49 protein-coding genes (1 of these 49 running past the window's edge) are annotated in these 57,671 nt (G+C 43.4%); 14 read left to right on the plus strand and 35 right to left on the minus strand.

Translation table 11 applies throughout. The features are described 5' to 3' along the window. The 21 genes from INF20_RS03295 to INF20_RS03395 all read right to left on the minus strand — a co-directional run. Positions 1-736, minus strand: a 736-nt coding sequence (locus tag INF20_RS03295) for a transposase (protein ID WP_226384972.1), incomplete at its 3' end; no start/stop codon positions are given. Positions 737-928: 192 nt separating this feature from the next. Beyond that, entirely contained in the window at positions 929-3,373 is a 2,445-nt protein-coding gene (gene pheT / locus INF20_RS03300; protein WP_226384973.1) for a phenylalanine--tRNA ligase subunit beta, read from the minus strand. 9 nt (positions 3,374-3,382) lie between these two features. Then, positions 3,383-4,420, minus strand: coding sequence for a phenylalanine--tRNA ligase subunit alpha (gene pheS / locus INF20_RS03305; protein WP_226384974.1), 1,038 nt, complete (start codon positions 4,418-4,420; stop codon positions 3,383-3,385). A 465-nt stretch (positions 4,421-4,885) separates the two neighbouring features. Continuing rightward, complete coding sequence (locus INF20_RS03310; protein WP_226384975.1) at positions 4,886-5,671, minus strand: acetyl-CoA carboxylase carboxyltransferase subunit alpha; 786 nt, start codon at positions 5,669-5,671, stop codon at positions 4,886-4,888. Further along, complete coding sequence (gene accD / locus INF20_RS03315) at positions 5,671-6,540, minus strand: acetyl-CoA carboxylase, carboxyltransferase subunit beta (RefSeq protein ID WP_226384976.1); 870 nt, start codon at positions 6,538-6,540, stop codon at positions 5,671-5,673. The genes INF20_RS03310 and accD overlap by 1 nt, the downstream gene beginning before the upstream one ends. Beyond that, positions 6,537-7,850 carry an acetyl-CoA carboxylase biotin carboxylase subunit gene (accC, locus tag INF20_RS03320; protein ID WP_226384977.1) on the minus strand — a complete coding sequence of 438 codons (1,314 nt, stop codon included), beginning with the start codon at positions 7,848-7,850 and terminating at the stop codon, positions 6,537-6,539. Before accC ends, accD begins: the two co-directional genes overlap by 4 nt. Positions 7,851-7,855: 5 nt before the next feature. Beyond that, positions 7,856-8,275, minus strand: a complete 420-nt coding sequence (locus tag INF20_RS03325) for a 3-hydroxyacyl-ACP dehydratase FabZ family protein (RefSeq protein WP_226384978.1) — start codon at positions 8,273-8,275, stop codon at positions 7,856-7,858. A gap of 12 nt (positions 8,276-8,287) precedes the next feature. Continuing rightward, positions 8,288-8,764, minus strand: a complete 477-nt coding sequence (gene accB / locus INF20_RS03330; RefSeq protein WP_226384979.1) for an acetyl-CoA carboxylase biotin carboxyl carrier protein — start codon at positions 8,762-8,764, stop codon at positions 8,288-8,290. Positions 8,765-8,795: 31 nt separating this feature from the next. Beyond that, a complete protein-coding gene (fabF, locus tag INF20_RS03335) occupies positions 8,796-10,049 on the minus strand; it encodes a beta-ketoacyl-ACP synthase II (protein ID WP_226384980.1) in 1,254 nt (417 codons plus the stop codon). 13 nt (positions 10,050-10,062) lie between these two features. After that, positions 10,063-10,803, minus strand: coding sequence for a 3-oxoacyl-[acyl-carrier-protein] reductase (fabG, locus tag INF20_RS03340; protein ID WP_226384981.1), 741 nt, complete (start codon positions 10,801-10,803; stop codon positions 10,063-10,065). Then, complete coding sequence (fabD, locus tag INF20_RS03345; RefSeq protein ID WP_226384982.1) at positions 10,790-11,698, minus strand: ACP S-malonyltransferase; 909 nt, start codon at positions 11,696-11,698, stop codon at positions 10,790-10,792. The genes fabG and fabD overlap by 14 nt, the downstream gene beginning before the upstream one ends. After that, complete coding sequence (gene fabK / locus INF20_RS03350) at positions 11,686-12,633, minus strand: enoyl-[acyl-carrier-protein] reductase FabK (protein ID WP_226384983.1); 948 nt, start codon at positions 12,631-12,633, stop codon at positions 11,686-11,688. The genes fabD and fabK overlap by 13 nt, the downstream gene beginning before the upstream one ends. Positions 12,634-12,653: 20 nt before the next feature. Beyond that, positions 12,654-12,878: an acyl carrier protein gene (locus INF20_RS03355; protein WP_226384984.1), complete on the minus strand. Its 225-nt coding sequence runs from the start codon at positions 12,876-12,878 to the stop codon at positions 12,654-12,656. A 54-nt stretch (positions 12,879-12,932) separates the two neighbouring features. Then, complete coding sequence (locus tag INF20_RS03360; protein ID WP_226384985.1) at positions 12,933-13,862, minus strand: 3-oxoacyl-ACP synthase III family protein; 930 nt, start codon at positions 13,860-13,862, stop codon at positions 12,933-12,935. Then, positions 13,859-14,356, minus strand: coding sequence for a MarR family winged helix-turn-helix transcriptional regulator (locus INF20_RS03365; protein WP_226384986.1), 498 nt, complete (start codon positions 14,354-14,356; stop codon positions 13,859-13,861). The genes INF20_RS03360 and INF20_RS03365 overlap by 4 nt, the downstream gene beginning before the upstream one ends. A gap of 251 nt (positions 14,357-14,607) precedes the next feature. Beyond that, a complete protein-coding gene (locus INF20_RS03370; protein ID WP_226384987.1) occupies positions 14,608-15,786 on the minus strand; it encodes an acetyl-CoA C-acetyltransferase in 1,179 nt (392 codons plus the stop codon). A 303-nt stretch (positions 15,787-16,089) separates the two neighbouring features. Beyond that, positions 16,090-17,028, minus strand: coding sequence for a DUF2156 domain-containing protein (locus INF20_RS03375; RefSeq protein WP_226384988.1), 939 nt, complete (start codon positions 17,026-17,028; stop codon positions 16,090-16,092). A gap of 20 nt (positions 17,029-17,048) precedes the next feature. Beyond that, positions 17,049-17,849, minus strand: a complete 801-nt coding sequence (surE, locus tag INF20_RS03380; RefSeq protein ID WP_226384989.1) for a 5'/3'-nucleotidase SurE — start codon at positions 17,847-17,849, stop codon at positions 17,049-17,051. A gap of 14 nt (positions 17,850-17,863) precedes the next feature. Further along, positions 17,864-18,610, minus strand: coding sequence for an NAD-dependent protein deacylase (locus INF20_RS03385; RefSeq protein ID WP_226384990.1), 747 nt, complete (start codon positions 18,608-18,610; stop codon positions 17,864-17,866). Positions 18,611-18,731: 121 nt separating this feature from the next. Further along, complete coding sequence (locus INF20_RS03390; protein WP_226384991.1) at positions 18,732-20,009, minus strand: ATP-binding protein; 1,278 nt, start codon at positions 20,007-20,009, stop codon at positions 18,732-18,734. A gap of 253 nt (positions 20,010-20,262) precedes the next feature. Continuing rightward, on the minus strand, positions 20,263-20,808 hold the full coding sequence (locus tag INF20_RS03395) for an ECF transporter S component (RefSeq protein WP_226384992.1): 546 nt from the start codon (positions 20,806-20,808) through the stop codon (positions 20,263-20,265). A 172-nt stretch (positions 20,809-20,980) separates the two neighbouring features. Here INF20_RS03395 and pdxR point away from each other — a divergent pair, with 172 nt between their 5' ends. Beyond that, positions 20,981-22,411 carry a MocR-like pyridoxine biosynthesis transcription factor PdxR gene (gene pdxR / locus INF20_RS03400; RefSeq protein WP_226384993.1) on the plus strand — a complete coding sequence of 477 codons (1,431 nt, stop codon included), beginning with the start codon at positions 20,981-20,983 and terminating at the stop codon, positions 22,409-22,411. Here pdxR and INF20_RS03405 read toward each other — a convergent pair. Genes INF20_RS03405 through INF20_RS03415 form a run of 3 tightly spaced genes read right to left on the minus strand, consistent with a single transcriptional unit; the run spans position 22,394 to position 25,744 of the window. Then, complete coding sequence (locus INF20_RS03405) at positions 22,394-24,184, minus strand: P-type ATPase (RefSeq protein WP_226384994.1); 1,791 nt, start codon at positions 24,182-24,184, stop codon at positions 22,394-22,396. The two genes, pdxR and INF20_RS03405, sit on opposite strands and share 18 nt — an antisense overlap. A gap of 1 nt (position 24,185) precedes the next feature. After that, positions 24,186-25,382, minus strand: a complete 1,197-nt coding sequence (locus tag INF20_RS03410) for a metallophosphoesterase (protein WP_226384995.1) — start codon at positions 25,380-25,382, stop codon at positions 24,186-24,188. Further along, complete coding sequence (locus INF20_RS03415; RefSeq protein ID WP_226384996.1) at positions 25,379-25,744, minus strand: arsenate reductase family protein; 366 nt, start codon at positions 25,742-25,744, stop codon at positions 25,379-25,381. The genes INF20_RS03410 and INF20_RS03415 overlap by 4 nt, the downstream gene beginning before the upstream one ends. A 402-nt stretch (positions 25,745-26,146) precedes the next feature. Here INF20_RS03415 and INF20_RS03420 point away from each other — a divergent pair, with 402 nt between their 5' ends. From INF20_RS03420 to INF20_RS03460, 9 genes are read left to right on the plus strand one after another with little or no spacing between them, the layout of a single operon-like run. Next, positions 26,147-27,055 carry a bifunctional enoyl-CoA hydratase/phosphate acetyltransferase gene (locus tag INF20_RS03420; RefSeq protein WP_226384997.1) on the plus strand — a complete coding sequence of 303 codons (909 nt, stop codon included), beginning with the start codon at positions 26,147-26,149 and terminating at the stop codon, positions 27,053-27,055. A 28-nt stretch (positions 27,056-27,083) separates the two neighbouring features. Next, positions 27,084-28,865 carry an indolepyruvate ferredoxin oxidoreductase subunit alpha gene (gene iorA, locus INF20_RS03425; RefSeq protein WP_226384998.1) on the plus strand — a complete coding sequence of 594 codons (1,782 nt, stop codon included), beginning with the start codon at positions 27,084-27,086 and terminating at the stop codon, positions 28,863-28,865. A 1-nt stretch (position 28,866) separates the two neighbouring features. After that, a complete protein-coding gene (locus INF20_RS03430) occupies positions 28,867-29,436 on the plus strand; it encodes an indolepyruvate oxidoreductase subunit beta (protein WP_226384999.1) in 570 nt (189 codons plus the stop codon). A 19-nt stretch (positions 29,437-29,455) separates the two neighbouring features. Continuing rightward, positions 29,456-30,535, plus strand: coding sequence for a butyrate kinase (buk, locus tag INF20_RS03435; protein ID WP_226385000.1), 1,080 nt, complete (start codon positions 29,456-29,458; stop codon positions 30,533-30,535). A gap of 19 nt (positions 30,536-30,554) precedes the next feature. Further along, the gene (locus tag INF20_RS03440) at positions 30,555-31,247 is read left to right on the plus strand and encodes a hypothetical protein (RefSeq protein ID WP_226385001.1); all 693 of its coding nucleotides are present in this window, start codon (positions 30,555-30,557) and stop codon (positions 31,245-31,247) included. 20 nt (positions 31,248-31,267) lie between these two features. Further along, entirely contained in the window at positions 31,268-31,483 is a 216-nt protein-coding gene (locus INF20_RS03445; RefSeq protein WP_226385002.1) for a 4Fe-4S dicluster domain-containing protein, read from the plus strand. Positions 31,484-31,485: 2 nt separating this feature from the next. Then, a complete protein-coding gene (gene vorB, locus INF20_RS03450) occupies positions 31,486-32,565 on the plus strand; it encodes a 3-methyl-2-oxobutanoate dehydrogenase subunit VorB (RefSeq protein ID WP_226385003.1) in 1,080 nt (359 codons plus the stop codon). Beyond that, positions 32,565-33,314, plus strand: coding sequence for a thiamine pyrophosphate-dependent enzyme (locus tag INF20_RS03455; RefSeq protein WP_226385004.1), 750 nt, complete (start codon positions 32,565-32,567; stop codon positions 33,312-33,314). Before vorB ends, INF20_RS03455 begins: the two co-directional genes overlap by 1 nt. 3 nt (positions 33,315-33,317) lie before the next feature. After that, a complete protein-coding gene (locus INF20_RS03460) occupies positions 33,318-33,866 on the plus strand; it encodes a 2-oxoacid:acceptor oxidoreductase family protein (RefSeq protein ID WP_226385005.1) in 549 nt (182 codons plus the stop codon). A gap of 86 nt (positions 33,867-33,952) precedes the next feature. Here INF20_RS03460 and INF20_RS03465 read toward each other — a convergent pair whose 3' ends face one another. Further along, positions 33,953-35,314, minus strand: coding sequence for a sensor histidine kinase (locus tag INF20_RS03465; RefSeq protein WP_226385006.1), 1,362 nt, complete (start codon positions 35,312-35,314; stop codon positions 33,953-33,955). Continuing rightward, positions 35,311-35,985, minus strand: a complete 675-nt coding sequence (locus INF20_RS03470; RefSeq protein ID WP_226385007.1) for a response regulator transcription factor — start codon at positions 35,983-35,985, stop codon at positions 35,311-35,313. Before INF20_RS03470 ends, INF20_RS03465 begins: the two co-directional genes overlap by 4 nt. Positions 35,986-36,194: 209 nt before the next feature. On the opposite strand from INF20_RS03470, the gene INF20_RS03475 reads away from it, so the two are divergent. Next, the gene (locus INF20_RS03475; RefSeq protein WP_226385008.1) at positions 36,195-37,262 is read left to right on the plus strand and encodes a PepSY domain-containing protein; all 1,068 of its coding nucleotides are present in this window, start codon (positions 36,195-36,197) and stop codon (positions 37,260-37,262) included. 78 nt (positions 37,263-37,340) lie between these two features. Here INF20_RS03475 and INF20_RS03480 read toward each other — a convergent pair whose 3' ends face one another. The 3 genes from INF20_RS03480 to INF20_RS03490 form a co-directional block, all read right to left on the minus strand. Beyond that, complete coding sequence (locus tag INF20_RS03480) at positions 37,341-38,987, minus strand: putative manganese-dependent inorganic diphosphatase (RefSeq protein ID WP_226385009.1); 1,647 nt, start codon at positions 38,985-38,987, stop codon at positions 37,341-37,343. Positions 38,988-39,000: 13 nt separating this feature from the next. Next, positions 39,001-40,641 carry a putative manganese-dependent inorganic diphosphatase gene (locus tag INF20_RS03485; RefSeq protein WP_226385010.1) on the minus strand — a complete coding sequence of 547 codons (1,641 nt, stop codon included), beginning with the start codon at positions 40,639-40,641 and terminating at the stop codon, positions 39,001-39,003. Positions 40,642-41,037: 396 nt separating this feature from the next. Next, positions 41,038-42,213 carry an MFS transporter gene (locus tag INF20_RS03490; RefSeq protein WP_226385011.1) on the minus strand — a complete coding sequence of 392 codons (1,176 nt, stop codon included), beginning with the start codon at positions 42,211-42,213 and terminating at the stop codon, positions 41,038-41,040. 175 nt (positions 42,214-42,388) lie between these two features. Between INF20_RS03490 and INF20_RS03495 the strand changes: the two genes are divergently transcribed. Then, positions 42,389-43,285, plus strand: a complete 897-nt coding sequence (locus INF20_RS03495) for an undecaprenyl-diphosphate phosphatase (protein ID WP_226385067.1) — start codon at positions 42,389-42,391, stop codon at positions 43,283-43,285. 88 nt (positions 43,286-43,373) lie between these two features. Here the strand turns inward: INF20_RS03495 and INF20_RS03500 are convergent, their stop codons facing one another. From INF20_RS03500 to INF20_RS03520, 5 genes are all read right to left on the minus strand, one after another. Beyond that, the gene (locus INF20_RS03500) at positions 43,374-45,647 is read right to left on the minus strand and encodes an adenosylcobalamin-dependent ribonucleoside-diphosphate reductase (protein ID WP_226385012.1); all 2,274 of its coding nucleotides are present in this window, start codon (positions 45,645-45,647) and stop codon (positions 43,374-43,376) included. 246 nt (positions 45,648-45,893) lie between these two features. Then, positions 45,894-48,197 (minus strand): cation:proton antiporter, encoded by a 2,304-nt coding sequence (locus tag INF20_RS03505; protein WP_226385013.1) that lies wholly within the window; start codon positions 48,195-48,197, stop codon positions 45,894-45,896. Positions 48,198-48,241: 44 nt separating this feature from the next. Then, entirely contained in the window at positions 48,242-50,233 is a 1,992-nt protein-coding gene (locus INF20_RS03510; protein WP_226385014.1) for an oxidoreductase, read from the minus strand. A gap of 31 nt (positions 50,234-50,264) precedes the next feature. After that, the gene (locus tag INF20_RS03515; protein ID WP_226385015.1) at positions 50,265-51,191 is read right to left on the minus strand and encodes a fumarylacetoacetate hydrolase family protein; all 927 of its coding nucleotides are present in this window, start codon (positions 51,189-51,191) and stop codon (positions 50,265-50,267) included. After that, positions 51,188-51,973, minus strand: coding sequence for a 4Fe-4S binding protein (locus tag INF20_RS03520; protein WP_226385016.1), 786 nt, complete (start codon positions 51,971-51,973; stop codon positions 51,188-51,190). The genes INF20_RS03515 and INF20_RS03520 overlap by 4 nt, the downstream gene beginning before the upstream one ends. Before the next feature lie 114 nt (positions 51,974-52,087). Between INF20_RS03520 and INF20_RS03525 the strand changes: the two genes are divergently transcribed. Both INF20_RS03525 and INF20_RS03530 read left to right on the plus strand, forming a co-directional pair. Further along, a complete protein-coding gene (locus tag INF20_RS03525) occupies positions 52,088-53,122 on the plus strand; it encodes an acyltransferase family protein (RefSeq protein WP_226385017.1) in 1,035 nt (344 codons plus the stop codon). 20 nt (positions 53,123-53,142) lie between these two features. Then, a complete protein-coding gene (locus tag INF20_RS03530) occupies positions 53,143-54,549 on the plus strand; it encodes an aminopeptidase (protein ID WP_226385018.1) in 1,407 nt (468 codons plus the stop codon). A gap of 77 nt (positions 54,550-54,626) precedes the next feature. On the opposite strand, the gene INF20_RS03535 is transcribed toward INF20_RS03530, so the two are convergent. After that, positions 54,627-57,671: the 3' portion of a hypothetical protein gene (locus tag INF20_RS03535; RefSeq protein ID WP_226385069.1), read on the minus strand. It continues 375 nt past the right edge of the window; only the last 3,045 of its 3,420 coding nucleotides appear in the window; the start codon falls outside the window, past its right edge; it ends in the stop codon at positions 54,627-54,629.

Below are 57,671 nucleotides of genomic sequence, written 5' to 3' on the forward strand. Positions count from 1 at the left end.
TATGTTCCCCTTTATGAAACCATCCACTTTCTGGATCTGTAGTACTTTGCTTCTGCTCTTTTAATTGACTCATATCTATTTGGGAACTTCCTGTAGTTGAGTCGTTATCATCATCGTTTTTATCTGAGTCATTATCTTTATCGCTTTTTTCTTTTAAAGGAGCTTTACCATGTGCTATTCTATCAGCATTGATTTCTTCTTTTAATTTCTCGTCATAAAACCTTGCACTTTTCTTTGCTACTAGTATTTTCTTCGCCTTTTTTCTGTTAGCTGCTGCTTTTACATGTGTTGCATCTATGAACACTACATCTGTATTTATTAGGTCACATTTCATACATTGCAAAAGTATCCTCTGAAATATCTGTTCAAATAGATCTGTGCCTTCAAATCTTCTCTTGTAATTTTTGCCAAATGTTGAAAAATGAGGGACTTTATCATAAAAGTCCAAACCTAAAAACCATCTGTAAGCTACATTTACTTCTATTTCTTTGATTGTCTGACGCATACTTTTAATACCATACATATACTGTATGATTGGAATTTTAATTAGTGTTACAGGATCAATAGAAGGTCTTCCTGTTTCAGTAGAATATCTATCTTCTACAAGATCATATATGAAATCAAAATCTATATATTTATCTATTTTTCGTAAAAGATGGTCTTGTGGAACAAGTTCATCTATTGATACCATCTGTATTTGTTTCTTTTTATCTTCAGGGTTATTTTTTGTTATCATGGCGATATTCTCCTTAATTTCTATATTAATATTATATCATAAATACCGCCATAAGCGTTGATATTTCAACGATTTATATGTGTTTTATGCAAAAGAAAAAGCCCAATCTCAAAATTGAGATTGGACCTTTGTCTACAGTCTGCGCGACCGATTATCCATCGGTCGCATTTTGCTTTTATAACATTATTTCTTTTACTGAGTTCTCAGTTCCGCATTCATCTTCTTGCCCAGCTTCTTCATTACAATCTCTGCAGCACTTTCGATTTCTTCGGAAGTGAGAGTTTTTTCGTTGGAACCGATAAGAAGTCTGATTGTTACGGATTTCTTGCCTTCAGGAATCTGTTTTCCTCTGTACTCATCTACGAAAGCAGCTTCCTTAACAAGGGCACTGGCTTTCTTTTTTCCCATGATAACATCGTAGATATCATCCCATGTAGCATCTGCATCAAAGAGCATTGAAATATCGTACTCAGTTTCAGGATATTCAGGCAAATGCTCAAACTTGTTTGTTCTTGATGGTAACGGCTTAAGCTTTGTCGCATCCAATTCAAATAGCATTGTATTCAGATTTTTGATGCCGCATTCCATGGAAACCTTCTTTGACAAAAGTCCCATATCACCAATCTTTTCTTTTCCAAGATAGATATTAAGCCATACAACATCATCAGCCCATACAGGCTTTTCTTCCTTTTTGAATTCAAATGCTTCCATATGAGTGTAACGAGGCATGAATTCCAGTACGCCCTTTGCCTCTCTAAACAGAATTGTTACATCCTTAACGCTGCTTGCAAATGCTGCACCTATATGTTTTTTCTGCTCTGGCAGAGATTCTGTTTCGTCATATGGAGAAGTATAATTCCTGTCAAAGAATACCTGAGCTTCTTCAAAGATTGAAAAGTCGTTGAAATAACGTTCATTTTTAACAACTGCTTCGCACAGGTTAGGAAGTAGTGATGAACGAACATATCCAAGATCAGGTGCAGGCGGTGTAGAAAGTCTCAAAATTCCATCCGTGTTCTGAAGCACCGCATTTACATACACATCGTTCATCCAAGGATATGTGTATACTTCCTGCATACCGCAACGGAAAGCAAGGTATTCCTTTATATTTCTTATGAGGTTCTTATCCTTCTGGTTTATATCTTCAGTAAATGATGTTGTGAAAGAAGTTGCCGTGAAGTTGTCATAGCCGTACATTCTAGCGATTTCTTCCATTATATCGTCCTTGATAGAAATGTCGCCTGTTGAACGCCATGTAGGTGCAACAACATGCATATTATCGCCGTTGATTTCAACATCAAAGCCCATTTTTTCCAGCTTGCCTCGGATTTCATCATCTGTCATATGCTTTCCGAGCCTCTTTTCAAGCCATACCAGATCAACATCAATATGGGCTCTTTCAAGCTTATTTACATAGTTATCTACAAATCCTGTAATTTTCATTTCAGGATATAGCTCTGTAAAATACTTCATGGACATGGCCAAAGCCTGGTCACATCTTTCAGGATCAATAGCCTTTTCATATCTTGAAGAAGCTTCTGTTCTCACATCATAACGCTGAGTTGTACGACGAATACCTGTTGCTTCGAAATTTGCAATTTCCAGAATTACTCTCTGAGTATCAGGAAGTATAGAATCCTTTGCGCCGCCCATAACACCAGCCAAACCTACAGGACCTTCGGCATCTGCAATTACCAGATCGTCTCCGCAAAGAGTCAGTTCCTCATCATTGAGTAGTATCAGTTTTTCACCTTCTGCTGCAGGTCTTACTACAATATGATCTTTGATATGATCTGCATCAAATGCATGAGTAGGGTTTCCTGTTGCCAGCATCACATAGTTTGTAATATCAACAAGGGCATTAATCGGACGCATTCCTGCCTTCCAGATTCTGTTCTGCATCTTATATGGGGAAGACTTTACATTTACCCCTGACATCTCAACGCCAATGTATCTTGAGCATCTTTCTGGTGCATCGATTTCAACCTGGAAATCAGATTTTACATCGATATCAATAGGCTCAATTTCTTTAAGAGGCCAATCGTAAATTGCAGCGATTTCACGGGCAATTCCGTAATGTCCCCAAAGGTCAGGTCTATTTGTCATTGACTTGTTATCAATTTCAAGAATGATATCGTTCATGTCCAAAGCGTCTGCTAGTGGAGTACCAGCCGGCACATCAAAATCTGACAAATCCAAGATTTCTGCTTCTTCCTTTAGAGGGAAAAGATCTCCCAATCCAATTTCTGTGGAAGCACAAATCATACCATAAGACTCAACACCTCTTAACTTAGCATTCTTTATTTCAACAGGCTCTCCCTCACCATGCCAACGAACAATAGCTCCAGGTTGGGATACTGCAACACGGAGTCCCTCTTTGATATTGCTGCCTCCGCATACGATATCTTTAATTTCTCCGCCGCCTATGTCAACTTTACATACTTTCAGCTTGTCAGCATTTGGATGCTGCTCTATTTTTTCTATTACGCCTACTATCATTTTATCAAAGCGGCGTGCAAGCTCTTCTGCATCTTCCACTTCCACCGTGGACATGGTCAAGTCGTACGCCAGCTTTTTTAAATCCATATCTTCAGGAATTTCTACATAGTCCTTAATCCATGATAATGATAACTTCATTTTGCCCTCCTATTTGAACTGCTTCAGGAATCTCAAATCTGCACTGTGGAACAATCTTACATCGTCCACTCCATAACGCATCATAACGAGCCTGTCCAAACCGATATTTACGTAAAATCCTGTGTATTCGTCCGGATCCAGGCCTCCTGCTCTAAGTACATTTGGATGAGGAGTTCCTCCTGGCATTACTTCTATCCATCCAACGTGCTTGCAGACACTGCAGCCTTTGCCGCCGCACACCTGACATTCCATATCGATTTCAAATCCAGGTTCAACGAATGGGAAAAATCCTAAACGCATTCTCACTGGAACATCTCTTCCAAATACCTTGCTGAGTATAGTCTGAATCATCACTTTTCCGGAAGTGAATGTAATGTCCTTATCCACAATAAGGGCTTCATACTGGAAAAAAGCTCTTTCGTGGTGAGCGTCAGTTGTCTCATTTCTGTATACCTTGCCCGGATATACGAATCTGTACGGTGGTTTATGAGTCTGAAGATATCTTACGCTACCGCCGGTCAGATGAGGTCTTAAACAAAGCTTTTCGTTTGTGCCGCCTTTATCGTGTCCTTCTATCCAGTATGTATCCATGCTTTCTCTAGCAGGATGGTTTGGCGGGAAGTTTAATTTATCAAAAGAATACAACTCACTTGTAATTTCATCTTCTTCAAATATCTCAAATCCCATTGAACGGAAAGCATCGTTCAGGTCATAGCACATCTGTGTTATAGGATGAAGTCCTCCGCTTGTAGGAAGAATTCCAGGAACCGAACAGTCAAAATCAGAAGATACTTCTGAACTCTTAAGTAAAAGCTCTGTTTTTTTCTGGTCGATAAGCTCTGTAACTTCATTTTTAGCCTGATTAAGAAGCTTACCCATTTCAGGTCTTAAAGATGCATCAACCGTCGGAATTTCTTTCATAAGAAGGCTTAAAGCTCCTTGTTTTCCGACATATGCACTCTTTACGCTCTGCAGCTGGCTTTCGCTGGCAGCTTCAGAGATCTGCTTTTTTGCTTCTGATAAAATGCTGTTGATTTTATCTTTCATAACACACTTCTCCTTTCAATTATTTAAGGTCTTTCCTTTTACCTTCGGTAAATTGGGATAGTCTCATTTGCCGTCGTAGAGCACCACGTGCTAAAGCACTGTGCTCCTGACGTTTGACCTTCCGCGATTTATCTCCGATAAATCGGGATAGGTCATAAAAAAAACATCGCCACTTGTTAAAACAAGGGACGATGTGAATCGCGGTACCACCCTATTTCAGAGCATTTATATTATGCTCTGCACTCTATTTGTGTATTTGTCTGCTACACGAACATCCGGCTTAACGCGCCAGGCTTTTCGCCGGAGAGCTCCTATACTGAAATTTCAACAAGGTTCACGCAGAATGCTTTCAGCCGGTGACACTCTGTCTCTTGTGTCGCTACACCTTATCTACTCACGTATATTCATAGCCCGAATTTTTATTTATTATTGCACATGCTGCAAAATTTGTCAACAATTAACATTTTACTCGTATCTGCCAATCTTCCTGAACTTCTCATATCTTGCTGCAAGAAGTTCATCGTCGCTCATCTGTCTCAACTTCGAGAATTCTTCGTAGAGAAGATTTTCCAGCTGACTGTAGACATTTCTGAAGCCTCTATCGGTATCTCTTTCCTTTACCACGTATTCTGCCACATCAAGTTCGTGAAGATCCTTTGCAGTAAGTTTAAGGGCTTCAGCAGCTTCTTTCTTTTTCTTTGCATTCTTCCAAAGAATACTTGCACAGCCCTCCGGTGAGATTACGGAATAAAAGGCATTTTCAAGCATAATAACTTTATCTGCCACAGCAAGAGCAAGAGCTCCGCCGCTACCGCCTTCACCTATAAACACACTTATTACCGGCGTCTTTAAGGTCATCATCTCATAGAGGTTTTCTGCTATGGCAAGACCCTGACCTCTTTTTTCCGCTTCAATACCCGGATATGCGCCGGATGTATCCACAAAGCAAAGTACAGGTCTTTTAAACTTTTCAGCCTGCTTCATAAGTCTCAGAGCTTTTCTGTATCCTTCCGGATGAGGAGAACCTGAATTTCTCATACCTCTTTCTCTGGCACTTCTACCCTTAGCCTGTCCTATTACAGTAACAGGCATATTTCTAAGCTTACCCACGCCAGCAACGATGGCTTTATCGTCCCCAAAGCGTCTGTCACCGTGAAGTTCCTCAAAATCTATTATCAGATTGTCTATGTAATCCTGAGCCGTAGCCCTGCCCTTGGCACGGCTTGCCGCAACTCTTTCATAAGCATCCATCAAATATCAGCCTCCTCACAGTGCAGTTTAAGCATCTTGCCAAGATATCTCCTCTGCTCTCTCCTGTCAACGATGGCATCTAAAAATCCAGTATCAAGGACAAATTCCGCCCTCTGAAAGCCCTTAGGCAGTCTTTGTCTTATGGTCTGTTCTATAACTCTAGGTCCGGCAAAGCCTATAAGAGCCTTCGGCTCGGCCAGTATTATATCGCCTTCCATGGCAAAGCTTGCTGTAACTCCGCCCGTTGTCGGATTTGTCAAAACCGATATATATAGCAGTCCAGCATCGCTGTGCAGCTTAGCCGCACCGCTGGTTTTTGCCATCTGCATAAGAGAAAGTATACCCTCCTGCATTCTGGCACCACCAGAAACTGTATATCCTATTACAGGGAGTTTTTCCTCTGTGGCGTATTCAAAGAGACGGGTTATCTTTTCTCCTACGACAACTCCCATGCTGCCCATCATAAAGTCAGGGTTCATCACAAAAAGACATGTCCTTACCCCTTCAATCTCACATTCTCCGCATATTACACCCTCAGGCTCTCCCGAAACCTTCTGTGCTTTTTCCAGTTTATCTTCATAATCTGGAAAGTCTATGAGATTTTTAGAGGACATATCGGCATCCCTTTCTTTAAAGGTTCCCTTATCCGCAATGTATTCCACTCTTTCTCTGGCACTCATGGAAAAATGCCATCCGCACTCCGGACACACATATCCAGAATTTTCCACGTCCCTTCTAAAAAGAGTGCTGCCGCATGATGAACAGAGGACACAAAGTTCCTCCGGAATTTCGAGGTTTTCCTCGTTGATTACCGGAGTTCCTCCTTCCAGTTTGTTCTGCGGTTTTTTAAATAGATTAGGTTTAATCATTTCTGATATTTCTCCATAAAGCCGGTATCATATGCACCTTCGATGAATCTCTCATCGGTGAGGATATCCAGCTGCTGTTCTATATTGACGCTGAGACCTTCCACGATAAGTTCGCAGAGAGCCGCATTCATCTTTCTGATTGCCTCTTCCCTGGTGCCCGCTTTTACGATGAGCTTGCCAACCATGGAATCGTAATATGGAGGTACAGTATAGTCCTGATACAATGCCGTATCAAATCTCACATTAGGGCCTCCAGGAATGTGCAGAGTTTTTATCCTTCCTGCACTCCTTGTATTTATTCTACACTCTATGGCGCAGCCGTCAAGGCGAATATCATCCTGTGTAAAATCCATATCCACACCTGCGGCTATTCTTATCTGCCATTTTACCAGATCCTTACCGGTTATCATTTCCGTTACGGTATGTTCCACCTGGAGTCTTGTGTTCATTTCCATGAAGTAGAAATTGCCTTCTTTATCCACCAGATATTCGATGGTGCCGGCATTTTCATATCCGCAGGCCTTTGCCGCCTTTACGGAAGCCTCCATCATTTCCTTTCGCTTTTCAGCGCTCATGGTAGGTGCCGGACTTTCTTCTAAGAGTTTCTGGTTGTTAAGCTGAATGGAACACTGTCTTTCTCCCATACAGATTACATTTCCAGATTTGTCCGCCAGAATCTGCATTTCTATGTGGGCTGCCGGATTCACGTATTTTTCAAGATAGAGAGCACCGTCTCCGAAAGCCGCTTCAGCTTCTCTAGCAGCTACATCAAAGGCGCTGTTAAAGTCCTTTTCTTCCCTTACGAGTCTTATACCTTTACCGCCGCCGCCGGATCTTGCCTTTATCATAAGCGGAAATCCGATTTCTACGGCTCTTTTAGCCGCCTTTTTTCTATCGGTAAAGGCGTCGCTTCCCGGAATAACAGGTACGCCTGCAGCCTGCATGGTCTGTCTTGCCTTTTCCTTGTCTCCCATTTTACCAATCACCTCATAAGATGGTCCTATGAAAGTGATTCCGCACTGGGCGCAAAGCTCAGCAAATTTGGCATTCTCTGAAAGAAGGCCATATCCCGGATGAATGGCCGAAGCCCCTGTCATCGTCGCAGCGGACAGTATAGCTGTCATGTTTAGATAACTTTCTGATGCTGCAGCCTTTCCTATGCAAATGCTTTCGTCGGCAAGGCTGACATGAAGGGCATCTTTATCGGCTTCCGAATATACTGCAACAGTTGCTATGCCCATTTCCCTGCATGCTCTGATTATCCTAACTGCAATCTCGCCTCTGTTGGCAATCAATATCTTGGAAAACATATACTTTACCTGACAAGCGCAAAGGAAAATTCCCCGCTTACGCAGAGCTTTCCTTCCACTTTTCCCTTTCCTTCAGCAAAATAAAACGGTGGCTTTGCTCTTTTGATGGAGCATTCAAATACGATTTTGTCTCCCGGCTTTACTGGATTTTTAAACTTCACATTATTAAGCCCAGTATACATCGGTGTAGCCATACCTTCTTTTTGTATTTCTGTGAAAAGAACACAGCATGTCTGTCCCATCATTTCGCACAGAATTACTCCCGGTACGACAGGGTTTCCCGGAAAATGGCCATCTAAAAACCATTCAGTTCCTTTAACCGTATATGAACCTACAGCCTTACCCTCTTCGGTTAATTCCGCTTCTTCCACAAGAAGCATGGAATCCCTGTGGGGAATTATCTTTTTTATTTCTTCCTGATTCATATTATAAACCTCTTATTTGATATAGAAAAGTGTCTGACCGAATTCTATCAGATCTCCGTCCTTTGCACAGATTTCAGTAACAACTCCGTCCTTTTCCGCAGGAATTTCGTTCATCAGCTTCATGGCTTCGATAATGCACAGAGTCTGCCCCTTCTTAACCTGAGTTCCCACCTCAACATAAGGCTCGTCATCAGGAGAAGGCTTTCTGTAAAATACTCCCACCATAGGAGAATCAACAGGATCCCCTTCATGGCCTGTCGGCATCTGAGAAGGTGCCTGTGACGCTACATCTGCCTGAACGGCTTCCACTGCCGGTGCCGCCTGAACAGGTGTCACAACAGGCTGAACAGGCGCCGTAACAGCTACCTGCGCCGGAGCAGAGCTCTTTTCCAAAAGCACGCTGTTACCATCCTTATCAACAACTTCCAGTGTGCTTAAAGTGGAATTTTCAAGTATCTCCACCAGTTCCTTAATTTCTTTTATATCCATGGGACTCCTCCCTATTCTAAATCTTTTTTATTTATTTCTCAACTGCGCCAAATACAACGCATCCGTTATGTCCGCCAAATCCGAGGGAAATTGATGCACTCATCTTTATGTCAGCTTTAACAGCCTTGTTAGGAGTGATGTCAAGATCGCATTCAGGATCCGCTTCCTTGTAACCTATTGTAGGAGGCACTACGCCTTCCTCAATAGCTTTAACTGCCGCAATGGCTTCTACCGCACCTGCAGCTCCTAACATATGTCCTGTCATGGACTTTGTAGAGCTTACATGCAGTTTTTTAGCTTCCGCTTCACCAAAGGCTTTTTTAATTGCCGCTGTTTCTGTCTTGTCGTTTAGCGGAGTGCTTGTTCCGTGGGCGTTTATATATACGCTTTCAGGAGAAAGTTCTCCTTCAAAATATCCGGCTTCCTCAAAGGCAAGCTTTACGGCATGTCCGGAGCTTTCCGCTTCAGGATCCGGTGCAGTCATATGATATGCATCACATGTGTTGCCGTATCCCTTGATTTCTGCATAGATTTTTGCTCCTCTGCTTACAGCGTGCTCGTATTCTTCTAAAATGAGCATGCCTGCGCCTTCGCCCATTACAAATCCATTTCTTCTAGCATCGAAAGGAATGGACGCCTCTTCAGGGTTTTCAGTAAGGGAAAGGGCCTGGCAGTTTGTGAATCCCGCAACAGCAAGAGGTACGATTGTAGCCTCTGCTCCTCCTGCAATAATAACATCTGCATAACCGTGCTTAACGGCTCTGTAAGCTTCTCCCACAGCATTTGTGGATGTAGCGCAAGCAGTTACCACTGGAAGTGTCGCACCCTTACAGCCAAATCTTATGGCAATATTTCCTGCTGCCATATTGGAAATCATCATCGGTACAAAGAAAGGAGATACCTTTCTCGGACCTCTTTCCAGAAGCTTTCCGTGCTCTTCGCTGAATGTTGTCATTCCGCCTGTACCAGAGCCAACATATACTCCGAATCTATACGGATCAGTGTTTTCTGTATTTACCTCGCTGTCTTCCACAGCCTGAATAGCTGCCGCAACTGCATACTGGGAATACAGGTCTTCCTTTCTAGCTTCGGATTTTTCCATGTACTGCAGAGGATCAAAATCCTTAACCTCCGCAGCCAGCTTAACTTTGTAGTCGGAAGTGTCAAATCTTGTAATCTGACCGATTCCACATTTGCCGTCAACCATGTTCTTCCAGGTTTCTTCAGCTGTGTTACCTATAGGTGTCACGGCTCCGATACCTGTTATAACTACTCTCTTCATCATCACACCTCTTTCGTTAGATATAAAGACCGCCGTCAACTTTGAGCACTTCCCCTGTAATGTATGACGCTTTGTCGGAAGCCAGGAATACTGCTGCATTTGCAATGTCCTCAGGCTGTGCCATACGCTTTAAAGGTACTACGCTGTCAATGCTGTCCTTTACCTCATCAGACAGCTTATCAGTCATTTCCGTCGCTACAAAGCCCGGAGCTATGGCATTACATGTTATGCCTCTTGCTGCTAGCTCCTTTGCCACAGTCTTTGTGAGACCTATCATTCCGGCCTTGGCTGCTGCATAGTTTGCCTGTCCCGGATTACCCATCATTCCCGATACGGAAGTGATGTTTATGATAGTTCCCTTTCTATTTTTCATCATTATCTTGGCAGCATGCTTTATGGTATTAAATGCTCCCTTGAGGTTTGTTTCGATAACTCTATCAAAATCATCCTCCTTGAGGGTGAAGATGAGACCATCCTTGGTGATACCGGCATTGTTAACCAGCACATCAAGACCGCCAAGCTCCTTGTTTACTGCCTGAACGGTTTTACCTGCCTCTTCAAAATTTCCCACATCGCATTTAAAGGCTGCCGCCTGTCTGCCCATGGCGCGAATTTCTTCGCATACCTTATCGGCAGCTTCTTTATTGCCGTTGTATATTACGGCCACGTCGGCTCCGGCCTGGGCCATGGCTATAGCCATAGCTCTTCCTATGCCCCTTGAGCCTCCGGTTATCATCACTTTCTTATTTTCCAGCATTTTTTAAATCTTCCTCATTTTCGATGTTATATACAGTCACTTCTGGAGCTATTTTCTTTATCAGCCCCGTAAGGGTTTTGCCGGGTCCCACTTCATAGAAGGTATCAAAGCCTTCTGCAACCATCTTTTCAATGGTTTTGCTCCACTGAACTGGATTTGACGCCTGCTTTGATACTGTCTCTATAATGCCTTCCTTATCCTCAGGATAGATATCCGCTGTCATATTGGCATAGACCGGCATTTTTGCCTTTCCAAGTTCCATTCCAGAAAGAATCTCTTTCATGCCCTCTGTGGCTGATTCCATATATGGAGTATGGAAGGCTCCAGATACCTTAAGAGGTACTCCCAGAGCTTTTCTTGCCTTAACTTCCTTTGTAAATTCTTTTATAAGGCCTTTTTCGCCGGCAACAACCGTCTGCTGAGGGCTGTTGAAGTTAACCGCATATACGCCCTTTTCCTGGGCCAGCGCGCTAACATCTTCAGGATTCATCTTCATAACGGCAACCATGGCACCGTCCACCTTCTGAGCGGCATCATCCATAAGCTGTCCTCTTTTTTCTACAAATCTGAATCCGTCCTCTTTACCAAATATACCGGCAAAGGTGAGGGCTGCTATTTCTCCCAAAGAAAAGCCTGCAACTGCATCCGCTTTAATTCCCGCTTCTTCCAAAGCACATGCACATGCCAGATCCACAGAATACACGCATGGCTGAGTATTGACGGTTCTGTTCAGCTCCTCCTGTGTTCCTTCAAAGCACTGTTCTTTTGTGCCCTGTCTTATGGAATCGGATATGTCAAAAATCTCTGCTGCAGCTTTACTGCATTCGCAGATTTCCTTTCCCATTCCAGGAAACTGAGCGCCCTGACCTGCAAACACAAATGCTATTTTACCCATTTCATGCCTCCTGACAGAACTTCCTCTGCGTGTGCGCATACATCTTTAATGATTTCTTCAGCTGTTTCTTCCTTGTGAACCATAGCCGCAATCTGTCCGGACATAAAGCTTCCGCCCTTTTCATCTCCAAGGACTGCCGCCTTGTAAAGGGAACCTGCTCCGAACTTTTCGATTTCCTCATCGGTCACATTGCTGTTGTATTCCATACGCTGGAATTCCTTTGCAAACTGATTTTTAAGACATCTTACCGGATGACCCAGTCTCTTTCCTGTGGTCATTGTATCGATATCCTTTGCCTTGAGGATTTTCTTTTTGTAATTTTCATGGACATTACATTCCTTGGCAACAAGGAATCTTGTTCCCATCTGAACACCAACTGCACCCAGCATAAAAGCTGCTGCCATTCCTCTTCCGTCAGCGATACCACCTGCCGCAATTACAGGCACATCAACGGTATCTACAATCTGAGGAACCAGTACCATTGTTGTCAAATCTCCCACATGTCCGCCGGACTCTCCGCCTTCAGCTATTACCGCATCGGCTCCGGCTCTTGTTACCAGTTTGGCTATGGCTATTGAAGGAACCACGGGCACAACCTTTATGCCCGCTTCCTTCCACGCCTTTATGTATTTGGAAGGATTGCCCGCTCCCGTAGTTACTACGGCGACTTTTTCTTCCGCTACTATCTTAGCCACTTCCTCAACATGAGGGCTCATCAGCATGATGTTTACTCCGAAAGGTCTGTCTGTCAGGCCCTTGGCTTTTCTGATCTCCTTTCTCAGCCATTCGCCGTCGGCGTTCATAGCTGAGATAATACCGAGGCCACCGGCGTTTGATACGGCCGCTGCCAGCTCGGCGTCAGCGATCCATGCCATGCCTCCCTGTATCACAGGATATTCGATCCCGAGCAAATCACATATAGGCGTCTTAATCATAAGTTTTCTCCTTTACTAAATTATGCCAGCTTTTCTTCGATGGCCTTTACAACGTCTCCTACTGTCTTGAAGGATTCGTCCATTTCCAGTTCGATTTCGAACTCGTCTTCCAGGTTCATAACCAGCTCAACTGTATCCAGGGAATCCAGTTCAAGCTCTTTCCATGTGCTTTCCATCTTTACTGCATCTGCATCGCAATCTTTAGCATCAACCAGTACGTTTACTACTCTTTCAAAAACTGTCATTTTAATTTCTCCTTTTCAATAAATACATTATTAGCAATATCTATTAAAACGGGATTAGATTTCCCATTCTATAACTGCAGCACCTGAAGTGAGCCCTGCTCCGAAGGCGGACATAACCACCATCTCTCCCTTTTTAAAGGCTCCGCTTCTTACTGTTTCATCCAGCAGCGCCGGTATTGACGCAGCGGATGTATTTCCTGTTTTATATATGTTTACCGGGAATTTTTCCGGTGGAATTCCAAGCTTTTCTATGCCGAAATCTATGATTCTCATGTTTGCCTGATGCAAAAGTATGTGGTCTACATCATTAAAAGTAATGCCTGCATCTTTTACAACCTTCTTTATATCCCTTACCATGGAGCTTACGGCAAACTGGAACACCTTCTGTCCTGCCATATGAACATATTCGTCCTTTTCATTTATGCAGTAGAGATAATCGGTATTTCCCTTAGCCTTTATAGTAAGAGCCTTAAGGCCATTGCCCTTGCCCAGTACAACAGCTCCGCTGGCATCTCCGAAGAGTACTGCGGTACTTCTGTCGTTCCAGTCCATGAGACGGGTTATGGCATCGGCACCTATTACCAGCACCTTGATGTCAGGATTTACTGCAAAGAATCCGTTTGCCACATTAAGAGCATATACAAATCCGGAACATCCTGCGTTTATATCAAAGGCAGGGCATGTAGCTCCCAATTCCTTTTGAATCACACAGGCCTGGGCCGGTGTTTTATAGTCGGCTGTTACCGTAGCGCATATGATATAGTCCATATCCTGCGGTGTTAAACCTGCCATCTCCAGAGCTCCGCTAGCGGCTTTGCATGCCAGCTGTGTAAGGCTTTCGCCCTCCGCCAGGGTATGTCTTTCCCTTATCCCTGTTCTTGTTCTTATCCATTCGTCGCTGGTATCCAGCATCTTTTCAAAGTCTCCGTTGGTTATAACTCTGGATCCGAAGGCAGATCCCGTTCCCAGTATCGAAAAGCTCATAGTTTTCCTCCTGTTTTTATATCATTGCTCTTGCTCTCCGCCGCTTCAATTTTTCTCTGGAGATACTGATTGAGTTTATCTATGGATGTAAAAAGGACTTCCTTTTCATGTTCATCCAATTCCTTTGTGAAATTTCTTACCATATTTTCGTGGAAATATTGATGGCCTGCGTTTATCTTGCGGCCCTGTCTAGTCAACTTTACCAGTACTTGCCTACCATCATGGGCAGCCCTCTTTTTTTCCACATAACCTTTTTTGACCAGCTTATTTACCGCCACCGTCACAGAAGGCAAGGTTATCCTCTGGTCCTTTGCGATGAAGCTTATACTGCAGCCTTCATCCTTTTTCTTAGCTATGGTCTCCAGCATGTGCAGTTCGCCTATGGTAAGATCTATATGGTTATCTCCGCCGTAGACAGTCTGTTCCTCCATCCTGTTGATCTTATCGTAGACGTCCACAAGCAGCTCGTTAAGCCTGCGGGCATATCTATCCATAATCTACCTCTTTTATTTTTACTTTCGAAAATTTAATTAGATAGACTAACTAATTTCTCAATGTATTATACCCACTATTGTTCAATTAGTCAATAGATACGCACCCTACAACGCTGAAACGGTGTGACCATGCGCCACACCGTTTCGATATCGTTCTCTATATATAAGACATAAGCATAAGTATAAAACCATTTTGTTGAAGCCGCCCGCCATGCAGGCGGCCCCTGTTTAGAATATTTGAGTCTGAAGGACTATCTTTCAACAATAAGAGCTGTTCCCTGTCCTCCGCCTATGCAGAGTGTAGCAAGACCCTTCTTAGCATCTCTCTTTTCCATCTCGTAGAGAAGTGTAACGAGGATTCTGCATCCGGATGCTCCGATTGGGTGTCCAAGAGCAAGAGCTCCCCCGTTAACATTGAGTTTGGAAGTGTCGAATCCGAGGTCTCTACCTACTGCCAGAGACTGAGCTGCGAATGCTTCGTTAGCTTCGATAAGATCCATATCTCCAATTTCCAGACCTGCTTTTTCAAGAGCTTTTCTTGTTGCAGGAACAGGTCCGATACCCATAATCTGAGGATCAACACCTGCAGATGCGTAGGACTTAATTGTAGCCATAGGCTTGATGCCCAGCTCATCAGCTTTTTCCTTTGACATTACTACTACAGCAGCACCGGAGTCATTGATACCGGAAGCGTTTGCAGCTGTTACTCTTCCGTCCTTCTTGAAGGATGGTTTCAGCTTGCTGATACCTTCAGCTGTAGTTCCGAATCTTGGGAATTCGTCAGTATCAAATACGATAGGATCGCCCTTCTTCTGAGGGATTTCAACTGGTACGATTTCATCCTTGAACTTGCCAGCTTTGATTGCTGCTTCTGCCTTCTGCTGAGAAGCTTCTGCAAACTTGTCAAGTTCTTCTCTTGTGATGCCCCACTGATCGCAGATGTTTTCAGCTGTGATACCCATATGTACTCCGCTAAATGCGTCTGTAAGACCATCGTTAACCATCATATCTACTGCGCTATAGTTACCCATACGAGCGCCCCATCTGCTCTTGTTATCAACAAATCCTGCCAGGGACATGCTTTCTGCACCACCTGCTACGATGATGTCAGCATCTCCAGCTTTGATTATCTGAGCTGCCAGTTCAACTGCTCTAAGACCTGAACCGCAAACCTTGTTGATTGTCATTGCAGGGATTTCAACAGGCATTCCTGCATCAATCATCATCTGTCTTGCAACGTTCTGTCCAAGTCCGCCCTGAAGAACGCAACCCATGATAACTTCGTCAACCTGGTCAGCTTTAATGCCGGCTCTGTTGAGAGCTTCCTTAATGCACACTGCACCCAGTGTTCTTGCAGGAGTGTTCTTTAATGTTCCTCCGAAATTACCAATCGCAGTTCTGACTGCACTTACGATTACTACGTCTTTCATAGTTTCAGTCCTCCTAATAATACAAATACTACTAATAAATAATCTTGAATTTGTCGGCAGGCACCTTTCGGAGTCCGCCATTTGTTCCTCTTCGTAGGTTTATAGTAACATCACGGACAGGGTTAATCAAGCATTTTTCGTTAAAAAATTAACGGTTTTTTCGATAGCAAAAACTACGTGCATTTACATACAAAAAGAAACCGTAGAATTTCAATATTCCACGGCTTTTTCTCAAGGCTATTTTTATCGGATTGTACCTGTAAAAGTACAATCCGAACACATTGTTTTACAGTTATTTATCTATTATTCCTTAAATGTAACGATATATTTTTCCACAAGTTTGACAGGTTTGTAACTAAGCTTGGACTTGCGCAGACCAGGAAGTCCCATATCTTCTTCCCTGTTTACATACTTTATTTCCGCAGGCAAATGCTTACAGAATTCCATATTGATTATCTGATAAAGCCCCCTATACCCTATATTTGCCTTTTCGATGTGAACTCCCACCGTATTTGAATTGATTATACCGCCTACGCTGAGAGCTTCTATTTTTCCGTCTATCAATATCGCTCCGGCCAGATATCCCGCCTTTTCGATGTTTTCAAAAACATCCTTCATGGCTCTTTCTTCCATGCCCAAAAGTTCCCTTTCGTGAGGTGGAATTTCCTTTCTGGCATTGAACTCGGCTATAAATCTCATGGCATCTTCGGCCATATCACTGGTAAGAGGCTTGTATTCGTACTCATAATTTTTAAGAAAATAATTCATATGATTCTTTTTCTTATGAAGGCTTCGTCCCTTAAGCTCAATCATATCGTTTTTGTGATAGAGATAATCGAAATTGTCTCTATCTGCTACGATTTTAAGCTGACCTGGAAAAGCCTTTGCCAGCTCCTCTGTCAAAGGGAAAGGCACAAGTCTCATGGAGAAAGGATATCCAGCCTCCTCCATTTTTTCCTTTGCCATAAGCACCGTTTCTCTGAGTTCTGCAGAATCGTATGAGCCTGTGCTTGTAAGAGGCACCGCCATAAAAGGCAAAATGATACCTTCTTCCAGTTCCAGATGACTCATTCCGCATATGCACATATAGTCGCCGAACATCTCCCAGCTGAAATCGTTTATATCTCTCCACATATAAAGGGAGGAAAAGGACAGTCCGGATGTGCAGTACCTATAGCCTCTCAGATATTTTTGCAGTTCGTCTCTGCTTTCTATGGTTATTCTGTTATCGAAAATATACATATATAAATGTCTCTCCTGATTTATTTTAGAAATTCCACAGATACGGCATAGGACGCTGTCTCTTCTATGGCGGCAGCATTTTTAGCAGTCAGCTCATAGCCGAGAGGCGTTACTGTGGCATAGCCCATGTCCATTAAAAGCACGTCTGCCGGAAGATCTATTTCGTTTGCCATATCAAAGGACACTGGCTTTCCCTCGTAGCATATTTCTATGCTGCCATCCTCAAGATGTACCGGATTAAACCAGTTGTCGTAATCTCTTATGCCCAGCTTAGCGACTTTTAAACCTTTTATTTTGTCTTCATCGATATTAGGCACATTGATATTTAGCATAAATTCATGGGGTTTCGGAAACATTCCTTTATCAAAAGCCTTGGCTGCGGCAACCGCCAGTTTACAGGCATACCCGAAATCATCAGCTTCGTGGCTGTTTACGGAAACCGCTACAGAAAACACTCCATCAACAAGGCCTTCCCTTGCTGCTCCTACAGTACCGCTGTAAAGAGTGTCTGTGCCGAGGTTCCCTCCGTGATTTATCCCAGCAAATACCGCATCGATCATTATGTTTTGTCTTCTCAAAAGCTCTAAACCCATCTTTACACAGTCTGCTGGCGTTCCCGTGAAGGAATAGGCCTTTGTAGCTCCTTCAACCTTTGCCGGAACAAATCGCAGCTTTTTATGCATGGTTATGCTATGGCTTGCTCCGCTTCTCTGGGTGTCCGGTGCGATAACATATACCTCCGCCACCTGAGATAAAGCCTTTGTAAGTTCCCTTATACCCTTTGCATTAATGCCGTCATCGTTAGCAACCAATATTTTCATATAATAATTACCTCCTAAACGCCTACCGCTTCGCCTAGCACCTTACCGATAGAATCGCTGATAACAAGATTGGCTATGCTGTCATACTGTGTCGAAGACTTGTTTATAAGCACCAGATTTTTTCCATTAAAGTATCTAATAAGTCCCGCTGCAGGATAAACAACCAGAGAAGTTCCTCCCACAATCAGCGTATCAGCCTGGGAAATGGCATTTACGGCGCCCATAATCTGACTTTCATCCAGTGCTTCTTCGTAAAGCACTACATCAGGCTTTACGATGCCTCCGCATTTGTCGCATTTAGGTACATATCCGTCGCAATTTGCAGGGTCCATGATGTAATCCATATCGAAGGCTTTCCTGCAATCCATGCAGTAGTTTCTCGCTGCAGAGCCGTGAAGCTCGTATACTGTTTTACTTCCCGCCTTCTGATGAAGTCCGTCAACATTCTGAGTAACAACGGCTATGAGTTTCCCATCCTGTTCCAACTTTGCCAGAGCATAGTGAGCCTTATTTGGTTTAGCATCTTCATAAACCAGATTGTGCTTGTAATAATCGTAAAAGCCTTCCGGATTGTCTATAAAATAGCTGTGGGAAAGCATATATTCCGGTGACATACCGTATTGCTGCTGAGCATTATAAAGGCCTTCTTCAGATCTGAAATCCGGAATATTACTTTCGGTGGAAACTCCTGCACCGCCGAAAAATACGATTTTTTTACTGTTTTCTATTATCTCTTTAAGCTTTTTTATATCTTCGTTCATGGGGCACCTCCCGATTTAAAAATAGTTATCATTTGTAAACATATCTTACTTCATGTAATTTTCCATCTATATGGTCATTTAAAATTATATCACACCTTAACTTTACCAATCCAGACACACACTAGTTTTTCAAAGCTGTAATCGGTACCACATACACACCATCAGGTCGTTTATATGCTGCATTTGATAATCCACAAATTACGCATAACACCTTTGCAGGTTTGCCCTTTGGATCTTTCTCGATTTTTTTGTTTATGTCCAACAGGTTTTTCGCAGCCTCATCAATTTGATTTGCTCCCAGTTTGATTTCAAATGCACACCATTCACCATTACTAAGCTCAATAACTGCATCAATTTTTTTATTATCGTAATCCTGATAGTGATATAGTGAAGCGCCGAACGATTCAGCATATATTTTTAAATCCCTTTCGCAAAGAGCCTCAAACAAAGACCCTAATGTCTGCAAATCATTGATTAACATATGAGGTGTTGCCTTTAACAATGCACAGGCAATAGATGGATCGCAAAAATGTCGTTTTTCAGCCTGTTTCACTCTAACGGATGATCTGATATTTGCAGCAAATGGTCTTTGGTTATCAATAATAAAAAGCCTTTTAAATATATCCAAGTATTCCGCAACAGTGTCCTTGTCAATATTTACGTCGTCAATTTCTTTAATGTCTTTTGCAAGGACGCTATTTGTAACCGTCGTCGATTCATTTCTCGCTAAAGAACGAAGCAAAAGTTTCATCTTCTCCTTATTACGTTTTACTCCGTCTATCCTGTACACATCATCTTCAATTATGGCATCAATATATTGAAGCGGCAGAAGAGCAGCCTGTTCTGCAGGTATATCTACATTAGCCGGCCATCCACCTTTTATAATGTATTCTATTAAATCATTTATATAAACTTCCCCTGTCATTGTAGGAGTAAAATTACCATTACACAATTCAGCTAGCGATATCTCGCCTGAGGAATCCCTTGATTCATAAAGTGACATTGTGTGCATTTTAATTCTGGCTATTCTGCCTGCACCACTGTGCATAATACCTTTATGATTTGGAGTTGCTGAGCCGGTCAGTATAAACTGTCCTTTTCCTCCGCTTTCATCTACTTTATGTCTCACTGCATCCCACAATGGCGGTACTTCCTGCCATTCATCAATCAGCCTTGGACTTTTTCCATCCAAAACTAATTCCGGAGACATTTGTGCCAAAGTCCTGTTTTGAAAATTGCCAGATGGATCCCCTATATAAATTTCGCTATTACTATGATGTGATGATGTCCAAGTTTTACCGCACCACTTAGGACCTTCTATACATATCGCGCCGAAGGTTTTCAAATATTGTTCGATTGTCTCATCAATAACTCTTGGTTTATAGTCTTTTCTAATCATAATTACTGTCTCCTATGCTTAAGCATTATATCCCAATCGGAGAGTTTTGGCAATTACAATCGGAGAGTTTTTGACTTTTTAACCCGAAAGATTTTGTAAATTCAACCCGAAAGATTTCGAAAATAGGTGGATAGGTTGGTATAAAATAATCAGCACAATGGCCACAGACAAAAGCAAAAGACCCATTTTCTAATACGAAATCTGGGTCCTTCAGTTTTTTGTTATATAAGTTGTTTCTCTGTTATTATCATTATTACTTTATCACGTAGGCAAACTGCTTTTTCATAGGTGTTCTGTAGAGAGCGTATGCCAGAGCCGATGCTAAGATGACACCCACTACGAACTGTACGATATTCATAGGAACAGATGCCAGCGGTGTTATAAAGCTTCCGTACATAGCGCTTTCCGCTAAATAGTATCCGCATACCATAAATGCTCCACCGATTATCATTCCAATGATTTCAGCCACTTTCATTTTAAAGCCGGTAAATCCATGTCTTACGGCCATATCTATAAACAGTCCTACAACAACTGCCATAAGCCCCTTAACTATCAAGGTTACTGGAATATATTGAACATATCCTGCAAACATATCAGCCATGGCAGAACCTACACCTGCCGCTACGGCGCCCCACTTCCATCCCAGTAAAAGCACTGAGAAGAATATCATGCAATCGCCTAAATGAATATATCCCTGTGTTGCCGGTACCGGTATTCTTATTATCATGGTCATGACGATAACCATACACATCATCATAGCAGTAAGCACCATTTTGTTTATCGTCTTAGTACTGTTCATTTCCTCTTTGCCCCCTTGTCTTATTTAACTGTCCGATGTACTCGTCTTTTCATTTGATATCTATTGTAATTATACTTAAGGAATGATACTATTAAAATACACAAAATTGATTATTTTTATAATAACAGTTAATTTATAATATCTTGAATGATTTAGCGAGAAAGGAGCAGCTATGAAGGCTATAATCCCTGTATTTGAAACAGATAGTGCAAAGCCCATTTACATGCAATTATACGAATTCATCAAAGAAGCGATATTATCAGGCGAAACTGCACCTCACGAAAAGCTGCCTTCCTTAAGAAACCTGTCATCTTCTCTAAACATAAGTGTCACAACTGTGGGACTGGCTTACGGGCAGTTAGAGGTGGAAGGATATATATACAGCAAGCCTCAAAGTGGATATTTCGTAAGCGATATTTCCAAGACGCCGGATTTTGAAAGCGTTGGCAAACCCGTAAATTCTCCAGTGTCGGAAATCATGAAATCCGAAGGTGTAGAAGGTATAATTTCAGAACATAGTTCTGCCAACAAGCAGCCTCCTTTGATATACGACATCAAATGCTTTGATTTTGTCAGCTGGAAAAAGTGTATAAACCGCGTCTTAAACGATTATCCTTATCTGCTTTTGACGGAATCAGACCCACAGGGAGAAGAACTTCTGCGAAGGCAGATTGCAAAGTATCTTTACACTTCCAGAGGAGTGCGATGCAATGCAGATCAGATAGTCATCGCTGCAGGCACACAGCAGATTACAAACCACCTGGCAACCCTGCTCAAGCTTATGGATATATCCCTTATATCCTTTGAAGAGCCTGGCTATCCTCAGGTAAGAAATACCTTCCGCGATCGTGGCTTTGCCATATCTCCAGTGCCTGTCAAAACCGATGGGATTGAAATAGACAGACTTCCTTCAAATGTGGCTTCCGCAGCCTATGTCAGTCCTTCAAATCAGTTTCCTACAGGCGCTGTAATGCCGGTGGCAAACAGATATAGGCTCTTGGAATGGGCAGAAAGCAACGACAGCTATATAATCGAAGACGACTACAACAGCGAGTTAAGATACTTTGGCAGACCTATTCCGTCACTGCAGGGGCTCGATAAAAGAGGCCGCGTTATTTATCTGGGTTCCTTTTCTTCCACGCTGTTTGCTTCCATTAAAATCAGTTATATGGTGTTGCCCCACAGTATGGCTCAAATGTTTCACAGCATCATGAAGGGTTATTCCCAGTCCTGTTCCAAAACAGAACAGCTGGCTCTGGCATTTTACATGGAAAGTGGAAAATATCAGACTGGAATAAAAAAACTAAGAAGGCTGTATTCCCGCAAACTGGAAGCCGCAAAGGCTTCCATTGAAGCTCATTCCCATGGGCGTATAACTCCCCTTGGCACATCGTCAGGACTGAGCATGCTCCTTTCTGTGAAAACGAAAAAACTCCCTTCCATGCTGGAAGAGAGTTCACGTTCCATCGGTATTTCCTCTGTCGCTGCCCATGTGGACGCCGGAGAAAGAAAGGTTGCCATGATATTTTATTATAATCTGATTCCAGATGAGCTTATGGACAGTTGTATTGAAAAACTGTGCGATTTATGGCTTCAGGTTTAGCAAAATGTCAAAGGCGCCGGCTGCGGCGACAGCCGCCCACAGGGGCAGCCCTGTGGCAGCCGCTGCGGCAAAGGCGGCAATCCTTATTATCCAAAGAGCAGCGGCTTTGCCGGCGCTCTTTTTTTTGCAGCCAGATGAATAGATTTTAATCTTTGCCAAAGTCTTAAGTTCATCGGATGTTAACACAAAATCCCCTTGCTCTGGCATCAAAAACCTTTCCTCATCGCTCACCTTAACTGTCAGAACATCATCCTTGCCAAAATTCACCTGGGAAGTGTTCCTTTCAACGGCAAATATAAAGTTCTTGCTTTTTTTGCTTTCGGAAAGTTCTTCATATATACCTTCCGGATCTTTTCCAAAAACGGCATACTTTGTAATTCCCGCATCTGCCCATGCATTGTATACGGTTTCTGCCTCCTGATCCGCTTCATAGGAAAGGGCGATATATCCCATATATTTCTGATTGCAAGCAACATGAACAAGCTTGTAGCCGTCCTCTGTTTCCACATCACCTATGTTTAAAAGTTTCATCATTTCACCGTTTCCAGTGCAGATAAATCTTCCTCCTATATGACCCGAAAGGCCCTTGTCTTCAATTGTTTCAAAGCCCGTTACAAGACTTTTCCTCAAGGCAGAACTTGCTGGTAGACCTTCATATCTTGCCATCTGCATAAAGGCATCTACAATTGCTCTATCCTCTGCCAGATTTGAAAAGCAGCTGAGATGTGCAGCAAAGGTAAGCATTTCTTCCTTTCCGCAGTCTATATTTCTGATATGACGAACGCTGTATGTCCCCTCGCCCAATCCAAGAGTTTTTTCCACCATAACCCTATCAACTGCAGAAGCCCTTTCAAAGGCTTTTATATCCTCCGGCAAAATCCCTTCTTTATTTAGTTTTTGCAAAACTGCACGCTGAGTGCGCCTTACATTCAGCGCCCCATCGCCAAATGACGATCCAGCCAGCACCGTCAAAGCAGCACATATCCACGGCAAATAATCTTCACCAAATCCCAAAGGCGGCACAAGACCGATAAGCACCGCCGCCGCCACAAACAGCGCCGTCAGCACCCTTTCCACCTTAACTGCCAAACGCTCCATGCTGCCGATGCTGTCTGCGCACCTTTCAACCCTGCCTGCGCAGAGGCTGATAAAACTATCAGCCGTGGCGGCGACAACCTCCACCTGTAGCGTGCCTCCCTGCACAATTCCTCCTGCCGGCACAAAGTCACCTCTGACAGTTTCAATCTCGTAAAAACGTCCCGGAAAATCTGACAAATCAACTGTAGCATCACCCATAAACACCCTGCTGTCTGCCGGAATTCTCTCCCCATCCTTTACAATGGCAATGTTTCCGATTTCCAGCTCTTCGGCAGGTATAACGGTTTCCTTGCCATCTCTGAATACAACGGCTTCCTCCGGCACCATACCTAAAGTCATAGTTTTCCCGTTAAGGGTCTCAGGCACCAGCAGTCTCTGCACATATCTGTATATGACAAATATCAACAGACTGACTCCTCCTTGAAGTCCTTGTCCTGCCAGTAAAAGGCCCAAAGATGCCACAAGCACAAAGGGTTCTGCCGTCAAAAATCTTTTAACCTTGCATCCAATTACAATATCATAAACCACGCTGATTGCAGATATGACCAGTGAAGCCACAAAGGCAAACAGGGCAGCTTTTTCCGACACCGGCGCAAAGGCGCCGAAAACCAAAAGCGCCGCTGCCACTATAATCTGCAATATTTTAAAGACTGTACTTTCCATTAGTTTTTTCATATCATACTGCCTCTTTTTCAAATTCGATATTTATAACCATGATTTCGCTGTCTGTTCCCAGCCTCATGGCAGGTCCCCATACCCCTGCACCCTGGGTTACGCAGCTGTACATGTTTTCAATTTTCTTTACTCCCGCCGGATTTTCCCAGCTGAGAGCCGTCAAAAGATTTCCCGGAAAAATCTGTCCGTTATGGGTATGCCCGGAAAAGTCCACATCCACTCCTGCTTTTGCCAGTTCCTGTAGCTCTCCCGGCTGATGATCAATTACAAGAATCGGTTTTGACTTGTCCATATCCGAAGTAAGCTGCTCCGGAGTTCCCCTTGTTTCCCCGAGCTTTTTAGACATACTGGCATCCTTCCTGCCTATCAGATAAAAATCACCATCTATTAAAAGACTCTCATCTTCCAGCAATTTGATATCACTGTCCTCTAAAAACTTGTAAAACCTTTCATCTTTATCATAGTCTTTGTCACCGACAGTAAAGCCAGCCAGTAGCTGCTCAGGCAAATCGTGGTTTCCCCAGCAGGCATATGTGCCATAACGGCTTTTAATCTCCGATAGGGTCTTTGCCATTTTTTCAGGCTTTTCTATGGCCTTATATTCGTTATCGAAAATATCTCCTGCCAAAAGCACCAAATCAGGATTTTGCGCATTTATTTTATCCACTATCTTTTTTACATTATCATATCCGATGCTGTAGCCGATGTGGATGTCCGCCACCAAGACAACCTTAAGACTCTCATTTCCCGAAGCAAGGCTTTTATCCACCGTTATAGTCTGCTCATTAACCTTAATGCTTCCAAAATGCACAAATCCGTATCCTGCCACAATGGCAATTATAATCAGAGCACAGGTGGCACCTCTCACATATCTTCTTTCACTGGGATGATCTTCTTTCCACAATGTCCTGTTTAAAATCAACCTTCCTATATCAAAGAAAATAATAACTACAAGGCCGATGGCAAGAAATCCCATCCAGTAGTTGCTTATAGCCTTAAATGCCCTGTGAAAAGGCTCAGCCTGTATCAGATAACCTAAAAGAGGCGTCAACATAAAAAACACATATGCCGCTACGCTGAGGCTTACTGCTACAGGATGGCGCATCTTTTCGTGAACCACCGCAAAATAGCGAAGTATCCTAAGGAGTATATATACATTGAGAATCACATATACCGGAGCCAGCATCCACACTATCATGCATTACCTCCGCTGCAGAAATATTCTTCCCATTCCTTTTCATTAAAGCCGATTAATACCCTGTCTCCATCTACTACCATAGGCCTTTTTATAAGCATACCTTCTGAAGCTAAAAGCTGATATTTTTCTTCATCGCTCATATCTGCCAGTCTGTTTTTTAAGTCAAGCTCTCGGTATTTCATCCCCGATGTATTGAAAAACTTCTTTATGTCCTTTCCAGATGCCTTGTGCCATTTTTTAAGCTCATCTGCCGAAGGAGTCTCCTTCGATAAATCTTTGAATTCATATGAAAATTCTCTCTCCTGCAGCCATTTTTCACCCTTGCGGCTTGTACTGCATCTAGGATATCCGTAATAAATCATTTGTTCTTTCCTTTCAGTTCTTATTTCTTCTCTTTCCCATCACTTAATTTACATCAATCTTTATCCGGCACGCCGGCATGTCTACCAGTTATTATACCATAACCAAAGATTGCTTTGTTCTTTTTCAAAGGCTTTTAAAATACATTCCTATATCCCCCTGGGATACCGCCGTTTCCCGTACCCATCTGATTTCAACTTGTATGCCAGTTTCTATGTGATTGTTAACAAATTATCTATCTTATTTTTAGTGTTATATAACAAATATTTCATTGATTTTTTATAATTCCAAGACTATAATCATATTTAGGATAAGTATTGTATTTAAATAGGTGCAATCTTGTACGGTTTGTATTATTTTTGCATATGCGCATAACGCGTAAGGTATGAAAGGAGATAGTTCAAATGATTCTCAAAGATTTCAAACAGCTTCGCCAGTTGGTAGAAAGCGTCGACAAAAGAACTGTTGCAGTTGTTGCAGCCCACGACGCTCATACACTGGAAGCTGTTTTAAAAACAAAGGATGAAGGTATACTCGACCACATCCTCATCGGTAAAAAAGATGAAATCATCAAGATCGGAAACGAACTGGGATACGATGTTTCCCCTGATGTAATCATTGACAGCGACACCGACGAAGATGCCGTAGCTAAAGGTCTTGATCTTATCAAAACAGGCGGCGCCGATTTCCTTCAGAAGGGAATCCTTCAGACTTCCACTTTGCTTAAAGGTGTAGTCAACAAGGAAAACGGCATAAAAGCAAGAGATACCCTCAGCAATGTAGCTCTGTTGGATATTCCTGCATACCATAAGGTCGTAGGTTTGACAGACGGCGGTATGGTTATGTATCCGACTTTAGAGCAGAAAAAAGATATTATCGATAACGCAGTTGAAGTTTACAAAGCGCTCGGATACGACAATCCAAAGGTTGCCGTTCTCTGTGCAGTGGAAACTTTAAATCCTAAGATGCCTGAAACCGTAGATGCAGCAGAACTTAAGAAAATGAATCAGGAAGGCATCATAAAGGGTTGTGTCGTTGAAGGACCTATTTCCTTTGACCTGGCAGTTGATCCCGAAGCGGCAAAAATCAAAGGATATGAAAGCCCTGTGGCAGGAGATGCCGACATCATAATCATGCCGGATATTTCCGCAGGCAATCTGACATCCAAAGCTCTTACTGTTCTGGGCGGTGCAATGATGGCCGGAATAGTAATGGGCGCAAAATGTCCTATAGCTCTTAACTCCAGGAGCGCAGCATTTGAAGAAAAATACTATTCACTCCTGGCATGCGCATATATGATGAGCGCCAAATAGGCGCCCCACTAAGGAGGTAAATGGAATCATGAAAAAACTGATGACAGGCGACGAAGCAGTCGCAAGAGGAGCTTATGAAGCAGGCGTCCGTTACGCCTCAGCTTATCCGGGAACTCCGAGCACAGAAATACTTGAAAATATCGCAACCTATGACGAAATAGATGCATCATGGGCACCAAATGAAAAGGTGGCTCTTGAAACGGTAATAGGAGCTTCCTTTGCAGGAGCAAGATCAATAGCATCTATGAAGCACGTTGGTGTCAATGTAGCTGCAGACCCACTCTTCACATGGGGATACACCGGAGTTAATGCCGGCGGCGTTATAGTAACCGCCGATGAGCCTGGTATGTATTCCTCACAGAACGAGCAGGACAACAGAAATTATGCCAAATCTGCAAAAATCGCTATGTTTGAGCCTGCAGACAGCCAAGAATGTATCGATATGGTAAAAGAAGCCTACGAAGTGAGCGAAAAGTACGATACACCTGTAATGCTTAGAATGACAACCCGTGTATGCCATTCAAAATCCATAGTTGAGCTTAAGGACAGGAATGAAGTTGCTCTCAAGGAATGGACAAAAAATCCTCAGAAATATGTTACTCTTCCTGCCCACGCAAGACCTCTCAGAGTAAAGGTCGAAGAAAGACTCGAAAAGCTTGCCGAATACTCGGAAAACACTCCGTTTAACAAAGTTGAAATGCACGACACAAAGATGGGCTTTATCGTTTCCGGCATCTGTTACTACTATGCCAAGGAAGCCTTTGGCGACAACGCTTCATATTTGAAGCTGGGATTCACAAATCCTATGCCTGCAAATATGATTAAAGATTTCGCAAGCAAAGTTGATAAAGTATACATCCTTGAAGAGAACGACCCGTTTATCGAAGATTTCGTTAAATCTCTTGGCATCGAATGTACAGGAAAGGAACTCTTCCCTAAGTGGGGAGAAATGACTTCCGATGTAGTAAAGGAAGCAGTTACAGGCGAAAAACTCGACACCATCGATTTTGATAGAAGCAAGTTAATTGCTAGAGCTCCAAGCTTCTGTGCAGGATGTCCTCACAGAGGATTCTTCTACAGACTCGGCAAGAGAAAAGATATTATGATCAGCGGTGATATAGGCTGCTACACTTTGGCAGCTACAGGCCCTTACAACGCTATGGATTCCTGTATCTGCATGGGCGGCAGCATCAGCGTAGGACACGGAGCTTCAAAGGCCTTTAATATGGGTGACACAGGCCGAAGAGTCGTTACAGTGTTGGGAGATTCAACCTTCTTCCACACAGGTGTAAACTCGCTGATTAACACCGTATACAACAACAGCAATACAATCAATGTTATCCTTGATAACCGCATCACAGGCATGACAGGTCATCAGCAGAACCCTGGTTCTGGTTTCAACGCCAAGGGCGAACCTGCAAACCTGATTGATCTTGAAACTCTAGTAAAAGCCATAGGCATCAAGCATATATTTGTCATCGACCCTAACGACCTTAAGGCTGTTGACGAAGCCATCGATAAATGTCTGGCAATCAAGGATGAGCCTTCTGTAATAATCACAAGATGGCCTTGCGTACTCAAAAAGTTCTCCCAGGCAGATTTGGATGAATTTGAAAATCTCTTTGCCACAAAGAACTATGTTGACCACGATAAATGCATAGGATGCAAAGCATGTCTTGGTACAGGATGCCCTGCCATGAGTTTTGATAAGGAAGCAAAGAAAGTAAATATAGACAGCTCCAGCTGCGTAGGCTGCGACGTATGCGCTCAGGTATGTCCTGTAAACGCAATCTCAAAGGAGGCTAAATAACATGACTAAAAGTATATTACTGGTCGGCGTAGGCGGACAGGGAACTATCCTTGCCAGCAAGATATTGACCACCGGTCTCATGGAAGCCGGATACGATGTAAAAATGAGCGAAATACACGGTATGTCCCAGAGAGGCGGAAGCGTTTCCTCACAGGTGCGTTACGGAGATAAGGTTTACTCACCTGTAATTGAGAAAGGCAGCGCAGACATCATCGTTTCCTTTGAAAAGATGGAAGCCTTGAGAAATCTGGACTACCTGAAAAAAGGCGGAAAGCTAGTTATCAATGACGAACAGATTGATTCCATGTCCGTTATCACAGGAAAGGAAGAATATCCTGATGACGTATTGGAAGAAATCGAAAAGCATGCCCAGGCCACAGTGCTTAATGCCACTGCCATGGCAGAAGAACTGGGCAATGTAAAAGCAGCCAATATCATTCTTCTGGGCACCATAATCAAATCCATGGGCCTTGAAGATATCGACTGGGACAGCATCTTAAAGGATAATATCAAACCTCAGTTCCTGGAGCTGAACCTTAAAGCGATAAAAGTCGGAATGGATGCTGTATAAAAAACGGAGGTAATTACCAATGGCACATAAACTGCTGATAATAAACCCGGGTTCAACCAGCACAAAGCTAGCCATCTACGAAGATGGCACAAAGCTTGTGCAGGAGAACATAGAACATGATGCCGAGGAACTTAAGAAGTATGAAAACATAGCTGATCAGGTTCCTTACAGACGAGGCATCATCGATGAATTCCTCAAAAGAAACGGTACATCACCAGAAGACCTCTCTGCCGTAGTCGGCAGAGGAGGCCTGGTGAAAGGTCTTCATCCAGGCGGATATATAGTTAATCAGGACCTTTATACCGCTCTTGGAGACGAAAGATACTGTTCCCCTCACGCATCAGCTTTGGGCGGTCTTTTAGCAAAGCCTATTGCAGATGATCAGGGAATACCGGCATATATTTACGATGCCGTAACCGGCGGAGACCTGGATCCTGTATTTGAGCTTACAGGTATGCCTGAACTTAAGAGAAAGGGAGAAAGCCATCTCTTAAACAGCCATGCTATGGCAATCAAATATGCTGAAGAACACGGTAAAAAGTACGAGGATATGAATTTTATAATCGCCCATATGGGTGGAGGCACTTCCGTAAGTGCACACGGCGGCGGAAGATTTATCGATTGCATCGGTGACGATGAAGGACATATGTCACCTGAAAGAGCCGGCACTTTTTCTTCCATTGACTTTATGGATCTTTGCTATTCCGGCAAATTTACAAAAGCAGAAATGAAGAAAAAACTCAGAGGCGAAGGTGGTATGGCTGCATATCTCGGAACCAGCGACTGCCGTAAGATTGAAGAAATGATAGAAAAAGGCGACGAAAAGGCCAAGCTGGTCTACGAAGCCGAAGCACTGCACATCTCCAAGGATATAGGCCAGATGGCAGTTTCTCACAAAGGTAAAGTTGATGTGATCATCCTTACAGGCGGTGTGGCTCACTCAAAGATGCTCACCGATATGATAAAAGGGTATGTTGAGTTCATCGCTCCTGTTGCTGTAATGGCCGGCGAAAGCGAAATGGACGCGCTTGCCCTTGGCGGTCTGAGACTGTTGACAGGCAAAGAGTCTCCTCAAACATACACTTTGCCTGTCAAATAAAACAATTATGGAGGTTTAAATGCAATCAGTCCTAAAGAATATGCTCAAGACAAAAAAGAATTTCGTCTTCGTCGGAGAGGCAGGATGCGGCAAAAGCGAGCTTGCTATCAATTTTGCCCTCAACATGGCGAAGATATCAGATATGCCGGTGCATTTCTTTGATATGGACCAGACTAAGCCTCTTTTCCGTTCAAGAGATGTAGCAAAACTTCTCGAAGACGGAGGAGTAAGCGTTCATTATCAGGATCAGCTTTTTGACGCCCCTACCACACCGGGTGGCGTGCGAGGCCTTATGTCAAACCCTAAGACAATTGTCATTATGGATGTAGGTGGAGATCATACCGGCGCCCGAATAATAGGAGCATACGAAGAGTATCTAAACAAAGAAGACTGTCAGAACTTCTTTGTTATAAACTCCTACAGGCCATGGTCAAGGGAGCTTTTGGCAATAGACGGAACTATGGCAAGCGTACTTGGTATGGCACGCATTGATTTATCTAACATATCGGTAATAAGCAATCCAAATCTGGGGCTGGACACTTCGGCTGAGGAAGTACTTGAAGGACATAAAAATCTTCTAGGCACACTGGACGGTCACCTTAATGTCGACTACTTAAGCGTCCTCGAAGACCTTTGTCCTGCGGTACAAGATAAAACCGATATCCCGCTGATACCTGTTAATTTATATCTGACATATGAATGGCTAAAATAATTTCAACCAGGAGGTAAGAAATGGCAAAAGGAAAAGTTGAAATTAGAGCAGAGAGCTGCAAAAGCTGCGGCTATTGCGTAAAGTTCTGCCCTAAAAATGTACTCGCCATAGGCGAAGAAGTTAATTCTAAAGGCTACCTATATGTAACTGCAGCAAATCCTGACGATTGTATAGGATGTGCTTCATGCGGAGTTATTTGTCCTGAGGCAGCTATCGAAGTATACAGGGAGGTTTAAACATGGCAAGAATATTCATGAAAGGTTGCGAAGCAATCGCGGAAGCTGCCACAAGAGCCGGCTGCAGATTCTTCGCTGGTTATCCTATCACACCGCAGAATGAAATCCCGGAATATTTCTCAAGAAGAATGCCTGAGGTAAACGGTGTGTTTGTACAGGGCGAAAGTGAAGTAGCTTCTGTAAATATGCTCTACGGAGCAATCCAGACAGGAACTAGATCAATGAGTTCATCATCCAGTACAGGTATCAGCCTGTACAGTGAAGGCGTTTCCTACTGCAATGCAGCCCGTCTTCCAATCGTATATGTAAATGTACAGCGTGGAGGCCCTGGTGTAGGTGCGATACAGCCAGCACAGCAGGATTATCTGCAGGCTACTAAAGCTTCCGGTAGCGGCGGCTTTGAAATGATTGTACTCTCCCCTTCCTCAGTACAGGAAGCAGTGGATATGACTTACGAAGCCTTTGATCTGGCTGAAAAATACAGCAACCCTGTACTCATTCTTACAGACGGTGTAATGGGTACAATGATGGAACCTGTTGAACTGCCTCCAATGAAGAGCGACGAAGAAATCGCTAAGCTCAAAGAAGCAAGAAGAGCAGTTTCCGCCGTAGGACATAGCCCTGAAGAACAGGTAAGAATTCTTCCAGGTGGCGTAGGCGCAAGCTTTGAAGCTGCAAACATCGACGCTTACAACATGTACAAAGACTGGGCAGAAAACGAAGTCAGAGTTGAAGAATTCATGGTTGACGACGCAGAAATCATCCTGGCAGCATACGGCATTTCAGCTCGTATCGCAAGAGTTGCCGTTAAAAACCTTCGTGCAGAAGGCATAAAAGCCGGAATGATCAGACCTATCGCCGTTCATCCATTCCCATATAAATCCTTTGAAAATCTCGACTTTAACCGTGTAAAGGGAATCTTGGATATAGAAATGTCAATCCCTCCTCAGATGAAGTGGGATGTGGAACATGCCGTACACGGCAGATGTCCAATAGCTGAATGTCTCAAATCCGGCGGTGAGCTTATGACAAGTGAAAAGGTTATGAACGCCGCTAGAGAACTGGCAAAGGAGGTATTGTAATGGAAAAAGTTTATAAAAGAACCATCGGTATCAAGCCGGATGCCGTTTCAGGTTTCTGTCCGGGATGTATGCACGGTACAGTCCACAAGCTCATCGGCGAAGTGGTTGAAGAACTGGGCATGCTGGATAAGCTGGTAAGATGCGAAGGTATCGGATGCTGCGGACTTGGTCAGCTTTATGTTTCCCACGACCTTAACATCTCTGCCCACGGCAGAGCCTGCGCAGTTGCAACAGGTCTTAAGAGATCAAACCCTGATTCTCTGGTATACACATACCAGGGCGACGGCGACCTGGCTTCCATCGGTCTTGCGGAAACCATGTCAGCTGCCAACAGAGGTGAAAATATAACAGTAATATTTGTAAACAACGGTATATATGGTATGACAGGCGGACAGCTGGCTCCTACTACCCTTATCGGTATGAAGGCAACTACAGCACCTCAGGGAAGACAGGCTGAAGAACACGGATACCCTATCCATATGTGCGAAGTTCTCAACCAGCTGACAGCACCGGTATATCTTGAAAGGACTTCCTGCAACACACCGGCTAATGTAAGAAAGACAAAGGCCGCAATCAAGAAGGCCTTCCAGAATCAGATTGACGGAAAAGGCTTCTCCATGGTAGAAATCGTAACTTCATGCCCTACCAACTGGGGAATGAGCGAACTGAAAGCACTTGACTTCCTGGAAGAGAAGATGTTTGCCGAATTCCCTCTGGGAGTTGTCAGAGACAAGACAAAGGAGGAGTAGAACATGGAAAGAAATCTTATTGTAGCAGGATTCGGCGGACAGGGCGTTATGATGCTGGGAACTCTTCTGGCACAGGCCACCTGCGAGTCTACAGATAAACACGTTACCTATTTCCCTTCCTACGGCGCAGAAATGCGTGGAGGTACAGCAAACTGTTATGTTGTAATCTCCGATGACGAAATAGGCGCTCCGATTATGGACTCCGTTGAAGACCTTATTGTAATGAACGATCCATCTCTCGTAAGATTTAAAGACAGAGTAAAACCGGGCGGATTCCTGTTTATCAACAGCACAATCTGCAAAACACCTGTAGAAAGAGACGATATTACAGTTGTTGAAGTTCCTGTAACCCATATGGCACAGGAAATGGGCAACCCTAAGGTTCTTAACATCATCATGCTTGGAGCATATATCGGAGCTACAGAAGTAGTACCTAAGGATGTAATTATTGAAGCCATCAAAAATAAACTGGGCAAGAAAAAGCCTGAATTCCTCCCTACAAACCTTGAAGCATTCGAAAAAGGTTATGAAATAGGACAGGCTCACAAATAATACAAACCCCAAAAACAAAACTATCTTTACACAAAAGACAGGATCTCTCCCTTATCGAAGAAATCCTGTCTTTTGAATTTAATTGATTACAGCCTTATTGTAAATGTACTTCCAACTTCCGGCACACTTTCAACTTCAACGCTGCCGCCATGGGCCTCCGCTATCCACTTCACCATGGAAAGTCCCAGACCGAAGCTATCCTCATCGCTTCGGGATTTATCCACCTTGTAAAATCTATCAAATATCCGTTCTCTATTTTCTTTAGAAATCCCCACTCCATTATCGATTACCTTTATGGTAATGGTTTCGTCTTTTTTCAATACCACCTTTACAAAAGGCTGCCGCTCTCCACTTTTATCTCTGTACTTTACAGCATTATTAACGAGATTTATGAGCATGCGCATTATCAGAGTTTCATCTCCCTTATACAATACATCCGGCTGTATCTCCCCTTCGATGCTTACACAGTTTTCTGATGCCAGAGAAGACATTTCATCGCATACGCTCTCACAGAGCATGGAAATATCGAATTCTTCCCTTTCTAGGGAATTGACCGTATTTATCGTGCGGGAAACCTGCATAAGCTGCTGTATCATGGACAGCATCCTCATACACTGTTTCTTTACATTTTCAAGGGCCTCTTTGTATTCAGACTCCCCTTGCTTAAGAGCGTATTCGCACTGAGCCAATATGACAGCCACAGGAGTTTTAAGCTCATGGGACACATCGGAGGTGAATTCCTTTTCCTGAACAAAGGCTTTTTCAAGGCGGTCTATCATCTCATTTAAGGTTTCCGCAAGATGATAAAGCTCGTCCTTGTTTTTGCCCAAAGGCAGCCTTACGGAAAGGTCATCTCCGCTGTTAATTTTTTCGGCAGCTCCCGTTATTTCCGCCACCGGCGCAAAGGCCTTTTTAGCCATAAAATGACCTGCCACAAGGGCAATTACCACAAACAATGGCAGACATATTAACATAAGCAGTCCCACAGCAGCTATGGAATCCGTACCCGTATCCAGAGTATAGATTCCTCTTATCCAGATACCATTTCCGTTATCATAGGTGTGAAAAAGATCATATGCCAGCCAGTCGTCTCCTTCTGTCTCCAGTTCGTGAAATTCTCCGTTTTCAAGAGGTGTAGTAGCCGGAAAGCCTGAAGGCATAGAACCCTTTATCCTATCCCCCTGGTCGCTGTAAACAAGCAGTGTAACTCCCCTGTAGTAAGAATCAAATCTGCTATCTATTTCTATTACATTGTTTTCGTAGGTTATGTCGTCAAAGCCATTTTGGACAGCTTGCATCAGATTGTCCTTGGCTACGGACCTGACCTGAGTACCGGCACTTAAAAATATAAAGGCGCAGACTATAAGGGCCATAATTACCAGTACGCCCGTATAGTAGAGAGTCAGTCTCCGTTTTATCGACATATTTTTAAAAGACATATCTTTCATTTTATAACGTACCCCATTCCCCTGACGGTCTGTATCAGCTTAACATCAAAGTCCGCGTCTATCTTTTTCCTCAGGGTTCTTATATATACATCAATAACATTGCTGCTCCCCGTATAATCGTAATTCCAGATATGCTGCTCTATCTTGTCCCTAGAAAGAACAACTCCTTGATTTCTCATAAGATACTCAAGAATGGAATATTCCTTTGCCGTCAGTTTGATTTCCTTTCCGTCTCTAGTTGCGCTCCTAGTTGCAGTATCCAGGGTAAGAGGTCCTACGGTCAGCGTGTTATCCGCTCTTCCACCCGTACCGCCCTGCCTTCTTATGAGCACTCGCAATCTTGCAGTCAGCTCATCTAGGGAGAAAGGCTTTGTGAGATAATCATCGGCACCGCAATCAAGACCCTTTACCTTATCCTCCACGGTGCTCTTTGCCGTAAGCAGCAGCACCGGCGTCAGATTTTGCTTATCCCTTATGGTTTTTAAAATTGTAAGCCCATCTGTTCCCGGCAGCATAATATCCAGCACAACGGCATCGTATTCCGTTCCTTCTATATAAAACAGAGCATCATCGCCGTCAAAACACAAATCCACCGTATATCCGGCAGCCGTAAGATGTTTTCCTATTGTCTCACATAAAGTTTTTTCATCTTCCACTATCAATATCTTCATTTTTTTCCTACCTCTATATATGCCTGTTTTTTATCATCGGTATTTTTTCTTTTCTCCATGATAACGAAAAAAAATTAAAAAATCATTAAGAATTTCATTTTCTTTTCATTTTTCTATTTTATTATGACACCATCAAAAGGATATCCAAAAGCCAGACCGGCACGGCCGCCGGTCACATAGAGATAAAGATTATTACCAGGAGGAACAAAATGAAAGCGATAGATAAAAGAAAGATCATAGCCTGCGCGGCAGCGGTGGCAGTTACAGGCGGAATATTCGCTTCCACAGCGGCTTTCTCAAACGCCATGACATTGGATAAAGCAAAATCACTGGCAAAGGAGCATGTGCCTTCAACAGCCACATTTGTAAAAAACGACGAAGAAAAAACAAAGTTCGAGCTGGAATTCTACGATAGCACCCAGGGTGCAACATATGATGTAGAAGTAAGCAAGGACGAAGAAAGAGTAATGGAAGTCACCATGGATAAGGATAGCGATCTTGGTGGCAAGTCAGTAAAGATTACCGAAGCTCAGGCAAAGAAACTGGTGACCGATGAATTTACCGGAGCAAAGGTATCAAACGTATATCTGAATGTGGACGATAACCTCTACACATACGATGTTGATTTCAGATCGGATGACTTCTACGGAGATGCTGAACTCAATGCGGAAACCGGCGAAATGCTGGAAAGCAAAATCAAATACGGTCAGGCGGTAACAATCCCTGTTGAGGGCGATAACGCAAAGAACACTTCATCCACATCAAACACAGGCCTTCTGACATATGAACAGGCTAAGACAAAGGCAAGCGAGCTTAACGGCGGCAATACTGCCATCAAGAGCTGTGAACTGGATAAGGACAACGGAGTATTCTACTATGACGTAGATTTCCTCAACGGCAGCGAAGTAAAACTCAATGCCAAGACAGGCGAACTTATCAGTAAAGAACCTGCAAAGACTACAAACAACAACAGCCAGAGTGCAAACAACAATAATCAGAGCAGTCAGAGCACAAGCAAGGCTCCTGCAACTACAAACTCCAACTCCGGTAGTTCCAACAACTCCGGCAACTCCGGAAAGATCTCTGAAGCTAAGGTAAGAGAAATCGTTCAGGCCAAGGTTCCAGGTGCAACTATAGTGAAAATCGAGCTTGATTACGACGATGGTATACTCGTATACGAAGTTGAATCCTACAAGGGTGTATACGAATATGATTTCGAAATCAACGCAGCATCCGGCGTAATCCTCGACTTTGACAAAGATCACATCGATGATTAGATATGCTACATATTTACACAATGAAAAAAGGCTCCCTCTCGGGAAGCCTTTTTCACTATCCTTAACATAAGTGATTTATTATTTCTGCAATGCCGCTGTAAGCTGCGGTATTATCTGCTTCTTTCTTGAAACGGCACCCTCGAGGTATACGCTTCTGTCACCCTTGTCCACGCCAAAGGCTCTTACAGCAGTATCAAGGGCTCCCGTACCTGCGCACAGCAGTTCTGAGGATTCCGCCAAAATATCTGTGAGCATCAGATATACCATATCCGCTTCACCGCCGGCTACCACCTTTTCCATGTAGGCTAGCATCTTTTCCTTCATATCGTCCAGTTCTTTCTTATTAACCGACTGAACTTGACCGACTCCGTATGTGTATTCTCCTACATTAAAGGTCTTGTAGTCTAGATTAAAGATTTCTTCTTCGCTCTTTGAACCGAAATCGCTTCCTGCAGCAAACATATCAAAGGCATATTTTTCGGTATCTATTCCCGCAATTTTAGCCAATGCTTCTGCCGCTTCCTTATCTGCATCGGTACATGTCGGCGAACGATACAAAAGAGTATCGGAAAGTATCGCAGAACACATAGTCCCAGCTATTTCCTTAGGAATTGTAAGCCCTGCATCCACATACATACCGTAGATTATTGTGGAAGTACATCCCACAGGACGGTTTTTATACATTATAGGACCCTGGGTTTCAATGCGACCTATTTTGTGATGGTCGATAACCTCCAGCACATCTGCCTGAGTCATGCCTCCCACCGCCTGAGTCTTTTCGTTGTGGTCAACTAGTATTAGCTTTTTCTTGCCTGTCTTAATCAGATCTTCTCTGGTAACCACGCCGACAAATTTTCCTTCCTTGTCCAATACAGGGAATTCTCTGTGTCTTGTATCTGCCGCAGCGTCCTTAACATCCTCAGTTATGTCTTCTTCATTGAACATAAGGATGCCTTCCTTTTTCATGAAGTGGCTTACTGGCACGCTCTGGTTTAACATTCTTGCAGTTGTCAAAGTGTCCATTGGGCTCTTAAGCAGCGCACATCCGTTATCCTCTGCAAGCTTTATAATCTTAGTTGCCGGATCCGCACCAAGACATACTATGATGCAAGCTGCACCATTTATCACAGCTTTTTTCTGGGCCTTTTCGTCATCTACCAAGAGCACTGTATCCCCACCGGAAACAGAGCATCTGTCAAGATCAGCTTCCGTGGAAGCTATCATAACTCTTCCGCTGTTTATTACCGCATCCGGATTTCCGCATACCAGCTGAGCTCCAATGGTTTCAACTACATTTTTAACCGGAGTGGAAGCCGCCGACAAAACTCCGCTGTCGCTGCTCGCCATAAAGGATCTTGCAATATCTCCCACAGAAATTATACCTTTAACATTTCCTTCTCCGTCTGTCATAGTCAGAGTGTTTGATGCGCTTTTGTTTAACATATCCCACGCCTTTTTAAGGGAAATATCCTCACTGATGCTAAGTCCCTTTCCAAAGGCTGTATCCTTAAGCTGAGGTCTTACATCCTCCGCCAAGGCAGGAGCCTCAAGTCCGAAATAGTTAAGCACATATTCCGTTTCTGGATTAAGCTCACCGGCTCTCATGGCTATATATTCACCGTTCTGTCCGTCGGTCATTTCTTTGTATCGCGCGTACGCCAGCGCAGAACAGACAGAATCGGTATCAGGGTTTTTGTGACCTATAACATAAATCTTGTTTTTCATTTCATACCTCCGTCTATTTCTGCAGCACTGCCATAATTGGTGGTATCAGCTGCTTTTTCCTGGACATTACGCCTTTAAGATATACTCCGTTGTCCCTTTCCTTTTCTCCGAAAGCGGATTCTACAACGTTCTTAGCGTTGTCTCCCGCATATATAAGTTCTGAAGAATCCTCGGCAACATTTGTTATCATCAGGCAAACCATGTCTACCCCTTCTTCTTTAAGGGCTTCTGTCATGTAAGGCAACATTCTGTCCTTAACCACCTTAACATCGTCGCTGTTGGCCGCCAGCACCTGACCGGCGCCAAAGGTAAATCCGTCAGCTTTAAACTGTTTGTAATCCTGATAGAAGATTTCCTTTTCAGTCTTGGAATCCAAATCCAAGCTTGCTCTCAGCATACCGTCCCACAGATTCTGAAGGTCAATTGAAGCAATATCTGCCAGTTCCTTTGCCGTCTTTTCATCCACATCAGTGCATGTAGGCGACTTAAACAGCATAGTATCTGAAAGGATTGCAGAGCACATAAGTCCTGCCATCGTTTCAGGAATAGCCACGCCCTTTTCCTTATACATGGAAGCTATAATCGTACAGGTGCTTCCCCAAGGCATATTTGTCACGCTAATCGGCTGGAGAGTTTCTACAGTTCCCAGCTTGTGATGGTCTACTATTTCATTTATCTCCGCATCAAAGAGACCGAACACCGCCTGGTCTGCTTCGTTGTGGTCCACCATTATAACCTTTTTAGACGAATTGTCTAATAACGATCTCTTTGATATCATGCCAGAGAAGGTGTCGCCGTCCATAACCGGATAATCCCTATATCGCTTATCTGCGATTACATTCTTTATATCGTCGATATAGTCATCCAAAGTAAATCCGCATACCTGATTCATAGGCTTCATGAGATATTTAACAGGAAGGCTCAGGTTAATAAATCTTGCCGCTTCATAAAGATCTGCATCCGTAGTAATAACAGTTACGCCTTTTTCCTTAGCAGCCTGTAATACATCCGAGTCAGGGCGCGCTCCTGCACACATCACAATTATGCCCACGCCTTTTTCAATGAGCTTTTTATGCTTTTCAGCTCCGCCTGTCACAAGGATTGTATCTCCTTCAGATACGAACTGAACCGCCAGCTTTGCTTCCGCTGCCGCAATCAGAAGATTTCCTTTGCATACGGCATCCTCGCTTCCGGCAACGATCTTACCGCTCAAAACCTTTGCTATACCTGCCGCAGTTGCCTTTCCTTCCGCCAAAAGAGTTTTATCCTCAACGTTCATATAGGATCTTGCAATATCTCCAATAGTAAGGATACCTGTCACCTTTCCTCCTGTAGTTTCAACAGGTACGGTGTAGTCTCCTGCTTCGTTCATCATAAGCCAAGCATCTCTTACCGTATCGCTTTCATATACGGCAGACACACCTCTGCTCTTTATGTCAGAAACCTGTTTTCTGATATCCGTAGCAACCGCAGGTTTTTTTACTCCAAATCTGTCCAAAACATAGGCAGTCTCAGAATTGACTTCCCCCGCTGTCATTGGAATATACATGCTTCCGTCGTCTGCGGCATTTTTAAGATAGGCCAAGCTTATGGCCGCACATACCGAATCTGTATCGGGATTTTTATGTCCGAAAATATATACTTCTTTTCCCATAGCCACTTCTCCTTTACTAACTATATATTATATCATATTGAAGTGTTGCGGTCATCTATCTGCAACAAAAAGCGTTGCATTGCACTTTCGACGCTAATGTCGTAACTTTAATATGAAACTTTCGATAATTGAATTGATAGTTTTGCAATTTCCTGATACACTATACATGAAAGTTGCGACGCAAACGACTCAAGTACGAGGTGGATATAATGATTAAACGTGATGACTATTTAAATCGCATAATTCATAGCATGTGGAATGGAAAAAAATAACGGAATCTTTCATTGCAATCTTATAGATGTATTACTTGAACGAGTAGAATTATTTTAAGTCACTTAGGCATATAGTAACTATATTCATGAGCACCCATTTAGGGCGCTCATGTTTTTTATGCTATTATTCATACTGCACTTTCATATTTATCGTATTTCGACAGATTATATATACGACCAATGCCAGCACCGCCATACCCATAAGAGCCGGATAAAAATCCTCTATCGGCAGATGCTCATAAAGTATACCACCGGCTATAGGACCTAATGCCATACCTAGGTCAAAGCCAAAGTAATATGTACTGTTGGCAAGTCCTTCTCTTCCTTTACCAGCCATAAGTATCGCCGTAGACTGGGATACCGTACACATGATACCGTAGCCCCCTGCCATGAACACGGCAGCTATGACCATTATGAAGTTGTTAATCATAAATGTCATGGAAAGCATAGCCAACAGTGCACTGGCTGTGGAAGCGAAGAAAAAGTACCTGTAAGCGTATTTGTCAAAGGCCCTTCCCAATCCCGTTCTCAGTATAACTAAAGCAACTGCATATACAGGAAAGAACAGGCTTGCTGAAACATCCAAGCCTCCTGCTTTAACATAGCTTACGATAAAGGACTGGGTGGCGCAGTACGGAATCGTAAACAGAGTTATTATTATCGCCACCGGTGCAACGTTCTTATCTATAATCTTAAAGCCGCCGCCTCTAGCCTTAAGCTCAGCTCTTGTAAACTTCGGCTTTCCTTTATCGCCTACAAACTGAACCATAACGGCCATAAGCACCGCAAGGGCCGTAGCTGCCACAAAGGCCACATGATAGCCGAGATAATCGTGTATTTTAATGCCCACAACAGGGCCAACTGCCATGGCGATAGCATTCATGGTGCCGTAAAGGCCCATTCCTGAACCCACTCTGTTTCTAGGAAGCAGGCTTGCAAGCCAAGTTGTCATACATACGGAGCACAGGGAAAAGCCTATGCCGTTTATCATTCTGGCGATCACAAGTACCACCGTACTGTCTGCTAATACATACATAAGGCAAGCCGCAGCCGTTATCAAGGCACCGATGGTGGAAAGTCTGTACTTACTGTTAAAGTCAGCCAAATTTCCCGCAAAGGGCCTACACACCATGGAGCACATATTCATCAAGCCGCCTATAAGGCCCATTATCGTGCCACTTGCACCTAGGGTGCCGGCAAATCCAGTTATAAGGGGAGTTACCATCATAGGGCATGCCATGAAAAAGAAACTGGCCGCCATGACCAGAAGTATATCTCTTTTATTTTTCAGTTCTGCCAATACATTTCACTTCCTCTAAAAGTCTTAATTATTTATTATATCACTTTTTCAGGTGGAGAAATGGGAAATTATTTCAGAAAACGTTTCAGTTTAGCTGCGAATTGTGTTAATATTTATAGGTATATTATTTTGATGATAAAAAAAGACATAAGATGATTAAGAAGGAGAATCTATGATAGAAAGTATTATTTTCTGTTTTAAATCCATGCTTTTAGGAATCGTGGAAGGTATTACCGAATTTCTTCCGGTTTCCTCCACAGGCCACCTGATTGTATTTGAAGAACTTTTAGGATACAAAAGTTCCCCAGAATACATCAACGCCTACTCATATATAATTCAGCTAGGTGCCATACTTGCGGTTATCGTTTTATACCGTAAAAAGATATTGGCAACCCTCACCAATCTCTTTCCTAAGAAGGAAAACGGCGTAGTGGTTCGTCCATATCGCCAGACAGGTATGAGATTTTGGATTACTTTGGCAATCGCCTGCATACCTGGCTTTATCGCCGTAATGACCATAGGAGATATAGTTGATAACTATCTCTTTAACGGAGTCAGCGTATCCATCGTGCTTATCCTTGGCGGCGTAGCTATGATATTGGCGGAAAAAGGAACACAAAAAATGAGAGCAGGCAGAATAGATCAGTCAAATTCCCAGTGGCTTGATGTTACCACAAAGCAGGCCATAATTATAGGCTGCTTCCAGTGCCTATCGGTTATACCGGGAATGAGCAGAAGCGCCTCCACAATTATCGGCGGCTGGTTTGCAGGACTTTCCACACCTGCCAGTGCTGAGTTTTCATTCTTCCTGGCAATCCCTGTAATGATAGGAATGAGCCTTTTTAAGATGATTCAGTCTGGCGGCTTCGGTGCAATGACTCCAACGGAAATAATGAGCCTTATCATCGGCTTTGTAGTCAGCTTCCTGGTTGCTCTGCTGGTTGTTAAGAAATTCATTTCCTACCTGCAGACAAAAACTATGGTACCTTTTGCAATATACAGACTCATCTTCGGTGCCCTTGTACTGATACTGGCACTGACAGGTATCGTAGGCTTTGCGGAAGCAATCTAACAATAACGAAACTCAAAAGAACGCTTATGAAATAAATCCTTTCACAAGCGTTCTTTTTTATAGCAATAAATCACATTATATATTTTAATTAGTGGCACTTGCTCCAGCCGCAGCTCTTGCAAATGTTGCAGCCTTCTTCAAATACCAGAGGCTCTCCGCATTCAGGGCAGTATACCTTGCCATTGGTTTCCGCCTTAACAGCCTTTGGCTTTGGTGCTTTTGCACCCTGGTCGCAGCCGTGAGCCTTCTTTGCAGCCAGCTCAGCCTGCATTTCTTCGTACATTTCCATTAGGGCATTTCCAACCGCCATAGGACAACATGCTCCCTTGCTTGTATCCTTTCTTGTAACCCTTCTTGCTGTGTATGATGGACATGAACCGCTGGAATTGAGCTGATCGACGATAGTTTCGATGTCGATGCCTCCCCTTGCGGAAATGGATATCATTCTGGAAAGTCCTACCATGAAGTTGTTACATCCGCCGGTGGAGCCCTTGCTCAGATAAGTTTCAAGGAGCGCTCCTGTGTGCGGATCAAAGAGTGCTATACAGTGGAGGCTTCCGCATCCTGTGATGAGCTTTCTCTTCTTACCTACAACATCGTCTGTTACTAGGAGGATTTCTCCTCTGCCAAGACCTTCACCTGCAGTTACAGGCTTTGGCTTTTCCTCTCCCAGAGAGAGAATTCCGCTTCTTGCACAGCCGTCTCTATAGATAGTTATACCCTTTAATCCTTTTTCATAGGCTTTCAGATACAGGCTTTCTGTTTCCTCCACTGTAAAGCTGTTTGGCACATTTACTGTGGAACTTATAGAAGCATCTATATGCTGCTGCCATGCAGCCTGCATGTCTATTCTCTGTTCATAATCAAGGGTCATTGCTGTTACGAAGTAGTCAGGCAGTTCCTTGTCATCTTTGATGCCGTGGCTATCCATATAGTCCTGAACTATCTTTGTGTAAACCTTGTAGTAAACATCGGTGCCGTGGAGAGATTCTGTCTTTCTCTCGTAGTAGTTTGCGTAAACCGGCTCGATGCCTCCGGAAATTCCCAGCATTGTGGAAATCGTACCTGTAGGTGCTATTGTAAGAAGCTGAGAGTTTCTCAGTCCATACTTTCTCACCAGCTCCCTTGTCTGCTCAGTTGTATTTGCCAGGAAAAATTCTGTGGACATTACTTCGTCGATGTTGCAAGCCGGATATGCTCCTTCTTCCTTTGCCAGTCTTGCAGATGCTGCAATTGCTGCGTCCGCCATGGCAAAGCCGATTTTATCGCAAAGCTCAACGGCTTCCTCTTCGCCGTATGTTACGCCCAGTTTAATCATGGTGTCAGCAAGGCCCATTATACCAAGACCTATCTGTCTCCATTTTCTTACGCTTTCCTGCTGCTCTTCCAGAGGATGGAGAGGAAGTCCCTCGTCCAAAACTTCGTTAAGAGCCTTTACGGAAGCGGCAACGCACTTTCTAAATCCGTCATAATCGAAAGCTGCATTATCTGTAAATGGATCGTGTACAAAGCCGGAAAGGTTTATGCTTCCAAGAAGGCAGCTTCCTCCTGCAGGCAGCGGCTCTTCGGCACATGGGTTAACACCGGCGTATTCAAATTCTTTTGTGTTACTCAAAAGGTTCCAGTTTTTAACTCTGTCCCAGAAAAGAGCACCTGGCTCCGCATAGTCCCAGTTTGTTTCAGCTATAAGTCTGAAGATTTCCCTTGCGTTAACCTGCTTTTCTATTACTTCCCCGGTAACCTCTCTAGTGTAGTGCAGAGTATAGTCCTCATTGTTCTTTACGGCTTCCATGAACTCGTCGGAGATACGAACAGATATATTTGCCTTTGTAACCTTTTCCAAATCGGTCTTAAGGCCAATGAATTCCTGCAGATCCGGATGGCTGCAGTCGATGGAAATCATCAAGGCTCCTCTTCTGCCATTCTGTCCTATAAGGCCGGTCACCATGGAATACAAATCCATAAAGGATACAGCGCCGCTGGTCTCCTTTGCCGCATTGTTTATTCTAGCTCCTCTAGGGCTGAGTCCGGAAATATCTATTCCGCATCCGCCGCCGTAGCTGTACGTTCTTGCCAGCTTTTTGGCACATTCAAATATGCTTTCTATATTATCTTCAGGAGGCTGGATTACATAGCAGTTTGAATATGTAACCTTTCTGCCTTCCTTGTTGAGGCCTCTGTTGGAAAGAATTCTTCCGCCAAAAAGGAATTTCTTTTCCTTTATGTATTCGCCGATTTCCTCGTTGCCTCCGCTGATACGTGTTACCCACTCATCAAAGGATTCGCCGTCGTGACAGTATTTCTTTTCCCATATGTCAACGCCCAGCTGATTATCTTCGCCTAACCATTCTCTTTCTAACATATGCCTCTCCTAAATTCTAAAAATTTCAATAACTTTCAATTAAAAATATATAAAAATATTCAATATGTTGTTTCGCGAATTCAATATTACCACAATATGTGGTGTCTTTCAAGAAGAGAATAATACCATATAATTACAGTTTTCCATCGCCGTTCCAGTATTATGTGCACCTCGTCAACGCAAAACGGTGGTATCACCGCATTGTGGAATACCACCGTTTTAATTTAATTTACATATTGAATTTTTCTATACCTTACCAAGGATATCATCCTTGAACATCTTTGTAGCCATTTCCTTGGTACCGATTACCCACAACAAATCTCCCGGCTGAATTACAGTGGAGATATTAGGATGAGTTATCGGCAGGTTGTTTCTCTCTATACCGATGACGCTGCCCTTGTACCTTTCTCTTATCCTGGAATTTTTAATGGATTTATTTACAAAGAACAAATCTTCACTGACATTTATCGGTACGCATATAATCTGTTTTTCCGGAGGTATATGATGGAAGGTCTGACCGTAGATATAGTCCTTTAAGGTTTCTTCCGGATACTCTATCTTTTCGATATATTCCATTTCCTCCAGCTTAAGCAGCGAAGCTTCAATCTCCTCATGGGTACCAATAGCTGTAAGTATATCTCCCTTTTTAAGCTCAAAGGTTCCCTGAGGCATATTGTAATGCTTATCTCCTCTTATAACCTTGATAACGCCAAGATGCACATATCGGCTTCTTCCCACATCCATGACCTTTAGGCCTTCTTCAGCGCTAACTATGCAAAACCTCACCACATGGATCGACTGGTCCAGCCAGTTATGTGTACCCATTCTCGCCCTTTCTCTCTTACGAGCCGCCAAGGTCTTTTCATAAAAGTTTGCCACAAAGCTCATCTCAATACGCTTTGTCTTTCCCCTTATATACTCAGATCTTACGATAAATGACGCCGGAATTATGGCGATTATCATTACCAAAAGGAAAGGCCAGTCCAAAAGCCTGTTTAAAGTCAAAGCTATAAATGCGGAAGCTATAAGCACTCTCATGAACTGTAGCGTTAAAAGAGGCAGCTTATTTGCCTTATGCTTCATCCATAGCTTAGTATACAAAACCTTGTTTGTACCATGCATAAGCGCCACAAAAGGAATCATAACCACAACGGATATACCCGCAGTGATGTACAGGGCGCCATCTGCAGTGGAATACTTTTGGAAAAACGGCAGCATATAATTGACGCTCAAAAGATATATCACAAACATGGCAGTAGAACATATAAATGTCCTTGTACCAATCCTTTTAAGATATCTCTTCCAATCGTCATCCTTATCGTCGGTCATCTGCCTTTCAGATGTGTTTCTCTTTAAGAACACTTTAGCCCCCTGAGGAAGTAGCTTGTCCACCACACCGTAGGCTCTTTCCGCATTTCTAATAAACACCGGTGTCAAAAATGATGTTATAACGGAAACGCATACCACGATAGGATAGAGGAAATCACTTATTACTCCAAGGCTCATACCTAAGGATGCAACGATAAATGAAAATTCACCTATCTGCACCATGCTAAATCCGCCTCTCATGGCAGTTCTCAGGGACTGTCCTGAAAAGAGCATGCCCAAGGTTGAGAATATCATCTGACCGAACATGGTTACGATACTTATTATGATTATAGGCCATATGTATTCCACCAGCATGTTCGGCTGAATCAGCATTCCCACGGAAATAAAGAATACCGCGCCGAACAGATCCTTAATCGGTTTTGTAAGCCTTTCGATAACCTCTCCCCTGACAGTTCCCGCCAGTATGGAACCAGCCATAAATGCACCTAGGGCGCTGGAAAAGCCTATGGCATTGGCTATCAGTACCATTCCCATACAAATGGCCAAAGAAACTATAATGAGAAGCTCATCGTTTAAAAGCTTTGCAATCGCCTTAAGGCAAGTCGGTATCAGATATATGCCCACAATGAGCCATACCACCAACATTAAAAGCAAAGTTCCTATTTCGCTGACAAGGCCTATACCGGAAATTCCCTGACCTACGGAAATCGCCGAAAGCACTATAAGCATGAAGATACCGGCGATATCTTCTATCACCAGCGTCCCCATTACAAGTTGGGCAAATTTCTCCTTCTTGAGCTTATATTCCTCATAAGCTTTCAGTATTATCATCGTCGAAGACATGGAAAGCATTCCGCCTAAGAATATGCAGTCCATTTCGCTCCAGCCCAGAAGCTGACCTGCTCCAAAGCCTATGAACAGCATGGCTCCCATTACCGTCAGAGCCGTGACAAAGGCACTGCCTCCCACATTGGCGATTTTTATAAAGCTGAATTCCAGCCCCAAGGCAAACATAAGGAATATGATACCTATTTCCGCCCAGGATGTTATATCCTCTGTCCTTACCACCGTTGGCAGGTAAATGAAGTTTGGGCTGATGAGAAATCCCGCAATTATGTATCCCAGCACTATAGGCTGGTTTAATTTTTTCATTATAAGCGTAGCCACACTGGCCGCTATAAGTATTAAAGCTAAATCAATTATCAGATGGTCTAAGTGCATGTTCCTCCTTAATCATCGGTTATAACTTATATCGCTTTAGTATATCAGATATGGTTCGCCACTTCAAAGGCATCCCATATTCCGTACATTATATTTGATACCTTCTTGGCATCCCCCAGAAGATAAATCTCAGGAATATCAAATTCCAGTTCGTGGTAGAGGCTGTTTTCCTCTTTATATCCCACGGAAAGGATTACGCTGTCACAAGGTATTTCCTTAGTGCCTTCCGGAGTTTCACAGGTCAGCTTGCCGCCGCTGTATCCTGTCACCTTTGCACCGGTAATCACTTCAACACCGCTGTAAGGAACAAGTCTTTCCAGCATGTCCTTGTTAGCATGACAAATTGGTCCGTTTACTGCCATAAGCGCATCCAGGGCTTCAACTAAGGTTACCTTCTTTCCGTCCTGTGCCAACCAAAGGGCAGTTTCACAACCTACAAGGCCTCCGCCTATAACTACAGTTGTGTCTCCAGGATTCTTTTCTCCCGTAAGCACATCGGCTGCAGTAAATACCTTATCATCGTCTCCCAAGGAGAACACCTTAGGCTGTGAGCCTGTAGCGATGATTACCGCATCCCAATTTCCTTTAAGCACATCGTCCTTTGTCACTTCACTGTTAAGGTTAACCTTTACTCCGAGAAGCTCCAGCTGTCTTTCATACCAGTGTGCAAGGGCAATATCATCTTCCTTGAAATCAGGAGCGCCGCCCGGAATCAGATTTCCGCCCAGTCTGTCGCTCTTTTCAAAGAGTTCCGCTTCATGACCTCTGATAGCAAGTACTCTTGCCGCTTCGCAGCCGGCAACGCCGCCGCCTACAACTAGCACCCTCTTTTTCTTGAGAATAGGATTGTAGCTCATGGCTCTTTCTCTTGCCGCCTGAGGATTTACTGCGCAGTTTATCATGGAGTATTCCTGGATTCTGCCCATGCAGCCTTCCTGACAGGAAATGCAAGGTCTGATTTCATCCAGTCTGCCTGCTCTCAGCTTGTTTACATAGTCAGGGTCTGCTAGAAGAGGTCTTCCCAGGCTGACTACATCGCAGTCTCCGTCAGCGATAGCCTTGGATGCCATCTCAGGGTCGTCCATACGGCCTGCACAGAGAACAGGAACATCAACAACTTCCTTGACCATTCTGCAGTATTCTCTGTAAAGACCCTTTTCCTGATACATAGGCGGATGATTCCACCACCAAGCATCGTATGTTCCAACATCTGTATCAAGGGCATCATATCCATAGGAAACTAAAAGCTTTGCAGCTTCAAGACCTTCCTCGATATCTCTTCCCATTTCTTCAAATTCTTCTCCCGGAAGAGCTCCCTCTCTCCAGTCCTTTATCATACTCTTTACGCTGTATCTTAAGGCAACAGGGAAATCCTCTCCGCATCTTGATTTGATTTCCTCTACCACCTCTTTAGCAAATCTTAATCTGTTTTCCAAAGAGCCACCGTATTCGTCATTTCTCAGATTGAACATGGAGATTGCAAACTGGTCCAAAAGATATCCTTCATGTACGGCATGGATTTCCACTCCGTCAAAGCCGCCTCTCTTGGCATTGTATGCTCCGTCTCCAAAGGATTTTACTATGCTCTTTATTTCCTCCACCGTAAGAGGTCTGCACATTTTATCCAGCCATCTGTGAGGGATTTCGGAAGGTGCCACCGGCGGGAATTCACCTAGATTAGTAGGAATCGTAACTCTGCCGAAGCCACCTGACATCTGCAAGAACATCTTTGCACCGTAAGCATGCACTCTTTCTGTCATTTCTCTGGAAGTTCTTACAAAATGTACCGGATTATAAGTAGAATTAGGGCAGTTAGGCATGCTCTGGGTTTCCACTTCGCAGTCCGAGAAAGTAACTCCGGTGATTATAAGGCCTGTACCGCCTTTGGCTCTTTCTGTGTAATAATCGATACCTCTCTGATTAAAGCCGCCTTCCGCATCGGCCAATCCTAAAGGTCCCATAGGAGCCATGGCAAATCTGTTTTTGATCTCACAGTTACCGATTTTTATCGGGCTGAAAAGATTTTCGTATTTCATTTCATCCTCCTTTGCCTGTCGTATTTACCGTCTATTTCATATCCTCTATAGGATTTGTAATCTTTCCTATCTTTTCTATTTCGCATGTGACCACATCACCAGGTTTCATAAACTTCGGCGGCTCAAAACCCATTCCCACACCTGCAGGCGTTCCTGTGGAAATTATACTTGCCGGAAGTAGTGTCATGCCCTGACTCAATTCCTCAATGATGTAATCTATATCGTTTATCAAAAGATTTGTATTGCTGTCCTGTCGCAGTTCTCCGTTAACATAGGAGCGGATTGCCAGCTCCGGCGGATAAGCTATCTCATCTGCCGTAACTATCCACGGGCCTATAGGAGTAAAGGCATCAAGGCTCTTACCAAAATACCACTGCTTATGCCTTGTCTGTATTTCCCTGGCACTTATATCATTTAAGATGGTATATCCAAATATATGCTTGCTTGCATCCTCACCCTTTACATTTCTGCATATGCCGGTGTCTTTTTTGCTTTTTCCTATAATAACCGCCAGCTCCGCCTCGTAATCGAGATTTTTAAACATGTCACTGTGAGCATCCACCGGATCGCCGTCCGCCACCGCTTCATTTACTCTTTTGGCAAAATAAATCGGATATGTTTCCCTGTTAAATGCCTCTTTTTTATATCTTGCTGATTCCTCCGCATGGGCGGCATAGTTTATACCAAGGCAGATAACATCCTGTCTCGGTCTTGGAATAGGAGAAAGAAGCTTTACATCTGCCAGAGAAATTGCCTTTTCCAAAGCCCTTTCCTCGGTACCGTTCTTTTTCGCCTCTTCTCTCAAATCGAGAAGTTCTTCTAGGGAAAGGGTTTCTATAAGCTCATTCATGGAGCTATTATCTATTCCTATGTCCTTAAGATCTATTATCTTCGTCTCGTCCTCGGAAAGATACCCTGTCCTTTCCTGTCTTCCGTGTCTGTATGTAAGTAGCTTCATATGTAAAGTTCACTCTCCTTTCTGCCTGACAGTGCCGCGCCTACCTTTTCCTCAAGGGCAGCCAGCTTTTCCGGGTTTAGGCTTCTTGCCTTTTTAGGGCAATAATATATGCATCTATTACATCCTATACAAAGGCTGTTATCGGTTTCTGTTGTCGCCTTTTCGTCGATGGCACCAACAGGACATATCCTTGCACACAGCTTGCAGCCTATACATTTTGACCCATCGACCTCCGGCATCAGAGAAGCCACTTTTAGCTCCTTGTATGGTCTATTTCCGGGAATCTCAAAGTCTGTCATATCTCCTGCATCAGCTTCAATTTTTGCTGCTATCTTAGCACCGAAGCCTTCCAGAACTTTTATATCCTCTTCGTCCGGTCTTCCTGCGGCAAATCTTCTCATTATGGAATGCTCCGCCAAGGCCGCAACCGCCGCAATGACCTTAAACCCGTTTCCCTTAAGTATATCCGCTGTTTCTAAAAGAGCATCCTCATAGGCTCTGTTTCCGTATACGGCAACGGCAATCGCAAGGGCACCATTACCTTTGATCTGTCCCAGTCGCTTAGCAGCAACCTGCGGCAGTCTTCCACCAAACACGGGCATAGCTACTACGCAGATATCACCTTCTCCGAAGGCCATTTCAGAAAAATCCGCATTTCTGTCTGTGAGATCTATAACATCTGCCGTTACAGCTCCCATGCCGGAAATCAATATATCCGCTGCCTTCTTTGTCCCACCTGTGGGACTGAAAGCAATCTCAAAACACTTTTCTGTTTTACTCATTATTGTCCCCCTTACCGGGCTGTTTGCCTATAAAAACAACATTGCCCTTCTTGTATTATATCATCCGGTTTTATATAATAACAATGATGAAAACAAATTTGCGAGGTGATAGGATTGCAGCTTACAGACGATGCAAAAGGACGCAGCTATCTTTTTGACAATTACAAAGCGCTGCTGATTTTTCTCGTCGTTACGGGACATATGATAGATCCGGCATACGGCAATACATCAGCCATTGATTTTGTTAAATGGTATATCTTTGCCTTTCATATGCCGGCATTTTTATTCATAACGGGCTTTTTCTCAAAACGCAAAAAGGCGATGGGTACTCTGATTCAAAAGTTTTTGGTGCCCTATGTGATATTTCAGACCTTATATTATCTGGAATACACCTATGTGATCGGAACAAGTCCGGATTTGGCTCTATGGATTCCGAAGTTTTCCCTTTGGTATCTGTTGTCTGTTTTCGTATACAAGGCTATAACACCATACGTTATGAAAATTCCTTACCCCGTTGCAATGGTCATCACCGTTGCCCTGGGTCTTGTCATAGGCTTTTGGCCCTTTGCAGACAACCTGCTGTCAATTCCAAGGATAGTATACTTCTATCCATTTTATCTGACAGGAGTCTATCTAAATATGGACACCGTTCACAAATTGAGGTGCAAGGGGGGGCGAATTGTATCGGCGATATTTGTAATAGCCTTTACAATCTTTTTAGCCTTCGACAAGTGGCACCTTACCATGGACGACAGGGTTCTTCAGGGAAGATACGGGTACGACTTTCTCCATCAGGCTCCTTTAGAGGGCATGGTTATAAGGCTTGGCTGTTATGCCGTGGGAATGGCTCTCACCTTTGCCGTTATGCTGCTGATATATGATAAGGAATGCAAAATCTCTTTCCTGGGCACAAAGACCTTGAGCATTTACCTTTTCCACGGTCTTGTGTACAAATGGATTGGCTGCAACACCAATATACTGCAGAGCATCGACACAAATTGGGAACTTTTGCTGCTGCTAATATCCTGTGCAGCTCTGACGCTTCTGCTTTCCACATGGCCCTTTGACAAATTTACAACGGCGATATCATCAATCAGCTTAACTAAGATAAAAAACAAATTTAAACATACAACAGACTTTTCGAAATGAGAAAGGAAGGATAAATCAATATGACAAAAACAAATGTATGGACAAGCTATGACGAAAAGACCATAGCTCAAGTCAACGCCTTTTCCGAAGGCTACAAGGAGTTCATTTCCAAAGGAAAGACCGAGCGTCTGTGTGTAGCCCTTTCAAAAGAACTGGCAGAGAAAAAAGGCTTTGAAAATCTCGACGAAAAAATTAAAAACGGCACAAAGCTTAAAGCCGGCGATAAGGTTTACGCGGACTTTATGGGCAAGGCTCTAATGCTTGCCGTTATTGGTTCATCGCCTATAAGCGATGGAACAAATATCCTGGGGGCCCATATTGACTCCCCTCGAATGGACCTTAAGCAAAACCCTCTGTACGAAAGTACTGAAATGGCATATCTTGACACCCATTACTACGGAGGCATAAAGAAATATCAGTGGGTTACCATTCCTCTTGCCCTTCATGGCGTAGTAGTTAAAAAGGACGGTACCGTGATAACCGTCGCCGTTGGAGAAGATGAAAGCGACCCGATATTTTGCATAACAGACCTTTTAGTTCATCTTGCAGGGGAACAGATGGCAAAGAAAGCCGCCACTGTAATAGAAGGGGAAAAACTGGATGTGCTCATCGGCAGCCAACCTCTTAAGGCCGAAAGCGAAGAAGATGAAAAGGAAAAGGAAGCCGTTAAGGCAAACATCCTGAAGCTACTTAAGGATAAGTATGACATTGAAGAGGATGATTTCCTTTCAGCTGAAATCGAAGTCGTGCCTGCAGGAAAGGCAAGGGACCTCGGTTTTGACAGAAGTATGGTCATGGGCTACGGTCAGGATGACCGCATCTGTGCCTACACTTCTCTTATGGCTTTCCTAGATGCAGAGTCAGCATATTTTACAAGAACAGGCATCTGCCTCTTGGTTGATAAAGAAGAAATCGGAAGCGTAGGAGCAACTGGTATGCATTCTCACTTCTTTGAGGATACACTGGCAGAAATCATGGAACTGTGCGGAGAATATTCAAGCCTTAACCTGAGACGAGCACTTAGAAATTCCTTCATGCTTTCCTCAGATGTAAGCGCAGCCTTCGATCCTTCATATGCATCCTGCTTTGATAAAAACAATGCTGCATATTTCGGCAGGGGTCTTGTGTTCAACAAATATACAGGTGCTAGAGGCAAAAGCGGCTCAAACGACGCCAATGCCGAATACATGGCTAAACTGAGAAATATCATGGATAACGCCAATGTCGCATTCCAGACATCAGAACTGGGTAAAGTAGATCAGGGCGGCGGCGGAACAATCGCCTATATTACCGCAAATTACGGTATGAACGTTATCGACAGCGGCATCGCCGTACTAAACATGCACGCCCCTTGGGAAGTATCCAGTAAAGCGGATATCTACGAAGCATATAAGGGTTACGGAGTGTTCTTAAAAGAAATGAAATAAATGCTCATATATGCACACAAAAAAAGCCAGAAAGCGGGAATTTCCGTTTTTCTGGCTTTTTGCTAATATCAAATTATTTAATTATATTTTTTCTTTCTCATTACAACATACATCATTCCCGCTGAGCCAATCATAGTTGCAGCAAGTACTCCTAGAAGGTCTCCGTTTTCATCTCCTGTCTCTACCGCATAATCTGCCTTGGCAGAATTAGTTTTATCTTCTGGTGAGCCAGATGTGCCCGTAGGATTTACAGCTCCGTCTGGTTTTTCTGTATCAGACTCACCTGTAGGATTTTCCGGATTTGAAGGATTAGTTGGGTCTGTCGGATTAGTTGGGTCTGTCGGATCCGTTGGGTCAGTTGGACCTTCTGCGAAGTTATATGTTAAAAGTGTTCCATCGAACTCACCCTTATTCATATCCTGAAGGTCACCGTCATTGGATTTTCCCCACATGAGCAGCTGCATCTGATAATCGTTTATCTTTAACATCTTTGCTGCATACTCTTCCATAGAGCCGCCGAGAGTATCTAATGAATTCATCCGCCCTGATTTATCATATTCAGCTATAAACACATCCATGCTGCCATGATTTTTATCTTTAAAATCAAAATCAGTGCCTCTAGAATTTCCGTAAACTATATATTTATCATCCAATTCAACGAGGCCTGTGGCTTCTCCTGCTTCGCTGCTCTTTATCACATGATTCCACTGTTCGTTTCCATCGGCATCACATTTAATTACAAACGGGTTGTCGTAGAAAGTTCCTGTCTGAGCGAATGTATCTGTTGCAGATTTTGTATTTCCCATAAGAGTAAAGCCGCCGTCTGAGGTTGTTACAACAGATTTGCAGTATTCATTTTTATCTCCGCCGTAGGACTTAATCCAGAGCATTTCGCCAGTCTCCGAATCTATCTTAGCAGCAAAGACATCAAATATATCACCATACCAAGGAATTCCGTCAAAATCGCCGCTGCCAGATGATGTGTGGCCACCTATTATGAAATCTCCGTCAGTCATCACATCGAGACCAAAGCTTGCGGAATCGATGTTTCTGCCTGAAAGTGGTTTGCGCCAAAGCTCTTTTCCATTTTTATCATATTTGATTACTAAAAGGTCGTAGAGCCAATCAGTTTCAAGGCCTGTCATATCTCCGTCTTTTGAAAGAGTTTCAACGAGAATCACATATTCTCCGTTTTCAAGAGATTTTAGCTGTTTTATCTGGTCGTGCTGGGACCCGCTGAGATTTTTAAGCCACACAAGCTCATTGTTGCTATCGTACTTTGCTATAAATCCATCGGTTTCTCCATGAATGCTATCTGCTGTTTTGAGATTTTTAAAGTCTCCTGTAGGTTCTACGCCAAAGCCCTCGGTGTATCCACCTGTAACGATGTAGCTACCGTCTTCAAAGGCCGCAACCGATGAAGCATATGCTACAGAGTCAAACTCAGTACCAGAGAGAGTGTTTGTCTTTATAAGTTCTCCCTTGTCGTTATAGATATTTACGAAAGCAGCAGACGCTCCTTTTACCATGTCTTTAAAATCCATATCATTAGAGTAAGTCTGTCCTACAACTACTGTGTTGCCATTAGCAAGCTGCGCCATATCGTTTGTGTAGTCGTAATCGCTGCCGCCGATATTAGTCTTCCATTCATTGGCAAATTCAGGCTGAGTAACTTCCACCGGTGCAAAATACGGAGGAGTTTCGGTTTCCTGCATGCCGGATACATCAAAGGCAAATCTTATATCGCCCATGGCATCCTCTATGTGAATAGCTATAGGCTCTTCAAGGCTTGTGGCCGTTATGGTCACGGTTTTAACCTGTGTTGTTGAATCATACTCATCATAAAGTGCCGGAGTCATGGTTCCATTAAGGTCATAAGATACTGCCCCGAGGCCTGCCGGGCTCACCTGGGAACCCATAATCTGTGCGTTAATGAAATATGCAGTTATCTGATAAACTTCTCCTGTCTTTTCCACATAGGCATCTTTATATAGCATATCTGCCATCATTGAAGGTTCGTCAGCGTCTGCTTTCCAAGCTTTAACAGGAACAAGATATTTTTCAGCCGCATAGTTTTCCACTGTATCTTTGTCCATGCACATCATAAAACCGTCATATCTACCGCCGCCTGCAACAGCCAAATCTCCAGATGTAGATCTCGTATTTCCAAAGATAAGATAATCGTCATCGGCACCTTTGATTAAGCCTTTTAGATTATCGCTATTATCTCCGCCTACTGTCTGCATACCTAATAAATCACCGGTAGCTGCAAAGTGAGCTACAAACATGTCACTTTCACCATTAGATTTTTGTGATGTAAAATCATTGTCTGCGGCTTTATATGTGCCTGCCATCATATAGCCTTCACCGGAGGCAAATACTGTTTCTCCTGTGGCACCTACACTGTTTTCAAGAGTATTTAACCATTGCACTTCACCGTTCATATCTATTTTCATTATGAAGGCATTATCGGTACCTGTTGTATTTTTCCCTTCAAATATGCCGTCCTGTGAGTCGGAAGTCCCTGAAAATACAAAGCCTCCAGGAATCATCGCTGGATCGATTTCGATTTTATCTTTATCGGTTTTATTGTTAGGAGCCTTTGATACGGAATTTATCACATCATCACCTGAACCGCCGTATTTCTTTTCCCACATAATGCTTCCGTCTTCCCCATATCTTACTGCAAGGGCCTCTGATTTAGCGTTGGCATAACCAGCGCACATAAAGCTGCCATCGGCTGACCTTATAACCGATTCAAATTCATCAGCTTTTTCATATGATGCACCTTCCGCTCCGCCGTCATAAACTTTTACCCACTGCACATTGAGATCTTTATCATACTTAACGATAAGAGCATCCTGGTCTGTGGTAGTTTTAATACCTTCCATAGTGCCGTCAGCAGAACTTGTATATCCTATTGCCAAGAATCCACCGTCGGTAGTATTTATAACATCGTTGAACTCATCCTTGCTACTGCCACCAAAAGTTGCCTTTGCAGTAACATTACCGTCGTAATCGAATTTAACTAAGGTCGCATCATAACCGCCATGATTCATATCCTGAAAATCACCATCTTTGGACTGAGACGAACCTACAGCAATATATCCACCGCTGTTGAT

Source organism: Gallibacter intestinalis (assembly GCF_014982745.1).
In the GTDB taxonomy this organism is placed as follows: domain Bacteria; phylum Bacillota; class Clostridia; order Peptostreptococcales; family Anaerovoracaceae; genus Gallibacter; species Gallibacter intestinalis.

Excerpts from the sequence above, each read along its gene's own strand:
- INF20_RS03455 (WP_226385004.1), top strand. The coding sequence starts at position 32,565 with ATGGAAAAAGTTTATAAAAGAACCATCGGTATCAAGCCGGATGCCGTT.
- INF20_RS03365 (WP_226384986.1), bottom strand. The coding sequence starts at position 14,356 with ATGGATAGATATGCCCGCAGGCTTAACGAGCTGCTTGTGGACGTCTAC.
- INF20_RS03325 (WP_226384978.1), bottom strand. The coding sequence starts at position 8,275 with ATGAATCAGGAAGAAATAAAAAAGATAATTCCCCACAGGGATTCCATG.
- INF20_RS03470 (WP_226385007.1), bottom strand. The coding sequence starts at position 35,985 with ATGAAGATATTGATAGTGGAAGATGAAAAAACTTTATGTGAGACAATA.
- INF20_RS03460 (WP_226385005.1), top strand. The coding sequence starts at position 33,318 with ATGGAAAGAAATCTTATTGTAGCAGGATTCGGCGGACAGGGCGTTATG.
- accC (WP_226384977.1), bottom strand. The coding sequence starts at position 7,850 with ATGTTTTCCAAGATATTGATTGCCAACAGAGGCGAGATTGCAGTTAGG.
- INF20_RS03480 (WP_226385009.1), bottom strand. The coding sequence starts at position 38,987 with ATGAAAAACAAGATTTATGTTATAGGTCACAAAAACCCTGATACCGAT.
- INF20_RS03310 (WP_226384975.1), bottom strand. The coding sequence starts at position 5,671 with ATGGATGCTTATGAAAGAGTTGCGGCAAGCCGTGCCAAGGGCAGGGCT.
- INF20_RS03410 (WP_226384995.1), bottom strand. The coding sequence starts at position 25,382 with ATGATAGTGTGGATGCTGGCTCCGGTATATGTGATTCTCAATGTATAT.
- INF20_RS03475 (WP_226385008.1), top strand. The coding sequence starts at position 36,195 with ATGAAAGCGATAGATAAAAGAAAGATCATAGCCTGCGCGGCAGCGGTG.
- pheT (WP_226384973.1), bottom strand. The coding sequence starts at position 3,373 with ATGAAGTTATCATTATCATGGATTAAGGACTATGTAGAAATTCCTGAA.
- vorB (WP_226385003.1), top strand. The coding sequence starts at position 31,486 with ATGGCAAGAATATTCATGAAAGGTTGCGAAGCAATCGCGGAAGCTGCC.
- INF20_RS03355 (WP_226384984.1), bottom strand. The coding sequence starts at position 12,878 with ATGACAGTTTTTGAAAGAGTAGTAAACGTACTGGTTGATGCTAAAGAT.
- INF20_RS03505 (WP_226385013.1), bottom strand. The coding sequence starts at position 48,197 with ATGCACTTAGACCATCTGATAATTGATTTAGCTTTAATACTTATAGCG.
- INF20_RS03465 (WP_226385006.1), bottom strand. The coding sequence starts at position 35,314 with ATGAAAGATATGTCTTTTAAAAATATGTCGATAAAACGGAGACTGACT.
- INF20_RS03370 (WP_226384987.1), bottom strand. The coding sequence starts at position 15,786 with ATGAAAGACGTAGTAATCGTAAGTGCAGTCAGAACTGCGATTGGTAAT.
- INF20_RS03500 (WP_226385012.1), bottom strand. The coding sequence starts at position 45,647 with ATGTTAGAAAGAGAATGGTTAGGCGAAGATAATCAGCTGGGCGTTGAC.
- fabK (WP_226384983.1), bottom strand. The coding sequence starts at position 12,633 with ATGATTAAGACGCCTATATGTGATTTGCTCGGGATCGAATATCCTGTG.
- pdxR (WP_226384993.1), top strand. The coding sequence starts at position 20,981 with ATGAAGGCTATAATCCCTGTATTTGAAACAGATAGTGCAAAGCCCATT.
- buk (WP_226385000.1), top strand. The coding sequence starts at position 29,456 with ATGGCACATAAACTGCTGATAATAAACCCGGGTTCAACCAGCACAAAG.
- INF20_RS03515 (WP_226385015.1), bottom strand. The coding sequence starts at position 51,191 with ATGAAGCTACTTACATACAGACACGGAAGACAGGAAAGGACAGGGTAT.
- INF20_RS03510 (WP_226385014.1), bottom strand. The coding sequence starts at position 50,233 with ATGAAATACGAAAATCTTTTCAGCCCGATAAAAATCGGTAACTGTGAG.
- pheS (WP_226384974.1), bottom strand. The coding sequence starts at position 4,420 with ATGAAAGATAAAATCAACAGCATTTTATCAGAAGCAAAAAAGCAGATC.
- INF20_RS03395 (WP_226384992.1), bottom strand. The coding sequence starts at position 20,808 with ATGAACAGTACTAAGACGATAAACAAAATGGTGCTTACTGCTATGATG.
- INF20_RS03440 (WP_226385001.1), top strand. The coding sequence starts at position 30,555 with ATGCAATCAGTCCTAAAGAATATGCTCAAGACAAAAAAGAATTTCGTC.
- iorA (WP_226384998.1), top strand. The coding sequence starts at position 27,084 with ATGAAAAAACTGATGACAGGCGACGAAGCAGTCGCAAGAGGAGCTTAT.
- INF20_RS03445 (WP_226385002.1), top strand. The coding sequence starts at position 31,268 with ATGGCAAAAGGAAAAGTTGAAATTAGAGCAGAGAGCTGCAAAAGCTGC.
- accD (WP_226384976.1), bottom strand. The coding sequence starts at position 6,540 with ATGATTAAACCTAATCTATTTAAAAAACCGCAGAACAAACTGGAAGGA.
- surE (WP_226384989.1), bottom strand. The coding sequence starts at position 17,849 with ATGAAAATATTGGTTGCTAACGATGACGGCATTAATGCAAAGGGTATA.
- INF20_RS03390 (WP_226384991.1), bottom strand. The coding sequence starts at position 20,009 with ATGATTAGAAAAGACTATAAACCAAGAGTTATTGATGAGACAATCGAA.
- INF20_RS03415 (WP_226384996.1), bottom strand. The coding sequence starts at position 25,744 with ATGATTTATTACGGATATCCTAGATGCAGTACAAGCCGCAAGGGTGAA.
- INF20_RS03485 (WP_226385010.1), bottom strand. The coding sequence starts at position 40,641 with ATGGGAAAAGAAGTATATATTTTCGGACATAAAAATCCCGATACAGAT.
- INF20_RS03375 (WP_226384988.1), bottom strand. The coding sequence starts at position 17,028 with ATGTATATTTTCGATAACAGAATAACCATAGAAAGCAGAGACGAACTG.
- INF20_RS03385 (WP_226384990.1), bottom strand. The coding sequence starts at position 18,610 with ATGAACGAAGATATAAAAAAGCTTAAAGAGATAATAGAAAACAGTAAA.
- INF20_RS03405 (WP_226384994.1), bottom strand. The coding sequence starts at position 24,184 with ATGAAAAAACTAATGGAAAGTACAGTCTTTAAAATATTGCAGATTATA.
- fabG (WP_226384981.1), bottom strand. The coding sequence starts at position 10,803 with ATGCTGGAAAATAAGAAAGTGATGATAACCGGAGGCTCAAGGGGCATA.
- INF20_RS03530 (WP_226385018.1), top strand. The coding sequence starts at position 53,143 with ATGACAAAAACAAATGTATGGACAAGCTATGACGAAAAGACCATAGCT.
- fabD (WP_226384982.1), bottom strand. The coding sequence starts at position 11,698 with ATGGGTAAAATAGCATTTGTGTTTGCAGGTCAGGGCGCTCAGTTTCCT.
- accB (WP_226384979.1), bottom strand. The coding sequence starts at position 8,764 with ATGGATATAAAAGAAATTAAGGAACTGGTGGAGATACTTGAAAATTCC.
- INF20_RS03420 (WP_226384997.1), top strand. The coding sequence starts at position 26,147 with ATGATTCTCAAAGATTTCAAACAGCTTCGCCAGTTGGTAGAAAGCGTC.
- INF20_RS03430 (WP_226384999.1), top strand. The coding sequence starts at position 28,867 with ATGACTAAAAGTATATTACTGGTCGGCGTAGGCGGACAGGGAACTATC.
- INF20_RS03520 (WP_226385016.1), bottom strand. The coding sequence starts at position 51,973 with ATGAGTAAAACAGAAAAGTGTTTTGAGATTGCTTTCAGTCCCACAGGT.
- INF20_RS03360 (WP_226384985.1), bottom strand. The coding sequence starts at position 13,862 with ATGAGCTTTTCGATACTGGGAACGGGATCTGCCTTCGGATCCAGAGTT.
- fabF (WP_226384980.1), bottom strand. The coding sequence starts at position 10,049 with ATGATGAAGAGAGTAGTTATAACAGGTATCGGAGCCGTGACACCTATA.